44 protein-coding genes, 1 tRNA gene and 1 other RNA gene (1 of these 46 running past the window's edge) are annotated in these 57,671 nt (G+C 55.2%); 33 read left to right on the top strand and 13 right to left on the bottom strand.

Translation table 11 applies throughout. From position 1 onward, the window contains the following. Positions 1 to 82: 82 nt before the first annotated feature. From B3K78_RS00585 to B3K78_RS00595, 3 genes are all read right to left on the bottom strand, one after another. Positions 83 to 3,382, bottom strand: coding sequence for an InlB B-repeat-containing protein (locus B3K78_RS00585; RefSeq protein ID WP_286693912.1), 3,300 nt, complete (start codon positions 3,380 to 3,382; stop codon positions 83 to 85). 50 nt (positions 3,383 to 3,432) lie between these two features. Further along, positions 3,433 to 6,480, bottom strand: coding sequence for a hypothetical protein (locus B3K78_RS00590; RefSeq protein WP_286693913.1), 3,048 nt, complete (start codon positions 6,478 to 6,480; stop codon positions 3,433 to 3,435). 213 nt (positions 6,481 to 6,693) lie between these two features. Next, a complete protein-coding gene (locus B3K78_RS00595; protein WP_286693914.1) occupies positions 6,694 to 9,558 on the bottom strand; it encodes a response regulator in 2,865 nt (954 codons plus the stop codon). Positions 9,559 to 9,791: 233 nt separating this feature from the next. Here B3K78_RS00595 and B3K78_RS00600 point away from each other — a divergent pair, with 233 nt between their 5' ends. Both B3K78_RS00600 and B3K78_RS00605 read left to right on the top strand, forming a co-directional pair. After that, entirely contained in the window at positions 9,792 to 10,979 is a 1,188-nt protein-coding gene (locus B3K78_RS00600; protein ID WP_286693915.1) for an MFS transporter, read from the top strand. A gap of 59 nt (positions 10,980 to 11,038) precedes the next feature. Further along, complete coding sequence (locus tag B3K78_RS00605; RefSeq protein WP_286693916.1) at positions 11,039 to 12,097, top strand: permease; 1,059 nt, start codon at positions 11,039 to 11,041, stop codon at positions 12,095 to 12,097. Here B3K78_RS00605 and B3K78_RS00610 read toward each other — a convergent pair. Then, positions 12,094 to 14,358: a mechanosensitive ion channel domain-containing protein gene (locus B3K78_RS00610; RefSeq protein WP_286694012.1), complete on the bottom strand. Its 2,265-nt coding sequence runs from the start codon at positions 14,356 to 14,358 to the stop codon at positions 12,094 to 12,096. The two genes, B3K78_RS00605 and B3K78_RS00610, sit on opposite strands and share 4 nt — an antisense overlap. A 511-nt stretch (positions 14,359 to 14,869) precedes the next feature. Here B3K78_RS00610 and nhaD point away from each other — a divergent pair. Further along, complete coding sequence (gene nhaD, locus B3K78_RS00615) at positions 14,870 to 16,267, top strand: sodium:proton antiporter NhaD (RefSeq protein WP_027875095.1); 1,398 nt, start codon at positions 14,870 to 14,872, stop codon at positions 16,265 to 16,267. Positions 16,268 to 16,388: 121 nt separating this feature from the next. Here the strand turns inward: nhaD and B3K78_RS00620 are convergent, their stop codons facing one another. Continuing rightward, complete coding sequence (locus B3K78_RS00620; protein WP_286693917.1) at positions 16,389 to 17,831, bottom strand: P-loop NTPase fold protein; 1,443 nt, start codon at positions 17,829 to 17,831, stop codon at positions 16,389 to 16,391. 508 nt (positions 17,832 to 18,339) lie between these two features. Here B3K78_RS00620 and B3K78_RS00625 point away from each other — a divergent pair. Further along, a complete protein-coding gene (locus B3K78_RS00625; RefSeq protein WP_286693918.1) occupies positions 18,340 to 18,735 on the top strand; it encodes a DUF4124 domain-containing protein in 396 nt (131 codons plus the stop codon). 46 nt (positions 18,736 to 18,781) lie between these two features. On the opposite strand, the gene ssrA is transcribed toward B3K78_RS00625, so the two are convergent. Further along, positions 18,782 to 19,139, bottom strand: a transfer-messenger RNA (tmRNA) gene (gene ssrA, locus B3K78_RS00630). A gap of 53 nt (positions 19,140 to 19,192) precedes the next feature. Then, entirely contained in the window at positions 19,193 to 20,701 is a 1,509-nt protein-coding gene (gene ppx / locus B3K78_RS00635) for an exopolyphosphatase (protein WP_286693919.1), read from the bottom strand. A 141-nt stretch (positions 20,702 to 20,842) separates the two neighbouring features. On the opposite strand from ppx, the gene ppk1 reads away from it, so the two are divergent. Beyond that, positions 20,843 to 22,969: a polyphosphate kinase 1 gene (gene ppk1, locus B3K78_RS00640; RefSeq protein ID WP_286693920.1), complete on the top strand. Its 2,127-nt coding sequence runs from the start codon at positions 20,843 to 20,845 to the stop codon at positions 22,967 to 22,969. A 3-nt stretch (positions 22,970 to 22,972) separates the two neighbouring features. Here the strand turns inward: ppk1 and B3K78_RS00645 are convergent, their stop codons facing one another. The 3 genes from B3K78_RS00645 to smpB are packed head-to-tail and all read right to left on the bottom strand — an operon-like array spanning position 22,973 to position 24,620. Further along, positions 22,973 to 23,596 (bottom strand): class I SAM-dependent methyltransferase, encoded by a 624-nt coding sequence (locus B3K78_RS00645; RefSeq protein WP_286693921.1) that lies wholly within the window; start codon positions 23,594 to 23,596, stop codon positions 22,973 to 22,975. Between the two features lie 27 nt (positions 23,597 to 23,623). Further along, positions 23,624 to 24,121: a SixA phosphatase family protein gene (locus B3K78_RS00650; protein ID WP_286693922.1), complete on the bottom strand. Its 498-nt coding sequence runs from the start codon at positions 24,119 to 24,121 to the stop codon at positions 23,624 to 23,626. Between the two features lie 19 nt (positions 24,122 to 24,140). After that, positions 24,141 to 24,620 carry an SsrA-binding protein SmpB gene (gene smpB / locus B3K78_RS00655; protein WP_286693923.1) on the bottom strand — a complete coding sequence of 160 codons (480 nt, stop codon included), beginning with the start codon at positions 24,618 to 24,620 and terminating at the stop codon, positions 24,141 to 24,143. Between the two features lie 86 nt (positions 24,621 to 24,706). On the opposite strand from smpB, the gene B3K78_RS00660 reads away from it, so the two are divergent. Genes B3K78_RS00660 through B3K78_RS00670 form a run of 3 tightly spaced genes read left to right on the top strand, consistent with a single transcriptional unit; the run spans position 24,707 to position 26,835 of the window. Then, entirely contained in the window at positions 24,707 to 26,077 is a 1,371-nt protein-coding gene (locus tag B3K78_RS00660) for an SLC5/6 family protein (RefSeq protein ID WP_286693924.1), read from the top strand. Positions 26,078 to 26,099: 22 nt separating this feature from the next. Next, on the top strand, positions 26,100 to 26,531 hold the full coding sequence (locus B3K78_RS00665) for a type II toxin-antitoxin system RatA family toxin (protein ID WP_286693925.1): 432 nt from the start codon (positions 26,100 to 26,102) through the stop codon (positions 26,529 to 26,531). Further along, positions 26,524 to 26,835 (top strand): RnfH family protein, encoded by a 312-nt coding sequence (locus B3K78_RS00670; RefSeq protein WP_204996137.1) that lies wholly within the window; start codon positions 26,524 to 26,526, stop codon positions 26,833 to 26,835. The genes B3K78_RS00665 and B3K78_RS00670 overlap by 8 nt, the downstream gene beginning before the upstream one ends. A gap of 5 nt (positions 26,836 to 26,840) precedes the next feature. Here the strand turns inward: B3K78_RS00670 and B3K78_RS00675 are convergent, their stop codons facing one another. Further along, complete coding sequence (locus B3K78_RS00675) at positions 26,841 to 27,224, bottom strand: outer membrane protein assembly factor BamE (RefSeq protein WP_239547741.1); 384 nt, start codon at positions 27,222 to 27,224, stop codon at positions 26,841 to 26,843. Between the two features lie 74 nt (positions 27,225 to 27,298). On the opposite strand from B3K78_RS00675, the gene fur reads away from it, so the two are divergent. After that, complete coding sequence (gene fur / locus B3K78_RS00680; protein WP_027874169.1) at positions 27,299 to 27,712, top strand: ferric iron uptake transcriptional regulator; 414 nt, start codon at positions 27,299 to 27,301, stop codon at positions 27,710 to 27,712. A gap of 33 nt (positions 27,713 to 27,745) precedes the next feature. Here fur and recN read toward each other — a convergent pair whose 3' ends face one another. Then, entirely contained in the window at positions 27,746 to 29,413 is a 1,668-nt protein-coding gene (gene recN, locus B3K78_RS00685) for a DNA repair protein RecN (protein ID WP_204996138.1), read from the bottom strand. Between the two features lie 186 nt (positions 29,414 to 29,599). On the opposite strand from recN, the gene grpE reads away from it, so the two are divergent. From grpE to greA, 9 genes are all read left to right on the top strand, one after another. Then, positions 29,600 to 30,187: a nucleotide exchange factor GrpE gene (gene grpE / locus B3K78_RS00690; RefSeq protein ID WP_414711275.1), complete on the top strand. Its 588-nt coding sequence runs from the start codon at positions 29,600 to 29,602 to the stop codon at positions 30,185 to 30,187. Between the two features lie 134 nt (positions 30,188 to 30,321). Beyond that, entirely contained in the window at positions 30,322 to 32,247 is a 1,926-nt protein-coding gene (gene dnaK / locus B3K78_RS00695) for a molecular chaperone DnaK (protein WP_286693927.1), read from the top strand. Between the two features lie 173 nt (positions 32,248 to 32,420). After that, positions 32,421 to 33,551 (top strand): molecular chaperone DnaJ, encoded by a 1,131-nt coding sequence (gene dnaJ / locus B3K78_RS00700; RefSeq protein ID WP_027874165.1) that lies wholly within the window; start codon positions 32,421 to 32,423, stop codon positions 33,549 to 33,551. 87 nt (positions 33,552 to 33,638) lie between these two features. Beyond that, positions 33,639 to 35,018: a YihY/virulence factor BrkB family protein gene (locus tag B3K78_RS00705; protein ID WP_286693928.1), complete on the top strand. Its 1,380-nt coding sequence runs from the start codon at positions 33,639 to 33,641 to the stop codon at positions 35,016 to 35,018. Beyond that, positions 35,015 to 35,827, top strand: coding sequence for a 4-hydroxy-tetrahydrodipicolinate reductase (gene dapB / locus B3K78_RS00710; protein WP_286693929.1), 813 nt, complete (start codon positions 35,015 to 35,017; stop codon positions 35,825 to 35,827). The genes B3K78_RS00705 and dapB overlap by 4 nt, the downstream gene beginning before the upstream one ends. A gap of 4 nt (positions 35,828 to 35,831) precedes the next feature. Then, a complete protein-coding gene (locus B3K78_RS00715) occupies positions 35,832 to 36,260 on the top strand; it encodes an acyl-CoA thioesterase (RefSeq protein WP_286693930.1) in 429 nt (142 codons plus the stop codon). A 233-nt stretch (positions 36,261 to 36,493) separates the two neighbouring features. Further along, positions 36,494 to 37,642: a glutamine-hydrolyzing carbamoyl-phosphate synthase small subunit gene (gene carA / locus B3K78_RS00720; protein ID WP_204996145.1), complete on the top strand. Its 1,149-nt coding sequence runs from the start codon at positions 36,494 to 36,496 to the stop codon at positions 37,640 to 37,642. Between the two features lie 72 nt (positions 37,643 to 37,714). Beyond that, positions 37,715 to 40,936 carry a carbamoyl-phosphate synthase large subunit gene (gene carB / locus B3K78_RS00725; protein WP_204996146.1) on the top strand — a complete coding sequence of 1,074 codons (3,222 nt, stop codon included), beginning with the start codon at positions 37,715 to 37,717 and terminating at the stop codon, positions 40,934 to 40,936. Beyond that, entirely contained in the window at positions 40,933 to 41,418 is a 486-nt protein-coding gene (gene greA, locus B3K78_RS00730; protein ID WP_286693931.1) for a transcription elongation factor GreA, read from the top strand. The genes carB and greA overlap by 4 nt, the downstream gene beginning before the upstream one ends. Positions 41,419 to 41,437: 19 nt before the next feature. On the opposite strand, the gene yhbY is transcribed toward greA, so the two are convergent. Next, on the bottom strand, positions 41,438 to 41,746 hold the full coding sequence (yhbY, locus tag B3K78_RS00735; RefSeq protein ID WP_286693932.1) for a ribosome assembly RNA-binding protein YhbY: 309 nt from the start codon (positions 41,744 to 41,746) through the stop codon (positions 41,438 to 41,440). A 112-nt stretch (positions 41,747 to 41,858) separates the two neighbouring features. Here yhbY and rlmE point away from each other — a divergent pair, with 112 nt between their 5' ends. The 15 genes from rlmE to B3K78_RS00810 form a co-directional block, all read left to right on the top strand. Then, positions 41,859 to 42,482, top strand: coding sequence for a 23S rRNA (uridine(2552)-2'-O)-methyltransferase RlmE (rlmE, locus tag B3K78_RS00740; RefSeq protein WP_204996149.1), 624 nt, complete (start codon positions 41,859 to 41,861; stop codon positions 42,480 to 42,482). Between the two features lie 123 nt (positions 42,483 to 42,605). Then, entirely contained in the window at positions 42,606 to 44,558 is a 1,953-nt protein-coding gene (gene ftsH / locus B3K78_RS00745; protein WP_286693933.1) for an ATP-dependent zinc metalloprotease FtsH, read from the top strand. A gap of 5 nt (positions 44,559 to 44,563) precedes the next feature. Continuing rightward, on the top strand, positions 44,564 to 45,433 hold the full coding sequence (folP, locus tag B3K78_RS00750) for a dihydropteroate synthase (protein WP_286693934.1): 870 nt from the start codon (positions 44,564 to 44,566) through the stop codon (positions 45,431 to 45,433). Positions 45,434 to 45,435: 2 nt separating this feature from the next. Beyond that, positions 45,436 to 46,770 (top strand): phosphoglucosamine mutase, encoded by a 1,335-nt coding sequence (gene glmM, locus B3K78_RS00755; protein ID WP_286693935.1) that lies wholly within the window; start codon positions 45,436 to 45,438, stop codon positions 46,768 to 46,770. 61 nt (positions 46,771 to 46,831) lie between these two features. Beyond that, a complete protein-coding gene (gene tpiA / locus B3K78_RS00760; protein ID WP_286693936.1) occupies positions 46,832 to 47,587 on the top strand; it encodes a triose-phosphate isomerase in 756 nt (251 codons plus the stop codon). After that, on the top strand, positions 47,588 to 47,962 hold the full coding sequence (secG, locus tag B3K78_RS00765; RefSeq protein ID WP_204996153.1) for a preprotein translocase subunit SecG: 375 nt from the start codon (positions 47,588 to 47,590) through the stop codon (positions 47,960 to 47,962). A gap of 11 nt (positions 47,963 to 47,973) precedes the next feature. Further along, positions 47,974 to 48,059 (top strand) — tRNA-Leu (locus B3K78_RS00770). A gap of 329 nt (positions 48,060 to 48,388) precedes the next feature. Beyond that, positions 48,389 to 48,844 (top strand): ribosome maturation factor RimP, encoded by a 456-nt coding sequence (gene rimP / locus B3K78_RS00775; RefSeq protein ID WP_204996155.1) that lies wholly within the window; start codon positions 48,389 to 48,391, stop codon positions 48,842 to 48,844. Between the two features lie 44 nt (positions 48,845 to 48,888). Beyond that, on the top strand, positions 48,889 to 50,391 hold the full coding sequence (gene nusA, locus B3K78_RS00780) for a transcription termination factor NusA (RefSeq protein ID WP_204996156.1): 1,503 nt from the start codon (positions 48,889 to 48,891) through the stop codon (positions 50,389 to 50,391). A gap of 29 nt (positions 50,392 to 50,420) precedes the next feature. Then, entirely contained in the window at positions 50,421 to 53,204 is a 2,784-nt protein-coding gene (gene infB, locus B3K78_RS00785) for a translation initiation factor IF-2 (RefSeq protein ID WP_286693937.1), read from the top strand. Positions 53,205 to 53,231: 27 nt separating this feature from the next. Beyond that, entirely contained in the window at positions 53,232 to 53,621 is a 390-nt protein-coding gene (gene rbfA, locus B3K78_RS00790; protein ID WP_036256379.1) for a 30S ribosome-binding factor RbfA, read from the top strand. A gap of 2 nt (positions 53,622 to 53,623) precedes the next feature. Continuing rightward, positions 53,624 to 54,559: a tRNA pseudouridine(55) synthase TruB gene (gene truB / locus B3K78_RS00795; RefSeq protein ID WP_286693938.1), complete on the top strand. Its 936-nt coding sequence runs from the start codon at positions 53,624 to 53,626 to the stop codon at positions 54,557 to 54,559. Between the two features lie 139 nt (positions 54,560 to 54,698). After that, positions 54,699 to 54,968, top strand: coding sequence for a 30S ribosomal protein S15 (gene rpsO / locus B3K78_RS00800; RefSeq protein ID WP_027874146.1), 270 nt, complete (start codon positions 54,699 to 54,701; stop codon positions 54,966 to 54,968). Positions 54,969 to 55,040: 72 nt separating this feature from the next. Continuing rightward, positions 55,041 to 57,155 carry a polyribonucleotide nucleotidyltransferase gene (gene pnp, locus B3K78_RS00805; protein ID WP_286693939.1) on the top strand — a complete coding sequence of 705 codons (2,115 nt, stop codon included), beginning with the start codon at positions 55,041 to 55,043 and terminating at the stop codon, positions 57,153 to 57,155. A 170-nt stretch (positions 57,156 to 57,325) separates the two neighbouring features. Next, positions 57,326 to 57,671: the 5' portion of a DUF3015 domain-containing protein gene (locus B3K78_RS00810; protein ID WP_027874144.1), read on the top strand. Its footprint extends 137 nt past the window's final position; 346 of the gene's 483 nt are visible here — the first part of the coding sequence; the start codon lies at positions 57,326 to 57,328; its stop codon lies off the right edge, out of view.

Raw genomic sequence — 57,671 nt, forward strand, 5'->3', positions numbered from 1 at the left:
GTGCATCTCAATTAGTGTTAACAGACCCTAGTTAAACTTTACTGCGATGTCAGCCGCCAGTAGTTACTGGCGGCTGACATCGTTATAGCTTGTTAAATTCTGCTGTGGCATTTGTATCTTCATTGAGAGTGATGGTGCAATTACCTGTTGTTCCAGAGCAATGAGCGGGTGCTGTCCAGCCGCCGAACTCATCATCTGTTGTCATCGGTGTCGCTCTGAGTGTGACGGTGCTCCCAATTGGATAGCTGGCGCTACATGGCCCGGATGAGCAGTCCATCGAAAATTGGCCATCACTCACCATGCCCTCACCGCTTCCCGATAAGTTAACCGTAAGGGTTGCCATGTCAGAGCTATTTGTTTCGATGAAAGTCACTATAGCTTCATGATGCTGGTCAATGGTGAGGTGGCAGTCATCATTATCTGCGCTGCCATTGCAGGCACCGCTCCAACGAACGATATCACTGGATGTGTCAGGCACTGCAAACAGAGAAACCATACTTCCGCTGGTATAGGTTTGAGAGCACGGTGAACGGTCATTGTCGCAGATGAGTCGTTCCTCGTAGTCACCGGATGTGCCTGATCGCCCCTCAACTCTCAGTATCAACGTATAGGCTCTCGCGATTGGTTGGAAGCTGGCGGTGACTTGGCTATCGGCATTGATGGTGAAACGGCACTGGCTATTGCCAGCTGCAAATGAACAATCGCCACCCCACCGAACGAACTCAAAGCCTTCATGAGCCTCAGCGACTAGCGTTACTTCGCTCCCCCTGGAATAGGTATCTTGGCAAGCATTTGTCCCGCCTCCGTTTTGCTCGCAGCCGCTAATGCTACCAGTACCATTAACCTGGCCTCCGGGGTTCTCCACGCTGACTTCCAGTGTGTAAAGTGGGCTGAAGCGCGCCGTGATCTCCCTAGCTTGGTTATGGTTCAGGCTACAGCTGGTATCTGCTTCGGTACATGGTGCGCTCCAACTCGTAAACGCAAAGCCCGCAGTGGGAGTGGCGCTCAGTTTCAGAGACTGCCCTAATAGGAAGTCTTGGTGGCAGCTGCCACCCTTGTCGCTGCAGTCAATGCCCTCGGGCTGGCTGGTGACAGATCCTTCCCCGTCGATGTTTATTGTTAGTGGTGCGGAGGCACCAAAGTTCACGCCCACGTTCACATCCTCATCTATTGTTAGCGTGCATTCACCGTATTGTTGGTCGGCGCAAGGGCCTGTCCAACTGTGAAATGCCATGCCTTGCGAGGGTTGTGCTCGAAGTGTTACTGAACTACCTCTAGGGAAACGGCGCTGACACTGGTCATCGTTGTTGCCGCTGCCAAAACAAGCAATTCCAGAGGGCGCGCTCACAACTTCTCCGCCACCGCTATTAGAGACGCTGAGTGTTGGCGAAGGAGAAAAGTATGCCTGCTGGTAATAATGCGCATTGTCTATCACCTTGAATGAGCATTGCTTGCTGAGCTGATCGCCTTCCAGGCAATTAATGGGGTACCACGAAGAAAATTCCCAGCCGTCGGCAGCTTCCGCATGCAGTACTACCGTACTGCCGCCATTAAATTCACCCGAGCAGGCTTCCCTGTCTGGACGGTCTTCATGTGATCGCGCATCGCAGTCAATTTGAGTGCTGGAATCGCGTACTGCACCAAAGCCGCTTATGTAGGAGGCGACAACGTTTGCTGGATAGGGGAAGCTGGCTCTCAATTGTGATTTGTTCGTCAAAGAAATTGTGCCGTTGTCCTCCCGGCGCACGCTGCAGGTGGGGGTACTATTGCAAGGTTCTACGCTGACCAAATCCGAGGGTACAGACCAGTCTACGGCAATTGATTGGCCGTCTCGAAAAGCAGAAAAAGTCACTGTTTCGGCTGACCCAATGCGCAGGCTGCAATTCTCATCATCGCTGCTGCACTGAAGCGCTTTTGCGGTAACGCTGTCATCCGGCTGGCCTGAAACTTCAACACCTAAGATATAAGCGCAAGAATCCAGATAGTCTTCGACTTCACCACCCTCGTGTACCATGGCGACACCTACTTGTCCTGTGAGCAAGGGGCTGCCGGTAAGTTGCAGCCTTAGATAACCCTGGCCGTGCCCCGCGCCTAGGTAGTCCTCTAGCTTGAGGTAGGCATAACGAATCGGCCCGAAACTGGCGCTCCAGTTTTCGACGGGTATATTCTTGCCCACCCAGTCTCCGCTATCAAAGCGTACCGTGTAGTCAGTGCCAGGAGCCTCTCCGTCAATATCTTCAAGGGGCCCGGATTTCTGAAAAACTTGTAAATACACGGTTCGCGGATTCGTGCCTGGTACTACTTTGTAACTCACTTTTACCCAGCTTGATGTGCCGCAACTTCGTAACCCATCGTCACTGCTATCACCCTGGCGTGGCTGGCTTTCACCCGCAACCGAATCTCCTAGCCAAAAGTCGAAATAGTTATTCCCGGTGTTAAAAGCTACTTCAGGCCGTAGATGTTTTTGCTCAAGTCCAGCATTGGCGTCGTTAAAATCCGGTAAGCCAATACGGTAAAACAGTGCGGCAGAATAGGCGGAAAAGTGTGGAGCTGAGAATGCTAGTCTGACAACTTTGTCATAGCTACCTGACTGGATTGCAGATAGCGCTGATTCTGGAATTACTTCACCATTTTTATCGACCAGTATGCCACTGGCCTCATTCTGCCAGAGTCCGGTATCGGCATTAAAGGAGGTCATGGCTACGTCGATTTGGTCGTTTCCTGGGGTAGCATCGTAATACTGTCTAAGGTTATGCGGGTTTACGTCAACGGTAATTGAAAGAGGTGGATTAAACTGCGAAAGGCGTTGGCCGTTACTGTCAGTGGCGCCGAACCACCAGTACCCGCCCGACGTAAAGGGGTCGCTTGCAGTAGTGGCCACACCGGGAAAAGCTGAAAGATCATCGGCGCGAAAGCCAGCTGCCCAAAGTTGGCTTAATGAATCCGGGATTGATGCGACACTAATCCCTTCACCCTGGGCGCGACCATTGGTAACCACCAGTGCCGCCGAATTCAAGTCGGGAAAGATGATTGGTGGTAATGTGTCACTTTGGGGCGCAGCTAGATTGAACGTCATGCCTTGGCTCAGTGCTGCACCATTATCGAGTACTGCATCCGCGCGTAGCCGGTAGCTCATATCGCTAACCGGGAATTGATAGTGACCCTCGGCGTCACTGCGTGTCGTCGCTATCGCGTTATTGTCGCTGTCAAATAGCGTTATTGTTAAATCGCTGAGAGGCTCGCCAGAGTCTAAACGCACAACACCGGCTACTGAACTGGGTAGCTCCGTGCCGCTACTACCGCCCGAGGAGCCACCTTTGTCATTGCAGCCAAGCATCAAGCCACTTGCGATGAGTGCTACTGAAAGTGTTTTAAGGTTCATGGTCGTACCCCTGACGGTGATTGCTTCGGGGCATCACTGCCCCGTAGTACTTACTTAGTTTCCAATTGCAGTTCCAGCTCGATAATCCCACCGCCGGTGTAGCTGCCTTCTTTTGGAGGCTCTATTTGCGATATGTCCGGCATGCCGTAGCCTTCTTTATCGATGATGCCTGGCGTAATCAAAAAATTACCCAGCAAACTTATGACGACAAGGTCTGTGTGGCCTGCTTCGGCCCCTGCTAAAGTGAACGTCTCGTCAATAATTATCAGTTCGTTCGGGTCTTTACATACTGCGTTTACCAATTGTGGCGAGCGTGGGCTACCTTCCTCATCGAATACCCCGGTGGGGTTATCGTCGCTAGGCTCAACAGGTTGACCATTTCGAAAGCGCGAAACAGTGGCGGTAACGGGGGTTAAAATGATATAGCCATCTAGGTTGCTACACTGGAGTGAACCCGATAAACGCAGAGTCGTTTCCTCTTCAATATCTAGGTAGTAAAAACCACTGACGCCGGTATTCGCTGAGGCCTCAGCGCATTCCACGTAGTCACCGTTATCATCCTGAATGCTCTTGCAATCGGTTTGCAGGTTGGCATCTAGCTTGACTGACAGTCCGCCTTCCGCAGTACTGCCAAATATTGCCGAGCCCGTTGATGAAGCTGAAAAGCTATAGCTCGGGCAGCTTTCGTTTGGCGACTCGCCAATGGCGTTGTAACGGGTAGACTGGTGATACAGGCTGCTGTTCAGGGTTTCCTGTTTCGTTTGCCAGAGTTCTGACTGGTCGGGTATATCGGGCGGAGCGATAATGTCTGTCTCATCGACAATTAATGTTTCAGATTGGGTGCCGTCATGCTCACCCGTCGGGCAAACGGGATTCGGATCATCTGGGTCGCTGGTGCCATAGTATCCGTTGCCATCAGTGGTAAAAGCGGCAATAGGATAAAGAATCTTACGCAGACAATCCGGTTGCACGCTGACCTCTACCTCATCCTCAACATCGCTGTTTGCGGTTGCTACAGCGCTCACATTGAAGCTTCCGGGGTTGGCGGGTGCGCGAACAGTAATGCTGAGTTCATCGCTGTCTACTACGCTTGCGCCAAAGACATCCCATACGACAGACTGTTCATTGTCGGCAAAGCCATCGAGTGTTGCGGAAAAGACGATGCTGTCGCCAGGTTTCACACAGTCTTTTTCGTAGTTGATAGTCAGTGTTCCCTCGTTAAGTATTTTTACGATTTCATCCCTTGATGAGTCGAGGGGTTCGAGCATTTTCCCGGTGGGGAAAAGGCGCAGTTCAAAGGGATATTTTTTAGATTCGGTACTGGTTTTGAGGGTGAATACAACGCGGTCATTGTCGTAGTGGACCGTGTTCTGCAATACCGCAGCCGAAGCGGGAATAACCTCAATACCAATTTGGTCTCGAGAATAAGCGCCATCGGGCCGAGACGCTTCGACGGTGATTACCTCGCCGGGCTCTTTTACACTTATTGATGCCACGTTGCTAACGACATCGGCACGACCTGTGGTTACGTTTCGCGAAGCTTTTTTGCTGGAGCCAAATTCAGATTCGCGAATGACCAACTCGATCTCTGCATCGCCAAGACGCTTGCCAATGAATTCCCTGTCGCGTTGTGATGTCCATACGATGGCGCTACCGTTGATATTCGCCTGGCTCCAGCGGTCTTCTGAAACATCGATTAAACCGAAGCTTTGTTTTTCAACGCAGACTGTCAAAAAGTCTGAGGCTTCTTCAATCGCACTGTTCATGGTGTCCTGTATTGCGAGTGAGACACCACCCAGTAAGTCATCTGCCACGGACACTCCGTTGAGCTTTCCAGCGGGTACGCGTTTTCCAATTGCGGGCCCCCCTAGAATCGTTGCGGCAGCGAATGCATGGTTCACCACATCTTTGCTGAAATTGTGAGAGCGGCTAAAGGCCTCGGCTTTGGCATCTGTTACCTGGCCAAGCAAGGTTTCTGGGCGGTCCTCATGCCACAAAGTCGGGGTTACGGTAAACGTCAGTGTGCCCCAGTTGGAAGGCAGGAGGTCTGTCACTATTCCGTAGCTGGTTTGTAGCGCAAGGCCTGCAGCGCCCACAATCCCGGCAGCTGCTTTCACCGCGGGGTGAGGAATCAGGCCGATAGAGCCCGCAGCGGTGTTGATCGAACTGAAAACTTCATTGGCAACCGCCTGTGAGTTGGCTATGCGCATTACCGGGGCGATGTCGTCGGCTCCAGCAAAGTCATAGCTCAACGAAGGAAGGGTGATTTCACAGCTAGCGCTGCCATTGCGAAGCTGTCTTGTGCGCGTTTCGGCTTGTCCAGCCTGTTGTGTCAGAGTGAGCGGGGGAAGCATCGCGAACTGTGTGAGTTGTTCGGCATAAGCTCCTTCCAAGTCGATGGCTGTCAGAAGGCGTTCTGTCAGAAGGTCATCGTCGGCAGCGGCGTCCTGCAGAGTCGGAATAATCGCTTCTGGGCCGCCTTCAAACATAATTTGATAGAGCTTCAGCAGGTAGAGGGATTCATCCAGGTCGCGTAGCTGAGTATTTCGGATCGTTTGTGGGTCTTGTCCATATATTTCGATGACTGCTTCCAGCCAGTTCTCCAAGGTGTCCGCCAGGGCAGAGGCGGCGGCGGGGTTTGCCTCTGGCAGCGCTTGAATGACAAAGCTTTGTCGTTGGCAGTAGCGCACACCATCACCTAGCTCAAGTTCAACCGTGCCACCGTCGAGGTCGCCATTGGGGTTGATAGGAACCGAGAACTCAAGGCTTCCCTCCTCGCTAGGGATATTTCTAAGCAACGCCAAGCCGTAACTGGGTTCGCCATCTGAACTGTCAGAAATGACCCTTATCGTCGCGTGATCCATCATTTCTGGGGGAACATTGGCAATGCGGACGATATCTCCGACCGTGCCCTGGTTGTTTGATAGAGATACTGCGCAGTCGCGCTGGGTGCTACCGAAAGGCTTGCGGACCACCTCGGCAAAAAACGCCTCAGGTTCCAGCGGTGGTGAAGTGCTTTTGCCTCCGCCGCCGCCACCGCCGCCACAGGCACTGGTTATTGCGATGATGAGGATGGTCACCCATGTACGTGTCTGCATAGCGGAAATCCCTTTTTGCTAGAACGACGCTTCTAGCCTGCTGGACAGTGGTTAGGGAAGTTATTGTCGTTTAGCCGGTGCCACGAGCAAACACTAGGGCAGTCGGAGGAAGAGCCGAACTATTACAGAAAAGCCATATTTATCAGTTGGTTATACATGTTGCTAACAGTCATAACGTGGATGGTAAAAACTGGTAACAACCGAGAATGAGGCTTACTGGGAGATAAATACTCGGGGGTTGACCGAGCGCAGGGCCTCAATGCGGGCCAGCAGATTTTGCAGCTCGACCCCGGAGGCGGGTAAATGCTGCTCAACATGCCGAACGGTGCTGATAATACGATCAACGTTAGGTCGCTTTGGTAGAGAAGCGAGCGAAGTATAGCGGTCAAACGTTCTAGACCGAGCGGTACTGCCGTCAAGTTGCACACGCCACTGCCCTGATTGTTCGGCGAGCTGAATTCGACTGCGGCCATCTTCTTCCCAGCATCTAACGGCTTCTCGCATAGCGGCGACTAGCAAACTACGGGGGCTCTGTTGTGAGTGCTTGGTGGGCCAAAGCAGCAAGCGTCTTTGTCCCTGTAGAGGCAGATTCAGCTCGGCTTGCTCGCGCCCTGATGCAATGGCTTTCTTTCCTGATTCATTCCCCAGCAGCAGTTTACCCTGAGTATTAGTCACTACTACCGGGCGATCGCTCCGTAGCAGCTCGTTGATAATGTGGTCCTGCTCTTGCTCTTCCAGTCGTTGCAGCCAGCGATGACGATAGTTTTCGCGTAGCGCCAACTGAGCTTCGGCGCGGTTGCACAACTCCAAAGGCTCACACGGCTTGACCAGAAAGTCATTGGCGCCCAGCAATAAGGCCCGTTGTTGGTCGCTTTCCGCTTGGCGAGCTGAGAGAACCAGAATCGGTAAGCGACTCGGGCTGTAGTGCTGGCGCAACATTTCTACTATTTCAAAGCCGGAAACAGCGGGCATCATTAGGTCTAAGACTAGTAGTGCGGGTGGTCGGTCGTTGATCAGTGATAAGGCGTCATCTACCCGGCTTTTTGCAATAACGGGGTAGTCCAGCGAGCTTAGAACCTGTGTGAGTGTGTCGAGGATACAGCCATCATCGTCGACCAGTAATATGTAGTCAGACTCGGGCAGAGAGTCTGCTATTGGTGCACGCGTGCTTGGCGGACTGTCCTGACTCGGCGCTCTTACGGGTGCAGTTTGTTGTGTCAGTGAGGCCTGCGGGAGCAAAAAATGGCAGTCGGTGCCGATGCCTAGCGTCGAGTTAATTTCCAAGGCAGAACCATGTGCGTGCAGTATTCCATGGCTAATAGGTAGGCCGAGGCCTACGCCCTCGCTGGCGATTGAGCCTTGTTGGTAGCGCTGGCGCGCGAGCTGCAACTGCTTGCTGCCCATGCCTGGGCCAGTATCCCGCACTCCTATCCGAATTGCCCCCTCACAGGGGTATGCGTAGAGTGTTATGTCGCCCTCAGCGGTGAACTTAACGGCATTGCCGAGTAAGTTGTAGAGTACCTGGCGCAGCCGCTTGGGGTCGGCGCGAACGGCTAGCATATCGTCAGTTAGGTCGATGACGATGCGCAGATCGCGATGGCGTATCATTGGAGAGAATAATTGTTGAAGAGTTTCAAATTCGTCGCGCACTGCCAGCGGGGTGGCCTGGACATGAATACCCTGATGGCGCATACGCGTTAGGTCCATCAGGTCGTCTACTAGCAATGCTAATCTGCGTGCGGTATCGCCGATTAAAGCGGCGTTGTGCCCTCGTTGATCGTCTACTTGGCTGTCTATGCCCGCGAGCCCAATAATGGTTTGTAGGGGGGTGCGAAGCTCGTGGGATGTATTGGCTAAGAACTCATCCTTTACGGCCTCTGCCTGCTCTAGTTGCCGCACTAAATCCACCGATTTCTTATAATCCCTAGCACTTTGGCGGGCCAATAACAGGCCCTGCCAGACAAGACAGATAACCATGCCTGTAGGGCCGAGATTTCCTAAGTACTGACCCTGAAAATCCACCGCAATATCGCGCATCACGGTGATAAATAAAATGCCGTAAACCACGGTCAGTGAGAGAGCCCCTGGACGCTTGTGTTTTGCAGCTAGAAAGGTGGCGTATAGAACATACGCCGACATTAGTAGTGCTGCGCACTCCATTAACCAAAATAGTAGAGCTAACGGGCGCCCATCTACCACAATGCAGGCAATAAGAAAGAGGCCGGCAATCACTCGCCACCACTGACGGGGGCGACGGTGAAATTCATCGGGAAATAGCAGTGAGCTGAACTCGGTCAGGCCAAGAATCGCCAGAGGTATCATCGCCCATCGCAGCGCTAAGTCAGGGGCTAGTCCCCAATGTTTTAGCAATAAGCTGAGCCATTGTTCTCCACCTAAGCCAGAGAATATGGCAACAGACAGGCACGTTAGCCCGAAGAAAAGTTGCGCAGCATAAACCCGGCGTGCGGCGGCGAACTGAGCCAGTTGTATAAAAGCCATCAAGGCTAGTAACCCTGATTGAAAGCCTTCAATAGCGAGCGCGCGAGCGCGGGATTCATACATGCTGTCGGCGTTACCGATGCGAGGCGGGGAGCGCATGCCACCCGCCATAAATTGCTGATTGTAAACATCAACTTCGATAGTGCTTACACTGCCTTGAGGCTGAAACTGTATGTAGTGGGGATAGCGCTCGGCGGCCCCGTCTGCGCGGTAGTGACCTGTGGCCAGCAGCATTTGGCCGTTTACGTAAAGGCGGTAACTATCGTAGGGGCGGGGTAGACGCAGAACCAGAGGATGGGTGAGCTCAGGGTGATTCACATGCACGTAATAGCGAACAGACGCGCTGCCGGGGATGGGCTGGCCGGCTAGCTTCTTGTTGTACCAAGTGCCCGGTATCGACAGCACGCCATTGGCGTCATCATGTGTTGCGCACCACGGGCCCGCTAAGGCAACAAAGGGTTCAGCATGTCCATCCCAATCAAAATGGCACGCCGTTTCTGCATATGTCGCAGTAGAAAATAGCAGCAGTATACCGACGATACTCCCTGCTACGACGTTGGTAAGGCGGGTCGTGTTCACAGCCATCCATGGTGCCACATACGGTTTATATCACCGAAGGTTATTTATAGCAGCGATCATAGCTGAAGGAGAATTGCCTTGCTAGGTAGGTAAAACGCAGTAAAAAATATGATTCGCTGCTCAGTTTCCATAGCGCCTTGCTGGGTGGCCGCTGCCGAGATTGCACTGCTATAGAGAGTTGTTTATTGTCGCCCGGGTAGAAAACCTTCCCGACGCCCTAACAGGATCCCACTATGGCGAGTGCCTCACCTGAGTTGCCTTCACCGGCCTTCAGCCTTGCGCCGTTGATGTTTCAAAACTTTAGCTGCACCTTGGCGATCATGGCCTTTGTTGCCCTGGTGGGCCCAGTAGCGCGTATTTTGTCGCTTGAGCCCTGGCATATCGGTGCCGCCATGACGATGGGGGGATTCACCTGGATCCTGTGCGCACGTTGGTGGGGCGGCCTGAGTGACCGCCACGGCCGCAGGCCGATTATGTTGATCGGGCTAACAGGTTTTACGGTGAGTTATTTTGGCCTGTGCTTGTTTATCGACCTGTCACTGCGCCACCAATTACTGCCGATGCTAGCCTTTCTCGGTCTGGTTGTCGGGCGGGTGGTGGTGGGCCTGTTCTACGCCGCGGTGCCGGCCACGGCAGCCGCTACGGTTGCAGACAATGTCGAGCCGGATAAGCGCGCCGGAGCTATGGCACTACTCGGCGCAGCCAGTGGCGCGGGCATGGTGATCGGGCCGGGCTTCGTCGGCTTGTTGGCGCCCTACGGGCTGGGTTTTCCCATGTACGTGACCGCCGTTCTTCCCGTCTTGGCGCTGGTGCTGGTGTGGTGGCGTATTCCTCGGCAACCGCCTCAGGCGGCGCCGGTAACGCGCGCCCCCAAGCTGCAGGATAGTCGCCTGCGACGCCCCATTGTGGTGGCCTTCTCTGCGGCATTTTCGGTCTCTATTGCTCAGGTCACGGTGGGCTTTTTTGCCCTGGATCAGCTCGGGCTTCCCGCGCCCGAGGCCGCTCAGGTAGCTGGTATTGCGCTAACGGTGGTGGGCGTGGCGTTAATTACTTCGCAGAGTATTTTGCGCAAATTATCCCAGCCGCCGGCGCGGCTAATTCGCATCGGGGCACTGGTGTCGGCCTGTGGTTTTATGGTCAGCGTGTGGGTTGAATCAGTGTGGGGCTTGTGGGCGTGTTTTGGTTTGGCGGCCGCCGGGATGGGCTGGGTATATCCCTCGGTGTCGGCGCTGGCGGCAAACTCGGTTTCTTCAGAAGAGCAGGGCGCTGCTGCCGGTACGGTCACCGCGGCGCAGGGCGTCGGCGTGGTCGTCGGGCCTATGTTGGGCACGTTTATTTATGCTTTTCATGCCACCGCGCCGTATGTGATGGTCGCGGTATTACTGCTGGCGATCAGCCTCTGGGTTGAACAAAACGACTAGCATTGCAGAGCCTTCGGGGTTTTGATTCACTGTGAGCGAGCCGTGAATTGGAGCGCCGAATGTCTACTTGCGATACCTCCCACCACAATAATTCACCCTCTTGCCACAGCAAGCGGTCCTTTGATGTGTTGCTGTGGGGCTCTATGGCAATTGTCGCTGTACTGTACGCGCTGGCGCTGGTGGCCAGCGACGCCCTGCCCACTTGGCTGCACACCGCAGCGGAGGCCACCGAAAACCTGGTGAATACCATGTGGTGGGGCATGGCTCTGGGGGTAGTGATGCTCTCGCTGTTAACGCGCATACCGCGAGAGTTTGTAATAAGCGTATTGGGCGCCGGTGGCGGTTTCACCGGCATTGTTCGGGCCACCGCGGCAGGCGTGCTGCTCGACCTGTGTAATCACGGCATATTAATGGTGGGTGCCAAACTCTATGAGCGCGGCGCCAGCCTGGGGCAAGTGATGGCCTTTCTTATCGCCAGCCCCTGGAACTCCTTTTCCCTCACCTTGATATTGGTCGCCCTGATCGGGCTGAAGTGGACGGTCGTGTTCATTCTTGCATCGGTGCTAATTGCCGTGATTAGTGGCTGCTTGTTTGATGCATTGGTGCGGCGCGGGGTATTGCCCACTAACCCCAACACGCTTGCGCTGCCCGAAAATTTCGACTTTTGGTCGCAGGCAAGGGCAGGCCTGCGCGACACGCGTTTTGATAAGCGCTTTGTATTCACCATGTTTGTCGATGGCATAAAAGAGTCGCGTATGGTGATGCGCTGGGTGTTGTTTGGCATTGTGCTTGCCGTTGCCCTAAAGAGCTTTGTGCCGGCGGATATCTTTTCCAGTTATTTCGGGCCGAGCTTATTGGGCCTGGGGGCAACGATTGTGGCGGCCACGATTATCGAGGTGTGCTCCGAAGGCTCCACGCCGATTGCGGCAGACCTGTTAACCAGAGCGAACGCCCCCGGAAACAGTTTTGCGTTTTTAATGACGGGCGCAAGCACCGACTACACCGAAATTATGGTGATGAAGGAGCGCACCGCCAGCTGGAAGGCGGCGTTGTTTTTGCCGCTGCTGACGGTGCCACAAATTGTGCTGGTCGCCTTGGTGATGAATGCCGGTGGCTAGCGCGCCGAATCCTGACTGGCCACAACATCACCATCGCTGCTGGCCAAGCGCACATTGGCGGCTGGTGCGTCGCCGTTCTTGTCCTCGCCAAAATACAAGGTGGTATGCGGGAAGGGGATTTCAATGCCGGCGTCGTCAAAGTGCATTTTCACCAAGCGATTGTAGGCGCGGCCAACGGCCCACTGCATACCGGGCGCGGTTTTGATCAATACGCGAATGTTTACCGAGCTGTCGGCCAGTGCCGACACGCCCGCCACTTGCATTGGTTCGAGAATGTCTTGCTTGTGCTCACCGCTTGTCAACTCCTCAAAGGCCGCCTGTAAGTGCTCAATGGCTTTGTCGATATTCTCGCGATAGGCGATGCCGTATTCGCCAAGGTGGTAAGCAAAGTCGCGCGTATAGTTCGACACCGCATCCACCGACGAGAAGGGCACAATATGGTAGGTGCCGAACAGGTCACGCAAGGCAACCGAGCGAATGCCCACGCGTTCAACTGTGCCTTCATGGCCGCCAGCGTGCACGTAGTCGCCGGTGTTCATGGCATTTTCCAGTTGTATAAATATGCCGTTGATCACGTCCTGCACAAGTTTTTGCGCGCCAAAGCCGACCGCTAGGCCGAGCACCCCGGCACCCGCGATCAGTGGGCCGATGTCCACGCCAATTTCCGACAGCACGATCATGGTTGTCATCACAATAATGACCGCAGCAAGGGAGGTGTGGAACAGGCCAAGTAGCGTCTCTGCGCGGGCAGCGCGTGCGGCATTGGCCATGCCCGTGGGGGAAAGGCGGTGTTCGATAAAGCTGGCCAGTGCAATCCACAAGCCGGCGGCCAGGGCGAGGATGAGCAGAATATCAACCAGCGACGACACCGTGCTGCGGCCGACTTCAGTGGCATACCACTGGCCCAGGTCAAACACCGACCAGGCGTCGAGTGACCACACAACAATTGCGGCGGTCACCAGCCCTCGCAGTATCCGTAAACCGGTGGGGATGTAGGTATTCAGGCGTTTTTGAAGGTGGGGCAGTTGCTCATTGATCGACTCAGAAAGCCGCAGCTCCCTGCCGATCAACTGGCGAAGAACAACGAGCAGCAATGCACCCAGACCGGCATAGGTGGCGGTCTGCAAGGTAGCGAGTGCCACAAAGGGCAGGGCGCTTTCGGGCCGCAGCAAACTGGTAAAGACCACCACCAGTGCGTAGGCCAGCGCCAGTAAATGCCAGCTGCGCGCCAGCAGGCGCAGGGCGATGCGGCGGCTGCCCTGATAGTTGGCAGCCCTGCCGAATAGCTGGTCTCGCAAGCGTTTTCGGTTTAGTAAAACGGTGGCGGTGTAGTACAGCGCAGCGAGCAGCACAATGCTGGTGCTCAGCGCGCTGCCGAGCGCCTCCGAGGCATTGGCGTTCACAATCGGCACCAGCACCATAATGCCGTAGCCGGTAAAGCCTGTGATGTTGGCGAAAAACCGATTGCAGTACTTTGCTTGCCGTTGATTAAGCGGCAACAACCGCAGAGCCGGAAAGCGACTGGCAAACAGCGCCCGCAGCACCAGTTTTATTCCCTCAACGATCAAAAACGCATTGAGAAACAGCGCAAGGCGAGTGCTATCGGCGCCGGCCTCGGCAGACAGCTGCGAGGCAATAACGTGACCCGACGCATAGGCCAGCAACACCGTTGCTAAATCCACCAGCCCGGCGGCGCTTACCGCGGCCACGGTTCTCAGCATGGCGAATTTGCGGGACCCGCGCACCGCCCAATCATCAATACCAGCAAACAGCGACTTGGCGGCGCGATGCAGAATAAAAAACAGCGCGAATGTCGCGAATGCCAGCAGGGCCAGGTGGCTTGCGGCGCGAACAATAGCGGCCAAATCGACGCGGTGTTTGTCGTCGCTGTGAGTCAGCGCCTCGACGCTTGTTGCCAGCGTCGCCAGCTGCTGTTTGAAATTCTCGCCAGCGGCAGCGGTTAGTGTTGCAAGCTGGCGGGCAAGTGAGTCTTTACTACCGCTGGCATCGCTGTTCGAGGGCGATGTATCGTCCTCTGACGATGCTTGCTCTTTGTCGGGGGCGTCGCTGGTATTTACTGCCTTGGATGGGTTGCGCAACTGCTCAATCAACGCGTTGCGGGCGCCTTCGTTCTCAAGTAACTCTGCGAGGACCGACGAGCTATCACTGGTCGTCGGCGGTGCTGCGTGAAGGGTATGCCCGGAAAAGAGGAGTGGAATGAATAGAAGGGCGATCAAGCGCGTTGCTGGTCGCAGTGACATCACGATTATTCTCCTTATCGCTGGCGATTTTTTGTGGATACCTGCCTCCCAAGTAACGAACAATATGTTGGTGCTATTGGGGCTGTGTCAGCGGGGCGTTGAGAAAGTTCCATTGAGCAGAGCATAGGCATCTGCGCATTGTGGTTGCCGAATTGAGTCGGTTTTCACGCCGGATCTTGCGCTAGATCAATGCGCAGCCTGCTAAAGCTGCTACCTTCCGCGCCAAGTTTTTCAGCCGTAACAGTGCAGTTTGTCGCAGCAGTCCTTCGCCTTGTACAAAAGTCGAATAGTGCGTCCGCCACAGTAGGCGTATAGTCCCGGCGATTGTCGCCGGTTCAACCTGAGTTGTGTCCTTTCGTGCCCCTATTCGGCTCGCACACGCCGTGTCGCTGAGTCACGTCCACCTTGTTACCGGCGAGCGAACGCCCCGTCATCTCGACATACCCGATCGCGATTTTTCGGTCGACGGCCCGTTCCAAGCAGAATTTTTACACCATATGGGAGAACCTTAATGAAACGAGGAATAGTGTTTGCTATTGCCTGGCTAACGGCTATTGCGGCGCAGGCGTCAGAGGCGCATACCACCGCAATGGACCTTACCCAGCACTGGGTGGGCTTTGTTGCCATTGCAGTATTTGTCGCCGCGTATGTGCTGGTGATCTTGGAAGAGCAAATACACCTGCGCAAATCCAAACCCGTGCTGCTCGCCGCAGGTATTATTTGGATGCTCATTGCCGTGGTCTACAACGGCAACGGGCGACCCCACGAGGTGGAGGTGGCAATTCGCCACAACTTCCTGGAATACGCCGAGCTATTCTTCTTTCTGCTGGTAGCAATGACCTACATAAACGCCATGCTGGAACGCGGCGTATTTGAGGCGCTGCGTAACTGGCTGGTGGCGCGGGGCTTTAGTTACCGCGCGCTGTTTTGGCTAACGGGTATTCTGGCCTTCTTTATATCCCCCATTGCCGACAACCTCACCACGGCATTAATTATGTGTGCGGTGGTGTTGGCGGTAGGCGTCGGCCAGCCCAAGTTCGTGGCCATTGCCTGTATTAACATCGTGGTGGGCGCCAATGCGGGGGGCGCGTTCAGCCCCTTTGGCGACATCACCACGTTGATGGTGTGGCAAAAAGGCGTTATTGAATTTAAAGAATTCTTTGTGCTGTTTGTCCCCAGTGCGGTGAACTTCCTGTTGCCTGCCGTCATCATGCAATTTGCCCTGCCCAGCGGCACGCCGCCAGCATCGGGCGGCAGCCAGGTACAAATGAAATATGGCGGTTTGGTGATTGTTGGCCTGTTCCTGCTGACTATCGTTACTGCTATCAGCTTCCACAACTTCCTGCACATCCCGCCGGTGTTCGGCATGATGACCGGCCTGGCCTACCTCAAGTTCTACGGCTATTACCTTCGCCAAAAATCCAAAAACTGGAATCAGGGAACAGAGAACCCGCCGGGCTCGTCCGACGACCCCTACAACTTCGACGTGTTTGCCAAAATCGCTCACGCCGAATGGGACACCTTGTTCTTCTTCTACGGCGTTATTCTGGCCGTGGGCGGCTTGGGTTTTATCGGCTACCTCAGCGTCGCGTCCGACCTGGTATACGGCGGCTTGGGCAATACCGGCGCCAATATTATGGTGGGTATCATGTCGGCCATCGTCGACAACATCCCGGTTATGTTCGCCGTCCTCACCATGAGCCCCGATATGCCGCACTCACAATGGCTGTTGGTTACCCTGACTGCCGGGGTGGGTGGTAGCTTGCTTTCCATTGGTTCAGCCGCCGGCGTTGCGCTAATGGGCCAGGCAAGAGGCCAATACACCTTCTTCAGTCACCTGAAATGGACGCCAGTTATCGCGCTGGGCTACGGCGCCAGTATCTGGGTTCACTTGCTGATGAATGGTTAAGTTGAACGGGCGGTAAAAAAAAAGGCCAACCCAGATGGGTTGGCCTTTTTAGTTGTTGGAGCCGGGGGGAATTGAGCCCCAGGAAATACTCTTAAATTCGGCCATTTAATGTTCTGTGTGCCTAGCTTGTGGATTTAATGTGGCCAGCCCTGTCGACGGCGTCAAAGTAGTCGTCAAGGCTGGGTCCAGTTTTAATTCTCTTTTCAGAGTCACTTATAGCATCTTCTAAGACGTAGGTCTGCAATTGTATTTTGAAGCTATCTTTGAATTCCTCTTTATTTAGCTCAGTGAACTCTTTTTCTATAAACGAAAAACAATCGAATATCATGTCTGATAGCGTGTAATATTTAGTTATCTCGCGGTTTAGTGAGTTTCGGTCACGAGAAGTGACAAAGCAGTACCGTCTTGAGTCCTTCGTATGCCTATGCCCCATGATTTCTTTTATGTTGCTTAGGTCTTTTTTGTTTTTAAGTATTGTGTAGCTTTCGCTGTGGCGAAGGCTGAGTGCAACCAGGAAACCAAGGATAATCACATGAAACTCTTTTTTATTTTCGTTCCTAGAGAGTATGCAGGCTTCAATTTTGGAGTAGCACTGTTCGGTGTCGCGAAGAGTGAGGTCAAGCTGGTTGAATATTTCAGATAAAAAATGGATTGGGTTGTTGTCAGTTTTGGGGGTTCTGCTTTGTGTGGCCGTTACATAATGTGGAGTATGTAGTTTTTCTAGGATGTTGATTTCGCTGTCTAGATGGTCAAGGTAGAGGTCTAGGCTTGGTTTAGATAGCGTAAAGTACGAATCGAAGAAGCGATTAAGGTAAGTCTTGGCATCAAATCCTAGGCCATATATAGACTTTATGGTGTGAGCGAGTTCATTTGTATTGGTTGCAACCAAAAAATAATATCCGTCGATGTTGAATAAATGCTTCACGCATTCGAGAAGTTCTACAGCGAAGGTCGGTCTGCAACGATCCAGCTCGTCTATCATTACAAATATTGGCGGGTATTTTTTGTTTTCTTCTGGTCCGTCTACAATTGTGTAAAGTTTCTTTAGGGATTTTTTAAAATTTCCAATTACTTTTTTCTTTTCACGGTGCCTTTTTAGTAGGTCGTTATCTCTAGGGGTAATAACGCCTGCTACTGCATTGACAGTATCTTCAGAGAAATCCCTATTTCCAGTTGCGAGAGTTAACCCCATTTTTAAGGCAGACGTTCGATCAATTTTGGACGCTGCGTCAATGATTCTCCGTTTGATGCTGACAAACTCGTTGCTAGAGGGAAGCTGATCCACAAGTTCGCATATAAGGGATTCAAATGGGGTTTCAGAATAGTCATTCTCCCATGCGTTGAATTGAATGACGTAATGATTTTTAGACAGAGATTTTCCGAGCTCTTCTAAAAATACACTTTTTCCCAGTCCCCATTCGGCATCTATATTAATAACGTGGCTGGTTTTTCCGTTTGTATATAATCTTTCCAGAATCGTTTCTAGGTAGTCGCCTTCTTCCTTCCTGTTAAGTTTGTCTTTTTCCCAGGGGGCTAGCTCGTCATTCAGAGATCCATCTGCCATATACTTTCCTTATCATTCCCCAGTCGTTATGCCCCATGTAAGACGCTAGCCATATTGGGTTTTTTAGCATCTGTGAAGCAAAGATATGTCTTATCTGGTATCACTCCCTGTATTTTACGCCCGATTTATCGAGGGCAGGAAGCCATACTCGTTTTCGAAACGGTTGGTCTGAGGCCCAGCGTCTTCCGAATTGAGGGTCAGTAAATGCGAATTCATCATGTTGGTGCAAGCAGCTCTGAGCTGGAAGCGCCTCGATGGCTTTTTGAATGAAGATGGATTTTCCGCTTGCCTGATGAGGTCTTAGGCTCTTTGAGTCGCCCATGTACGAGTGCATCCTTGATTGCTGCGTAGCCTCCTTCAATGGAGACGTTTTTCATCTTAACTCAAGCCAACCCAAGGAGCGAAACCTCGCTCCAATGTCTAAAGCGCTTGTCGTTTCTGGGTGTATCGTTGGCGTTGAGTCGCTACTATGCCTGCAATAGTTGGTGACGGTTCGTAGGGAGGCGAAATGAAGTGGCTATGGATAGCGGTGGTGTTGATGGCGGGGGTTGCCCAAGCCGCTGTGTATGAATGGGTGGACGAGGCGGGGCAGAAGCAATTCTCAGATGAACCGCCGAATAATGGGTTGCCCTACAAGCGCCGCAACATTGATACCCCGCCTGTTCACGTGGTGCCGGCTACGCCTGTACCGAAGCCGAGGCAGAGCCCGGCCAACGCGCGAAGTACCGCCCACGTTATTAAGAAGACGCCTCGGTCGCAGGGTGGTGCAAGGTGTAAGCGCTATGAAGCTGAGATTGAGCGTATAGAGAAGAGAATGCGCAATGGCTATCGCGGCGATGAAGGGAATCGCCTGAAGCGTTCGCGTCGCTACTACTCGGATAAATACTACAAAGAGTGCCGTTGAGCAGGCATAAAAAAAGGCAACCTGAGATCAGGTCGCCTTTTTCAATTGGTGGAGCCGGGGGGAATTGAACCCCCGTCCGCCAGTCCGCCGCTCGGGGCTCTACATGCTTAGCTTCCGTTTATTGATTTAGCCGCTTACAGCCCAACGGTCAGGACGTAGTTGGCGATTCTGATTAAAGGTTTCGCTGATCGGTCTCAGACAAACGTCACAGCTAGCTTGTTCTATCTGACGGTTGCGTCCCGTTTACAAGCATCCGGTAGCAACCGCTAACGGGGTTTAGGCCGCTAGAGCGTAGTTGTCGTCGTTGGCAACTATAAGTTAACAGCTTTGGATTTACGTGATTCGCTGTCCTCACGGCATGCACCACAGAGTTTTGTAACCGGCGTCGAATCCAAATCGGCCCCGAAATCTGCAATAGCGTATCGTACCACTTCGACTACAGCGGCACTAGCAAAGTTCATTGCTTGGGGTCTTGGGGCTGAATTTTTAGCTGGATGTTCACGCTTTTAGCAAGCAGCTCGGCTTCGTCGCAGAGGTCGGCGGCGGTGAGTGGGTTGGCGTCCAGCCAGCTTTGGGGCACGTTTAGCTCGATAAGGTCGGGTTCGGGGCTCTGCAGGGTGATATCGTGGGTGAGTTCGAAGGCCTGGCGGCGTCGGTAAAACAGGCAGGCCAGGCGCAGTAGGCTGATCATTACCCAGTCGGGCGTGACGCCGTATTCGGCAATACCCAGACTTTTGGGTTTGCGGCGGTGGTTGAGTACCAGCATGCTGAGCCGCGCTTGTTCTTGTCTGGAAAAGCCCGACAAGTCGGCATTCTTCAGTATGTAAGCGCCGTGCTTGTGGTAGCCGCCGTGGGCAATGGCCAGCCCGAGTTCATGCAATTGCGCGGCCCAGACCAGCAGTTTTTCCGCCTCTTGGTAGTCGCTGTTCATGCGCGGCTCCAGCGCGGGCAGCCAGCGTTTGCACAGTTGGGCGACGCGGTCACCCTGGAGGGGGTCGATGTGGTACTGCTCGATGAGTTGGCGAATGGTTTCGTCGCGGCGGTCTTTGTGGTGCAGCCGGCCGGCCAGGTCGTAAATAATGCCTTCGCGCACGGCGTAGCTGGAGATATGCAGCTCGGGTATGTCCATTTCTTTGAACAGGGCATAGAGCACGGCAAAGCCGCCGGGGATAACGTCGCGGCGGTCGTCGCTGAGTCCGGGCAGTTGCAGTTCGCTGGTGTGGCTGGCTTTTAGCAGCTGTTGTTTGATGGCTTGCATGGCGTCGCGGGTAATTTGCCCGGTGTCGCACAGCGCCATTTCGGCGGCGATTTTGCTGATGGCGCGTATGGTGCCGGAGGAGCCGACCACTTCCTGCCATTGGTCTTTGTACTGTTCTACATAGGGGGAGATGAGCTGGCGGGCGGCGTTGACGGCGCGCTTAAAGGCCTTCTCGCTAATGTCGCCGTTGTTGAAAAAGCGCATGCTGTAGCTCACGCAGCCCATCGGCAGGCTTTCCAGCAGCTTGGGGTTTTGCTTGCCGGCAACAAGCTCGGTGGAGCCGCCGCCAATATCGATAACCAGGCGTTTTTGCTTTTCTACCGCGAGGTCATTGGCCACGCCAAGATAGACCAGCCGGGCTTCTTCTGTACCCGAGATAATGTTGATGGGCAGGCCGAGTATGGCTTCGGCGCGCTGCATAAAGTCGCTGGCGTTGCTGGCGGCGCGCAGGGTATTGGTGCCGACTATTCTCACCTGGCTGCGCGGCACGCCGCGAAGGCGGTTGGCGACTTTGGCCAGGCTGTCGAGGGCGCGCTGCTGGGCGTCTTCGCTCAGTACGCCGTCGTCGTTTAGGCCCGCGGCAAGGCGCACCATATCTTTGTGGCGGTCGATAATGCGAAGTTTGTCGTCTTGAAAACTGGCAATCAGAAGGTGAAAGCTGTTTGAGCCGAGGTCCAGCGCAGCGTAAGAATCGGTGTTTTGTGCCATGTATTAATTCCCAATGCGAAGGCTGAGTGTAAGGCCTGTGCAAGGTAATTGCGACCGTCGTACACTGTAATACTGCTGACATGTATAACAACTAAGCTCGCGCGCGACGTTGTGTTTTATTGAAGGGTAAGGGTTGCTGATATGGCGGAGTCGAACACCGATAAAGCGTGGATAGCCAAGGAGCTGAGCTGGCTGTCGTTTAATGATCGCGTGTTGCAGGAAGCGGCCGATCCGTCAGTGCCGATTATTCAGCGCATTCGTTACCTCGGTATTTTTTCCAACAACCTGGATGAGTTCTTTCGTGTTCGTGTTGCCGATGTGCGTCGTCTGGCCGCGTTCTCCACGCCCTCTAAGCAAGAAGAATACAAGCAGCTGTTGGAAGAGATTCGCCAGAAGGTGTTGAAGCTGCAACATCGCTTTGAGTCGACCTATAACGCCAACCTTAAAGAACTGCGCCGCCGCAAGATTTACGTTATCAACGAGAAGCAGCTCGACGATTCTCAGATTGAGTATGTGCGCAATTATTTCCATGCCCACATTCAGCAAGAGCTGGTGCCGATCGTTTTGGACGAAGCCAACCCAATGCCGGAGTTGAATGACGCGTCGATCTATTTGGCGATTAAGCTGAGCTATCAGGGGCAGACGCGCTTTGCCTTGCTTGAAGTGCCCACCACGCGGATCGAGCGCTTCGTGCGCATTCCCGGGCGCAACGGTAAAAAAGGCAAGGTGCTAATTGCCCTGGAGAATATGATTCGCGTGTGCCTGCCGCAGGTTTTTCGTGGCGTGTTCCCGCTGGACTCGGCAGAGGCCTATACCATTAAGCTAACGCGCGATGCAGAGCTGGAGCTTGGCGAGGAAGTGACGCAAACCTTTGTGGAGAAAATGACGCAAAGTTTGAAGCGTCGTCGCAAAGGCGATCCGGTGCGTTTTGTTTACGATGCGCAAATGCCTAATGACATGTTGGAGTACCTTGTGCGCCGCCTGGGGCTGGGCCGTTTGGACTCCATGATTCCCGGCGGGCGGTACCACAACTCCAAAGACTTTATGCGCTTTCCCAACCTGGGGCCGGCCTATCTCGATAGCAAGTCGCTGCCGAAAATCCGCGTGCCCGAGATTGATGCGGCGGACAATATTCTCAGCTGCATGCGCGAGCGCGACCTTCTGCTGTTTTATCCGTATCACAGCTTTGACTACCTGACCGATTTGCTGAAGACCGCCGCCATCGACCCGGCAGTTAAGTCTATTCGCATCAGTCTGTACCGGGTTGCCTCCAACTCACATGTTGTGGACGCGCTGCTCAATGCGGTGGCCAACCACAAGGAAGTTACGGTGGTGGTTGAATTGCAGGCGCGTTTTGATGAAGAGGCGAATATTGCCCTTTCGCAGCGCCTGACCGATGGTGGTGTTAACGTCATTTTGGGTGTGCCGGGCTTGAAGGTGCACAGCAAGTTGATCTCTATTAGCCGCCAGGAAGGCAGCGTTCAGAAATACTACAGCCACGTGGGAACCGGTAACTTCAACGAGAAGACCGCTGAGGTATATACCGACTTCAGCCTGCTTACCTACGACCAAGCCATTGGCGATGAGGTGGCGAAGGTCTTTGACTTTATTGCCTACACCTACAAGCGGCACAACTTCCAGCACCTTGCAGTTTCGCCGCTGAATAGCCGCGATAGAGTGATTGAAAATGTTCAGGCAGAGATCGATGCGGCCAAGCGCGGCGATGAGTGTGGCATAACGCTTAAGTGCAATAATCTGGTTGATCGCGAACTGGTCGACAAGCTGTATGAGGCGAGCCAGGCCGGTGTGCCGATACGCTTGATTGTGCGGGGCATGTGCTCCTTGGTGCCGGGCGTGAAGGGCTTGAGTGAAAATATAGAAGCCATCAGTATTGTCGACGGCTTTTTGGAGCACCCTCGGGTGTATATATTCCGCAATAGCGGCAAGCCTCGTTACTATATTTCATCGGCGGACTTAATGACGCGCAATATCGACTTCCGCGTTGAGGTCACTTGCCCGATATACAGCCCCGAGCTTCAGCAGCGCATTCAGAACATTATCGATATTCAGTGGGCCGACAATGTGAAGGCGCGGGTGATTGATCCCAGCCAAACTAACGCCTTTCGTCCGCGCAAGAAGAGTTCACCAAGAGTGCGCTCACAGTTGCAGATACATAGTTATCTGGAATCGGGCAAACTGCCGCGCTTAGCTAAGCTGGACTATAAAGCGCGCCCGCAAGGCAAAAAAGCTAAGAAGAAGCGCAGCTAACGTTTAGGCTTTAATAACCAGCAATTCGCCGCTCTGCTTTTTGGGGTGGCTCACTTCCCAGTCGATCAATTCGGCGCCAAACGCCTTTTCGCATTTGCGTGCGAGCTTGTGGAAAGGTGGCCTGCCGGGGTCGGCGATAATGATGGTTTTCACGCCGGCAGCGAGAGCCGTTTCAATGGCATTGAAAAGCGGCTGTACCAGCTTTGGCCAAAAGCAAATATCGCCGCCCAGCACCATTTTTTGGCCTTTCATATCGTTGGCGGTGAGTTCTTCATAGCGAGCTACGCGCTGAGTGATGCTGACATCATTGAGCAGGGCGTGGGCATCCAGGTAGGGGAAGACGTGCTCGTCGGCGTCGATGGCTGTCACCTTGGACTTGAACTGCTGCGCGCAGAAAATACCCAGTATTCCCCAGCCGCAGCCGATTTCCATCACTTTGCTGCCGCGGCGGGGAGGGTGTTGTAGCAGGTAGTCCATGATCAAAAATGACGAGCCCCACACCTGGTAGCCGTGAATCTCTGGCTGGGCCAGTGCGCGCTGCATACGGCGAATAAGCTTGTGGCTTTTCTTGAGGATGAGAACATCGTGAACGATGCGAATATTCTTGAGAACTTCTGGCTCGCTCATGCGGCAATGGCTTCCTGGTGCAGCGGCTTAGCGCAATTGTTTGGGGCGTATAAGGTCTTGCAGCTTGGCGCTGTCGGGGCGCAGTTGGTCCCAGTACTCAACGTTGATTTCCAGCTCGACAAAGGTGCAGGTGCCAAGCTGGTCCAGTTTGCCGTCATAGAGATAATTCACTAAGTCGAACAATGCAGGGTTGTGGCCGATAATCAGGGCGTTGTCGTACTGGTTGCCCAGCTCTTTGAGCCAGGTGAGCAGCTGCTGCATGTCGAAGGTGTAGAGGTCTTCGGTGATGTGTATCTCGGCGTGGTCGAAAACATCTGATTCGGTGCGGAAGCGCTGAAGGGTTTCCTGGCAGCGATTGGCGGAGCTGCAAAATACCTGCGGAAACTTTTTATGGTTGCGCTCTAATTGGTGAGCGACCAAGCCGCAGTCTCGTTTCCCGCGGCGGGTCAGCGGGCGCTCGGCATCGTTGAGCTGGTCGTCATCCCAGCTGGATTTGGCATGCCTTAACAAGTAGAGAGTTTTCATCGGCTCGGGCGTGTGTCACTCACGAATTGTGTTGGCGCAGTATGCGCTGTTTCTGGCGGTCCCAGTCGCGATTCTTTTCAGTTTCGCGCTTGTCGTGATCTTTCTTACCCTTGGCCAGGGCGATCTCCGCCTTTATCAAATGCTTTTTCCAGTACAGGGCGGTACACACGCAGGTGTAGCCCTTTTGCTGGGTCGCTTCCTCCAGTCTGCGCAGTTCTCTGCTGTGAAGCAATAGTTTGCGCGTGCGGCCGGGGTCAGTCACAAAATGGGTGGAGGCACTGAGTAGTGGGGTAATATTGCCGCCGAGCAGAAACGCTTCACCGTCTTTTAGCAGCACATAGGTGTCGGTGATCTGCACTTTGCCCTGGCGCAGACTCTTCACTTCCCAGCCTTGCAGCGCCAAGCCCGCCTCAAATTTTTCAGTGAGGTGGTAGTCGTGCTTCGCCTTCTTATTCAGGGCGATCGTGCTGCTAGTGTTCTTGGGTTTCTTTTTGCTCATGGCGGCGATTATAGAGTGACTCGCTGGCAAAACCTATGGCGCTAAGGTAAAAATAGCGCTGCTTTGATGACTTTCGCCGGCGGTATATGGCCCTCAAGAAGAATAAAGTTCAGGGTATCTGGTCAAGTCGCTGGACATTTCTAGCGGCCGCGACCGGCCTTGTTGTGAGTTTGGGTAACTTTTGGAAGGCTCCCCAACAGCTCGCCGCCAATGGTGGCGCGGTATACCTGGTGGCTTACCTCGTCTTCTTGTTGCTGGTGGTGTTGCCGGTGGCTATCGCCGAAGTGCGTATCGCCGTGCGCGCCCGCGCCAACCCCATTCACGCGGTGGATCAAATCGCCCATTTCTCTGGCGCGTTTCGCCACTGGTCCTTGGTCACCCAGCTGGCGGCGCTAACGGCGCTGTTGTTAGCGGCAAACCTGGGGGTTGTTGCCAGTTGGTTGCTGACCTACATAATGAAAATGTCGTCAGGGGTGATGGAGGCGGCGAGCCTCGATACCATCGCGGGCGAATTCCAGCGGCTGCTGACCAGTCCCGAGGAGGCGCGCGGCGCGCACGGTTTTTTTGTGGCGCTGGCGGTGTTGCTGTCGTCGATCAGTGTTAACCGTGGCATGGCCATGGTGCTGCGTATTCTGTTGCCGGTGTTGTTATTGGTCATGCTCAGCTTGCTGTATTTCAGTTATGAGCTGGGGGATTACGGCGCGGCGTGGCGTGCGTTGTTTGATTTCCGCCCGGGAGACTTTTCCTGGCAGGCGCTGCTGTCTGCCCTACAGCAGGCGTTTTATGCCCTCGGTTTAGGCACGGCGGCGCTGATGGCTTACGGGGCGTATTTCCCGTCCGGGCGCTCGATTACCCGCCAGTTGTTGGCCTTGGCTGTTATCGATACTTTGGCGATGCTGCTCGGCGGGCTGATCTTAATCGCCCTGGTCAGCGACCAGCATATTGTGGCAGGCCAGGGGCCAGCATTGCTGTTTATTAGCCTGCCTTACAGCTTTGGCAACTTGGCCTTTGGCGATATTGCCGGTACCGGCTTGTATGTGTTGTTGAGCATTTTGGTGCTGACGACGGTTGTCGCGCTATTTGAGCCCGTAGTGGCCTATTTGGTTGAGCGCTGGGCGTTGCCGCGCTGGGTGGCGGCGGTTGCGGTGGGTTTGTCGGTGTTTGCGGTGGGTGAGCTTTCCCTGGCATCGCTGCAGGTGGCGTCACCGCTGCAGTGGTTCTCGCGAACGGCGATGGAGTGGCTGGATATCGCGGTCGCGAATATTCTGTTGCCGATGTGCGCGCTGTGTTTTGTGTTATTTGCAGCGTGGCGGGTGCCCAAGAATGTCTACGGTGGCCGGGAACACTGGCTGGAGCAGGGCTTTTTTTGGCTTTGGTTGCGTATGTTGCGGTATATTGCGCCGCCAGCGCTGCTTTGCCTGCTATCACTAGGCTTGTATCAGCGCTTACAGCTATAACCCAGTACCGGAAGCCCTCCGCATGAACGATATTCGCCGCAGCGCGCTGCTGCCATACTCAGCAGAATTGATATATCAGCTTATTAACGATGTTGAAGCTTATCCGCAGTATATGGATGGCTGCGTTGGCGCTGAGGTACTGCTGGCGGATGGGTCGATGATGGAGGCGAGGCTGGATTTGTCGCGAGCGGGGATCAAAATGAGCTTTAGTACGCGAAATCAGCTTACGCCGCCGCGCCGCATTGTGCTGGAGCTGCTCGACGGCCCCTTCGAAAAGCTGCGCGGCGAATGGGAGTTACTGGCGCTGGGTGACAAAGCCTGCAAGGTGAGCCTGCATCTGCGATTTGCGTTGAGCAATGCGCTGGCGGGTGCGGCGACGCGTCAATTATTTAATTCTGTGGCCAATAATTTGGTCGATGCCCTGGTTAAACGTGCGAAAGAGCAATATGGATAACAATCAAACAGTACATGTTGAAGTCGCCTATGCACTCGCGGATAAGCAGCGCATTGTGGCGTTAGAGTTACCCGCTGGGTCGACAGTTCGCGATGCGGTAATGCAGTCGGGGCTGGACAGCCAGTTTCCCGAGCTGGATTTGTCCAGTGCGGATGTGGGGATTTTTGGCAAGGTGGTGAGCAAGCCTGATGCGCAGGCGCTCAACGATGGCGAGCGCGTGGAGATCTACCGGCCGCTGATCGCCGACCCGAAAGAGGTTCGCAAACAGCGGGCGGCTAAAGCCAAGGCTCGCAAGCAGGCTTGACCTGCTTATTCGCTAGCGGCTTGGGCGTCGGCCTCGGCGCTGCTGCTGCTAATTTTCCCCTCGGCTGAGGGTTTAACGTCGGTAACAATGCGCACCAGTTTGTCGCCCTGGAAGTACGCGCTGAGCTGATGGCGCTCGGCGGGCTTGCCTTCTTTATTCAGCGTGTACACATAATCCCAGCGGTCGGGGCTGAAGCTGTCGCGAATCAGCGGCGTGCCCATAACGTATTCAACCTGGCTGCGGCTCATACCGATTTCAAGCTGATCTACCATTTCCTGGGTGATGATGTTGCCCTGATCGATGGGCAGGCGGTAAACGCCGGGAAACTCCAGAGAGCTGCAGGCGCCAAGCAAAATTACCAGGCTGGCGGTAGCAATACGCAAAAACATAGTCAGGGTTCCAATCACTCGCAGAGGCAGGGATAATAGCGCAAACCTAAACACAACGCTAAGGTCAGTGGTTTATGTCAAGCGAAAATCAAGAGCTCCGCAAAGCTGGGCTTAAAGTCACCCTACCTCGGGTAAAAATTCTACAACTGCTTGAGCAGGCCGAAGCTGAAAATCAGCACTTCAGTGCGGAAGATGTCTACCGTTCGCTGATGGAGTCTGGTGAAGATGTGGGCCTGGCGACCGTTTACCGTGTTCTCACTCAGTTTGAGGCCGCCGGCTTGGTGGTGCGCCACAACTTTGAGGCCGGGCATTCCGTTTTTGAATTGGCCAAGGGCGAGCACCACGACCATATCGTATGTATGGAGAGTGGTGAGGTGATCGAGTTTTACGACGATGTCATTGAAGAGCGCCAACACAAACTGGTGGAAGAGCGCGGCTTTGAACTCGTCGATCACAGCTTGGTGTTGTACGTTCGTCCCAAGAAGTAACGCTTATCTTGCGGGCGGCGCTGCCGCCCGCGTTCAGTGGCGTATGCCGAGCATTTCTCTGGCGTGTGCCAAGGTGTTCTCGGTTATCGCTATCCCGCCCAGCATTCGGGCAATTTCCTCGATTTTTTGATCTTCTGCCAGCGGCTCCAGCTCGGTTCGCAAGGCCGTCTTGTTGCCGGTTTTCTTAACGCGAATATGGTGGTCGCCCTGGCTGGCCACCTGTGCCTGGTGGGTGACGCACAGCACTTGGCTGCGTTTGCCCAGGTCGTTGAGTAGCTGGCCGACAATTTCTGCGGTCGCCCCGCCAATGCCCACGTCCACCTCGTCGAAGACGATTGTCGGGACGGCGGCAACCTGGGCGGTGACGACTTGTATGGCCAGGCTGATACGCGACAATTCGCCGCCCGAGGCAATTTTATGCAGCGGGCCCATCGCGGCGTTGGGGTTGCTGCGAATGCGAATTTCGATGTCTTCGGCGCCGTGGCTGTGCGGCTCATCGTCAGCAAGAGGAATAATGGCAAACTCCACTTCGCAGTGTTTCATTGCCAGTTCGCCCAGTTTGCCCTCAATACGTTTTTTCATTTTTAACGCGGCGGCGCTGCGCAGCTTGCTCAGCTTCTTGGCTTTGCTCTGGTAGTTGCTGAGCGCCTGCTGTTGCTCCTGGCGCATGGCATCGAGCTTTTCATCGGTTGCGTCGAGCTGCTCGAGCTGGTGTTGCAGCGATTGTTGCAGCTCGGGAAGTTCTTCGGGTTGAATCTTGTGTTTGCGCGCGGTTTGGTAGATGGCGTCGAGCCGTTGTTCAACGTCTTGCAGGCGCTGGGGGTCCAGTTCCGTTTCGTCGGTGACGCGCTGCAGTTCGCTGGCGGCCTCTTCGATCTGAATGCGCGCGCTTTCAATCAGACTGATGGCGGCTTCTTGCGCTGGGTGGCCGTGCTGACAGCCGCTCAGTGACGAGAGCGCTTGATGCAAAATACCCATCGCGTTGACCTCGCCTTCGCGGCACAGCGCCAGGCTGTGGTGGTTAGCGGCCAGAATTTGCTCGGCATTGGCGAGCTGCTTTTGTTGGATCTCCAGTTCTTCAATTTCGCCGGGCTGAATATCGAGGCGCTCTAGTTCGTCGAGTTGGTAGCGCAGCAGTTGTTCCTGGGCGTTTTGCTCATCGAGGTGGCTTTCGAGTTCGTTGAGACGTTTGCTAATGCGCTGATAGCGCAGGCAGTCTTCCCCCAGTGAGCTGCACAGTTCGCTGGCGCCGGCAAAGGCGTCGAGCAGCTGGCGTTGATAGGGCTTTTTAAGCAGGGACTGATGGGCGTGCTGGCTGTGAATATCAATGAGCAGGCCGCCGAGCTCTTTGGTGTCGTTTACGGTGGCGGGCTGGCCGTTGATATAGGCGCGCGACCGCCCCTCTTTGGTGATTACTCGGCGCAGCCGGCATTCGTTGCCCGCTAGCAGCTCTCGCTCCTGCAGCCATTGGCGGGCCAGGGGAATATCGCTGATATCGAATTCGGCGTGGATATCGGCGCGTTCGGCGCCCGCCCGCACAACGCCGCTGTCTGCGCGGTCGCCCAGTGTCAGGCCGAGTGCGTCGAGCATGATCGATTTGCCGGCGCCGGTCTCGCCTGTTAATACCGTCATTCCCGGCTGTAGCTCGATTTCCAGGGCTTGGGTGATGGCGAAATTGCTGACGCTTAAATGAACCAGCATGGTGGCGGCTCCAAAATGAAGATGTATGGTTATTTATACAGTAGTTGGCTGTGCCCGCTCAAGCCCTGGTTGCGTTCCGGGAATTAAAAATACCGACGGCCTTGAAAAACCTGGCAGAGCCCCCATACACGGGGAAGCTCACCCTCGGGGTGCGGAAGTTATTGGGCGGCTGGGCCGTCCGGCGAAATGAAGGAGGCTGCTAAGGTGGCAGAGGAACAAGATAAAACAGCCGCGGCTGAAGAGCTGGCAGCGGAGCAGGCAGAATCGGTTGAGCAGGTTGCTGAAGAGCAGGGCGCCGATGCGGGAGATGATCTTCAGGCGCAGCTGGACGCCGCGCGTGAAGAGGCGGCCAATGCCAAAGAGCAGGCGTTGCGCGCTGTAGCAGAGGCGCAGAACGTACGTCGCCGCGCCGAGAAAGATGCCGAGAACGCGCGCAAGTTTGCGCTGGAGAAGTTCGCCGGGGATATGTTGAGCGTGGCGGACAACCTGGATCGCGCGCTTGCGGCTGCCGATACCGAAGACAAGGCGCTGAAGCCGATTCTTGAAGGTGTGGAGTTGACGCGCAAATCATTGCTGGATGCGCTGGCGCGCCACAATGTTGAACAGATCGATCCAACAGGTCAGCCATTTGACCCGGAATTCCACGAGGCGATGGCGATGGTGCCTAACCCGAGTGCGGAGCCGAACTCGGTGATTGATGTGATGCAAAAGGGCTACACCCTGAACGGGCGCCTGCTGCGCGCGGCTATGGTTGTGGTCGCGAAGGCGGAGTAACTGCCAAATATTCACACCTGAGATGTTGATGGCCGGCTTGAAATTGAGAAAAACGGACCAATATCTACAGCAAGAACAGAGTTTAACGGGGCCTGGGTGCCTCTCGCAGTAAACAGCGAATGCGGAGAAAAGTTATGGGTAAAATTATTGGTATCGACCTTGGCACCACCAACTCCTGTGTGGCGGTAATGGATGGCGACAAGGTAAAGGTTATTGAGAATGCCGAGGGTGGTCGCACCACGCCTTCTATTGTTGCTTACACTGACGACAATGAAATTCTGGTTGGTCAGAGCGCCAAGCGTCAGGCGGTGACGAACCCGAACAACACCCTGTATGCGGTTAAGCGCCTGATCGGTCGCCGCTTTGAGGACGATGTTGTTCAAAAAGACATCAAGATGGTGCCGTACACCATCAGCAAAGCCGACAACGGCGATGCCTGGGTTGAAGTAAAGGGTGAAAAGCTGGCACCCCCGCAGATCTCTGCGGAAGTACTGAAGAAAATGAAGAAAACCGCTGAAGACTACCTAGGTGAAAAAGTCACCGAGGCGGTTATCACGGTTCCTGCTTACTTCAACGATTCTCAGCGTCAGGCGACTAAAGACGCCGGCCGTATCGCTGGTCTGGAAGTGAAGCGGATTATCAACGAGCCGACGGCGGCTGCGCTGGCCTATGGTATGGACAAGGCCAAGGGCGATCGCACCGTAGCCGTGTACGACCTGGGTGGTGGTACCTTCGATATCTCGATCATCGAAATTGCCGAGGTGGATGGCGAGCACCAATTTGAAGTGCTGGCGACCAACGGTGACACCTTCCTGGGTGGTGAGGATTTTGACCTGCGCCTGATTGATTACCTGGCGGAAGAGTTCAAGAAAGAAAACGGTATTGACCTGAAAGGTGACTCGCTGGCAGTTCAGCGCCTGAAAGAAGCGGCTGAAAAAGCGAAGATTGAATTGTCTTCCAGTCAGCAAACCGAGGTTAACCTGCCTTACATCACGGCAGATGCCACCGGTCCTAAGCACTTGGTTGTTAAATTGAGCCGTGCCAAGTTGGAGTCGCTGGTTGAGGATTTGGTGAAGCGTTCGCTGGAGCCAATGAAAACGGCGCTGCAAGATGCCGGTTTGTCTGCCTCTGAAGTTGATGAGGTGATTCTGGTTGGTGGTCAGACGCGTATGCCGCTGGTGCAGTCTAAAGTGACTGAATTCTTCGGCAAAGAGCCGCGCCGTGACGTGAACCCGGATGAGGCCGTTGCGATGGGTGCTGCCCTGCAAGGTGCGGTACTGTCGGGTGATGTAAAAGACGTATTGCTGCTCGACGTCACCCCGCTGAGCCTGGGTATTGAAACCATGGGTGGTGTGGCAACACCGCTGATCGAGAAGAACACGACTATCCCAACGAAGAAGTCGCAGGTGTTCTCGACCGCGGAAGACAACCAGACTGCCGTAACCATTCACGTGGTTCAGGGTGAGCGTAAGCAGGCGTCGGCGAACAAGTCACTCGGCCGCTTCGACCTTGCAGACATTCCGCCGGCACCGCGCGGCCTGCCGCAGATCGAAGTGACCTTCGACATCGACGCCAACGGTATTTTGCATGTATCGGCCAAAGACAAGGCAACTGGCAAGGAGCAGTCTATTCGCATCACTGCTTCCAGCGGCTTGAACGAGGACGAGATCGAGCAAATGGTGCGCGATGCCGAGGCGAATGCCGAAGCTGATAAGAAGTTTGAGGCGCTGGTCACTGCGCGCAACAACGCCGAAGGTCTGGCTAACGCGACTCGCAAAACGCTGGAAGAAGCTGGCGATAAGGCGAGTGACGAAGAGAAGTCAGCCATCGAGGCAGCACTGGTGAAAGTTGACGAGGCCGTTAAAGGCGACGACGTCGAGGCTATCGAAGCGGCTGCCAAAGAGCTTAGCGAAGCCTCTGCTGGCCTGGCGCAAAAGATGTACGCCGAGCAAGCGGCAGAAGCGGAAGCGGCGGGCGGTGAGCAGCCTGAAGCCTCAGCGGCCGGCGACGACGTTGTCGATGCGGAGTTTGAAGAAGTCAAAGACGACGACAAGAAGTAAGCAGTGGGCGGGGCTCTGCCCCGCGTTGCTGGCGTGAACGGGAGAAGGGAGGCGCTAAAACCTTAGGGTTTTGCAGGGCGTTTGGCCCGCTCCCGTTTCGCGTGTGATGAGAGATTGAATTTTTACTGGGCTTGCGGGGTTTGTCTGCGCCCAACACAGCGTGAAGCGAGACGATGTCAAAACGCGATTACTACGAAATACTGGGCGTGTCCCGAGATTCGGACGAGAAGGAAATTAAAAAAGCCTATCGCCGTATCGCCATGAAGAATCACCCGGACCGCAACCCGGATGACCCCAAGGCGGAAGATATTTTCAAAGAGGCGACAGAGGCCTACGAGGTGCTGTCGGATTCTGAGAAACGCTCAGCGTATGACCGCTTTGGTCACGACGCGGTAGGTGGCGGTGCCGGAGGTTTCGGTGGCGGCGCAGGTGGCGCTGGCTTCAGCGACATCTTTGGCGATGTTTTTGGCGATATCTTTGGCGGCGGTGGCGGGGGACGTCAGCGTGGCCCGCAGCGCGGCGCGGATCTGCGCTACACGCTTGAGATCGATCTTGAGCAAGCGGTGCGCGGAACAACGGCGAAAATCCGTATTCCGACTCTGGTGTCGTGTAAAACCTGTGACGGCAGCGGTGCCAAGAAAGGCTCGACGCCGCTTACCTGCGGAACCTGTAATGGCGTGGGTCAGGTGCGCATGCAGCAGGGCTTCTTTGCTGTGCAGCAAACCTGCCCCAATTGCCGGGGTAGCGGGACGATTATTTCCGACCCGTGTAATGACTGTCATGGCCAGGGCCGGGTAGAGGAAACTAAGACGCTGTCGGTGAAAGTGCCGCCCGGCGTTGATACTGGCGACCGCATTCGCCTGAGCGGCGAGGGCGAGGCTAGCCCCGACGGCGGCCCCGCTGGCGATTTGTATGTGCAAATGTCAGTGCGTCCACACCCCATTTTCAAGCGCGATGGCAAGCACCTTCACTGCGAAGTGCCCATTGGTTTTGCCGACGCGGCGCTCGGTGGCGAGCTGGACGTGCCCACCCTTGATGGCCGCGTAAAACTGAAGATTCCCGCCGAGACGCAAACGGGTAAGTCTTTCCGCCTGCGCGGCAAGGGGATTACGCCGGTTCGTGGTGGCAGCACTGGTGACTTGATCTGTAAGGTGGTTGTTGAAACGCCGGTATCGCTGAGCAAGCGCCAAAAGGAGCTGCTGCAAGAGTTCCAGTCAACGCTGGATGGCGATGACAAGCAGTCACCGCGCAAGAAAAGCTGGTTTGACGGGGTTAAAGACTTCTTTGACGACATGAAGCTGTAAATAGTTGAGGGGAGGGCGGCCTCCCCTCGACTTGCCTCGCATTTTTCTCCATCCTGAGACCCTGGTATCCGGGTTGGACGACACACTATGGAAAAAACCCTCAATCGCTTTGTTGCTGAGTCGCTTTGGTCGCCGGAGGTTGCCAATTACAGCCCTTGGCGGCGCCGGTGCGTGCATATCTTGCGTTACGTGTATGTGGTGTTGGATGACCTGGCCAAAGGCGAGCTCACGCTGCGGGCGATGAGTTTGGTGTATACCACGCTGCTTTCTCTGGTGCCGATGCTGGCGGTGAGCTTTTCTGTGTTGAAGGCCTTTGGCATGCACAACAAGCAGCTGGAGCCTATCATGCTGCAGTTCCTGGCGCCGATGGGTGAGCAGGGTGTGGAGATCACTCAAAAGATCATTGGCTTTATCGACAATGTGAAGATCGGTGTGCTGGGAACCTTCGGTATTGCGCTGCTGTTTTACACCGCGATCTCGCTGATTCAAAAGATTGAGGGAACGTTTAACTATATCTGGCGCCTGGAGCAGCATCGCAGTATTGGTCGACGCTTTGCCGACTATGGCAGTGTCATGCTGATCGGCCCTTTGTTGGTGTTTTCGGCGATCGGTCTGTCTGCCAGCGTATTGAGTGGCCGCGCGGTGCAGGAGGCGAGTGAATACCTGCCCTTTGTGACCCACGTGGTATCACTACTCACCAAGGCGGCGCCGTACATCATGATTATCGCCGCGTTTACCTTCTTTTATATGTTTATTCCCAACACGCGAGTGACATTCCGCGCGGGCGCGATGGCGGGGTTGGTGTCGGGGGTGTTGTTCCAGAGTCTGGGGTGGGGCTTTGGTAGCGTGGTGGTGTCGGCGAGCGACAGCGGTACCTATGCGATCTACTCCGGCTTTGCGATATTGATCCTGTTTATGATGTGGATGTACATCAGTTGGCTGATCCTGCTGGTGGGCAGCAGTGTTGCTTTTTATGTGCAACATCCCGAATATGTCGTCCCTTCCAAGCGCAGCGGCGATATGAGTATTCGCCAGCAGGAAGATTTGGCGTTAAATATTATGGCGGTGCTGGCGCAGCGCTATTATGAAGGGCGTCGGCCGATGTCGGCCTCGGACTATGTGCTGCGGTTGCGGGTGCAGATTCAGGGCGTAACGCGGGTGCTTCGCGCATTGACCCGGGCTGGTCTTATCACTGAAAACAGCGATGATCCGCCGCGCTACCTGCCCAATGCGCCTCTGGAAAAAGTGCGCCTGCAAGAAGTGCTGGAGGCGGTGCGCAATGAAGGGGGCGAGGGTTTTGTCTCCGCGGCGCGACCGCGTAGGGCGGTTACCGGGGTAGAGGCAGTGCGCAAGAATATTGATGATGCGGTGTCGTCGGTACTGGCCGAGAAAAGTGTAAAAGATATGGCTTTGGCAGAGGCGTCGCCAGAGCTAGAAGAATTAGGTAATCAACTGGGTAAATCATGACTGTAAAAATTGCTGTGACGGGCGCTGCGGGGCGCATGGGTAAAACCTTGATAGAGGCGATAAGCGTGGCCGAGGGCTGCGAGCTTAGCGCCGCATTGGAGCGCCCGGAAAGCAGCTTGATTGGTGCCGACGCCGGTGAGCTGGCGGGCTTGGGTAAGTGCGGCGTGCTGGTGGGCGCCGATATTGCTGCAGTTGTTGATGATTTTGATGTGCTGATCGACTTCACCGCGCCACTGGCTACCCTGGCTAATGCCGAGGTGTGTGCAAAGGCAGGCAAGGGCATGGTCATTGGCACAACCGGCTTTGATGCTGGGCAAAAAGCCGAGTTAGAGCGCCTTATTGCGCCGATAGCGGTGTGCCAGGCTTCCAACTTCAGTACCGGGGTGAATCTCTGTTTCAAGCTGTTGGATATGGCGGCCCGCGTACTGGGTGACGATGTTGATATCGAGGTTTATGAGGCTCACCATCGCCACAAAGTTGATGCGCCCTCGGGTACTGCGCTGAGCATGGGGCAGGTTGTTGCCGATGCCCTGGGACGCGACCTTGATAAAGTCGCTGTGTATGGCCGGGAGGGACAAACCGGGGCTCGCGAGCGCGAAACCATTGGCTTTGCCACGGTGCGTGCCGGCGATATTGTTGGCGATCACACGGTGATGTTTTCCGCCGAGGGCGAGCGCGTTGAAATTACGCACAAGGCCAGCTCCAGAATGTCATTCGCGCGCGGTGCCGTGCGGGCGGCGGCGTGGCTGAAGTCGCAGGCCGCCGGCCGCTACGATATGCAGGATGTGCTCGGCCTGAAAGCGGATTAAGTCAATGGCAAAGCTAGAGTTTGCGGTGCCCGAGGTCTTCCCGTTCAGCACCGATATTGCGTTGTTGCGCAGCCATATTAACGCCGGCAATCACCTGGGTAACGATGCCTTGGTGAGTTTGCTCAACGAGGCGCGCGGGCGCTTCCTGGCAAGTCGCAGTGTTCGCGAGGGTGGTCGTGACGATGGCCTGGGTATGGTGAATGCAGATATGGCGGTGCGCTACTTAAGCGAAGCTCATTACGGTGAGGTATTGCGCTTTGACGTTGCCGCCAGCGACTTTCATCGCTGCGGTTTTGATATCGCCTACCGAGTCAGCGATGTGAGCTCCGGCCGCGCGGTGGCGGTGGCGAAAACGGCCCATCTGGTGGTTTCTCCCGAGCTGGGGCGTGCTGTCGATGCGCCCGCGGAGATGGTCGCGGCTCTCAAAGGGTAATAGTTACACCGTGAGCGTGTCGGTCGCGGTGGATTCTGCTGCCAACTTCGCGTAAAATTTCTTTTCAGATTTGGGCGCCGGGTTTAATCACCCGAGACCCCGTAAAAAAGCGAGATGGGGATTCACCGCATCTCGCTTTTTTGCACGCGTATTTTCCTCTGTGGTTCCCTGGTTATCGTTCCGACGGCTGTCGGCGGTGACTCTCGGCCGCAAGTCTGATCCAGGAGGTTATCTTGACGGTTACAGCCATACTCGCCCTAGAAGACGGCAGTATTTTTCGGGGTGTTGCAATCGGTGCGCACGGGCACTCGGTTGGGGAGGTGGTGTTCAATACCGCCATGACGGGTTATCAGGAGATTCTCACCGATCCCTCCTACGCGCGTCAGATCGTGACGCTGACCTATCCCCATATCGGCAATACCGGCGTTAACTCAGAAGACGAAGAAGCGGCAGAAATTTGGTCTGCGGGCTTGGTTATTCGCGATTTGCCCATGTTGGCGAGCAGTTTCCGCAGCGAGCAAAGCCTGTCTGACTATCTGCGCGCGCGCAATATAGTCGGCATCGCCGAGATAGATACCCGCCGCCTGACGCGTATTCTGCGCGACAAGGGTGCTCAGGGTGGCTGTCTGCTGGCCGGTGATGACCTCGGCGCGGAAGATGAAGCCAAAGCACTGGAATTGGCAAAGGGCTTTGCAGGCCTGAAAGGCATGGATCTGGCGAAAGAAGTGACCACTGCCGAGCGCTATGAGTGGCGCGAAAGCACATGGCAGCTGGGCGAGGGTCATAAAGTCCTGGGCGATGACGACTTGCCTCACCATGTTGTTGCCTATGACTTCGGCGTAAAGCGCAATATTTTGCGCATGTTGGCCGACCGCGGCTGTCGCCTCACCGTGGTGCCTGCAACCACGCCAGCAGCTGATGTACTGGCGATGAATCCCGATGGGGTCTTCCTGTCCAATGGCCCGGGCGATCCAGAGCCCTGTGACTACGCCATCGCTGCGATCAAAGACATTCTCGACGCCGACTTGCCGGTCTTCGGCATCTGCCTGGGGCACCAGCTGCTATCGTTGGCATCAGGTGCAAAGACCATGAAGATGAAGTTCGGCCACCACGGCGCCAACCATCCGGTTCAGGACTTAAAAACCAAGGTGGTACACATCACCAGTCAGAACCACGGCTTTGCCGTTGATGAAGACAGCTTGCCGGCGACCATGACGGTGACCCACAAGTCGCTGTTTGATGGCTCCTTGCAGGGGGTTGAGCGCAATGACAAACCTGCGTTTGGCTTCCAGGGACACCCAGAAGCTAGCCCGGGGCCGCATGATATTGCGCCCTTGTTTGACCACTTTATTGAGTTAATCCAGGCCAAGAAGGCCGGTTGAGACTATCGGATTGCGTCCTGCGCAACCGGGGGCGGCAGTAGCCGCTCTCGCTGAGCGTAAAGCGGAGACAACATGCCCAAAAGAACCGACATAGAATCCATTTTGATCCTGGGTGCCGGCCCGATTGTCATCGGCCAGGCCTGTGAGTTTGACTACTCCGGTGCGCAAGCCTGTAAGGCGCTGCGCGAAGAGGGTTATCGCGTTATTCTGGTGAACTCCAACCCGGCCACCATCATGACCGACCCGGCAATGGCTGATGCCACCTACATTGAGCCGATTGCCTGGCAGACTGTTGAAAAAATCATCGAGAAAGAGCGCCCCGATGTACTGCTGCCAACAATGGGTGGGCAGACAGCGTTGAACTGTGCGCTGGACCTGGATCGCGAAGGCGTACTGGAGAAGTACGGCGTAGAGATGATCGGCGCCAAGAAAGACGCCATCGACATGGCCGAAGATCGCCAGTTGTTCGATCAAGCGATGAAGCGTATCGGCCTGGAAACGCCGCGCTCTGCGATTGCACACAGCATGGAAGAGGCGCTGCAAGTTCTCGACTCCATCGGTTTTCCGGCGATTATTCGTCCGTCGTTCACAATGGGCGGCAGCGGCGGTGGTATTGCCTATAACAAAGAAGAGTACGTGGAGATTTGTACCCGCGGCTTGGATTTGTCGCCCACCAACGAGCTGTTGATCGATGAGAGCCTGATCGGCTGGAAAGAGTTTGAAATGGAGGTGGTGCGTGATCGCAATGACAACTGCATCATCATTTGTGCCATCGAAAACTTCGACCCGATGGGTGTGCACACCGGTGACTCGATTACCGTTGCCCCCGCGCAAACGCTGACGGATAAAGAATATCAAATCATGCGAAATGCCTCTTGCGCGGTGCTGCGTGAGATTGGTGTTGAAACGGGCGGTTCGAACGTCCAGTTTGGTATGAACCCGAAAGACGGCCGCCTGGTGGTGATTGAGATGAACCCGCGGGTGTCTCGTTCATCGGCATTGGCCTCGAAGGCCACCGGCTTCCCAATTGCTAAAGTCGCTGCCAAGTTGGCGGTGGGTTACACCCTCGATGAGCTGCAAAACGACATTACCGGCGGCGCAACGCCTGCGTCATTTGAGCCGAGCATCGACTATGTCGTGACCAAGATTCCGCGCTTTACCTTTGAAAAGTTCGGCGAAGCACAGACCAAGCTGCATACGCAGATGAAGTCGGTCGGAGAGGTGATGGCGATTGGCCGCACCTTCCAGGAGTCTGTGCAAAAGGCACTACGTGGTCTGGAAGTAGGCTCTGCCGGCTTCGAGCACAAGATTGATGTTGATCGCGACGATGCTCGCGATGTGTTGATTGCCGAGCTGACCAACCCCGGTCCCGAGCGCATTTGGTATGTGGCTGATGCTTTCCGTGCTGGCATGTCGGTGGAAGAGGTGTACGAGCACTCGTGGATCGACCCCTGGTTCCTGGTGCAGATTGAAGACATTGTTAAGTCTGAAAACGCCCTGAAGAAGGTGGCGCTGTCGGATATTGACGAAGCGCTTATGCGTCGCCTCAAGCGCAAAGGTTTCAGCGATCAGCGCTTGTCCGTGCTGCTGGCAGTGAGTGAGCGGCAATTGCGCGCCCGCCGTCACGCACTGGGCGTATTGCCGGTGTACAAGCGGGTGGATACCTGTGCGGCAGAGTTCGCTACATCTACGGCGTATATGTACTCAACCTACGAGGAAGAGTGCGAAGCCCAGCCAAGCGAGCGCGAAAAAATTCTGGTTATCGGTGGCGGTCCAAACCGCATCGGTCAGGGCATCGAGTTTGACTATTGCTGCGTGCACGCGGCATTGGCCATGCGCGAAGACGGTTACGAAACCATTATGGTGAACTGTAACCCCGAGACGGTTTCTACCGACTACGATATTTCCGACCGCCTGTATTTCGAGCCAGTAACGCTTGAAGATGTGCTGGAGATTGTGGCGAAAGAAAAGCCCAAGGGCGTGATCGTGCAGTTTGGTGGGCAGACGCCACTTAAGCTGGCCCGCGACCTCGAAGCTGCCGGCGTGCCGATTATTGGTACCAGCCCTGAGGCGATTGACCGTGCTGAAGACCGCGAGCGCTTCCAGCAAATGATTGAGCGCCTGAACCTCAAGCAGCCTCCCAACACTACGGTGCGTTCTGAAGAGGCGGCATTGGCCGCTGCGCAGAAAATTGGCTATCCATTGGTTGTTCGCCCATCGTATGTATTGGGTGGTCGCGCCATGGAGATTGTCTACAAAGAGGAAGAACTGGAGCGCTACATGCGCGAAGCAGTGAAGGTGTCCAACGAGTCGCCGGTACTGCTGGATCACTTCCTTAATGCGGCAGTAGAGGTCGACCTCGATGCCGTGTCAGACGGCAAGCAGGTGGTGATTGGCGCCATTATGCAGCACATCGAGCAGGCGGGTGTTCACTCGGGTGACTCGGCGTGTTCGCTGCCGCCATATTCGCTCGATGCCGAAACGCAGGACAAAATGCGCGAAATGGTCAAGCGCATGGCCTTGGAGCTTGGCGTTGTCGGCCTGATGAACGTGCAGCTGGCAGTGCAGGATGGCGAGATCTACGTGATCGAGGTCAACCCGCGCGCTTCGCGTACCGTGCCCTTCGTTTCCAAGTGTATTGGTCTGTCTTTGGCCAAGGTGGCCGCGCGCTGCATGGCGGGTACCAGCCTTGCTGAGCAAAACTTTACCGCCGAGCGCGTGCCCGATTACTACTCGGTGAAAGAGGCGGTTTTCCCCTTCAATAAATTCCCCGGTGTCGACCCGATTCTCGGGCCCGAAATGAAGTCGACGGGCGAGGTTATGGGCTTGGGCGAAAGCTTCGCAGAGGCCTTCTCTAAGGCGGCTCGCGGTGCTGGCGAAGTCTTCCCAACCGAAGGTCGTGCCTTTATCTCGGTGCGTGACCCAGATAAGGCGGGCGCTGTTGCGGTAGCGAAGCAGTTGCTGGAGTTGGGCTTTGAGCTGTGCGCGACTCGCGGAACGCACAAAGTCCTGGCCGATGCGGGCCTGGCTTGCCAACGCGTGAACAAGGTAATGGAAGGGCGTCCGCATATTGTCGATATGGTCAAAAATGGCGATATTGATCTGATTATCAATACCACTGAAGGTAAGCAGGCGATTGCCGATTCATCGCTGATTCGCCGCTCTGCTCTGCAGAATAAGGTGAGCTACACCACGACGCTGGCGGGGGCGGAAGCCATTTGCCAGGCGCTGGTATTCGGCGCTGAGCGTACGGTGCGTCGCCTGCAGGATGTGCATGAGGAGTTGGTAAAATGAGTCAGCAAACCCCGATGACGGTGGCCGGTGAGCAGGCGTTGCGCGATGAGCTCAAGCGCCTGAAAACGGTTGATCGCCCTCGCATTACTCAGGCGATTGCCGAGGCCCGTGAGCACGGCGACTTGAAAGAAAACGCCGAATACCATGCTGCGCGTGAGCAGCAGGGTTTCTGTGAAGGTCGTATTCAGGAAATTGAAAGCAAGCTATCCAATGTGCGGGTGATTGATATCACCACAATTCCCTGTACCGGCAAGGTGATTTTCGGCACCACTGTGTCGCTGATCAATTGCGACACTGACGAAGAAGTAACCTACCGCATTGTTGGTGAGGACGAGGCCGACGTGAAGGCGGGTAAGATCTCTGTTACGTCGCCGATTGCGCGCGCCTTGATCGGTAAGGAAGAGGGTGATGTGGCGGTAGTTGCTGCCCCCGGTGGCGACATCGAATACGAAATCGACCAGGTGCAACACCTCGCAGAGTAGCGCCGCACAGCGCGCCGATTTAGGCGCGCAGCAAGTTTGACAGGCGCGGGTTGGGCTTTTTCGCGGCGCGGTAGACCAGCGCTATTTTACCGATAGCCTGTACTAGCTGTGCGCGGCTTCCCTCGCACAGTTGATCGATCAATTCGCGCCGCTCGCCTGGATCGGCAACATTGACTTTGACCTTGATCAGTTCGTGGTCCTCCAGGGCCCGCTCCAGTTCCTGCTCCACACCTTCACTCAAGCCTCGGTCGCCAATCATCACAACAGGGTTGAGTTTGTGGCCAATGCTGCGCAGATGTTTTTTGTCGCTGGCGGTGAGTGCTTCCATAAGTATCTAGCCGTGTTGGTTTACGGGAGCGTTATTGTACGGGAAAGGTATACTGTTAGCGATACGCCCGTTTTGGGCCTTGGCCCGTTTACATACAAAAAAGGGAAATGCGGTGGCAAAACGATCTTCTTCTAGTGGTGCATGGCTGAAAGAGCACTTTGATGACCACTACGTGAAGCGCTCCCAAAAGGAGGGCTATCGCTCGCGCGCCTGTTATAAGTTACTGGAAATTCAAGAAAAAGACCGTCTGATAAAGCCTGGGATGTGTGTTGTTGATCTGGGCTGCGCGCCGGGTGGCTGGTCCCAGGTAGCGGCCGAACTGGTGGGTGACCGGGGGCGTGTATTGGCCTCAGATATTCTGCCGATGGATACACTGGCTGGCGTTGAGTTTATTCAGGGTGATTTTACCGAAGAGTCGGTATTCAACGAGCTGCTCGCCGCGCTGGGCGATCAGCGGGCCGACCTTGTAATTTCCGATATGGCCCCCAATATGAGTGGAGTGAAGGACGTGGATCAGCCCCGCTCTATGTATTTATGTGAGCTGGCCCTTGATATGGCGGCTCATGTGCTCCGCCCTGGTGGCGATTTCGTAACAAAGATATTCCAGGGCGAAGGCTTCGAGGCGTATTTTCGAGACATGCGCAGCCGCTTTGACAAGGTGATAACGCGCAAGCCCGCGGCATCGCGGCCGCGCTCGCGTGAAGTTTATTTGCTGGGGCGTGGCCTCAAGGCCTAATGGTGCTGCGGCCATTTGTTCGTAGAGAGCGTGGAATTTCTGTAGTAGAGTGGGGTCTAGGACTGTGCGCCTGGCCACCTGGCTTTGTGCAGCGTGCGATATGAGGATCGGTTTTTGAACGACATGGCTAAAAATTTATTATTGTGGCTGGTTATCGCCGCAGTGTTGCTGACAGTATTTAATAACTTCAGCGTGCAATCGCCTACTGAGCAGCTCAATTACTCCCAGTTTATTACTGAGGTGCAAAACGAGCGTGTGCAAAAGGTGGTGATCGATGGCTTAGTCATTAGCGGCCAGCGTAACGATAATAGCCGGTTCGAAACCGTTCGTCCCTTGCTCGATGATCCCAAGCTGATTGACGACCTGCTGGAACACAATGTTGTTGTAGAAGGGCGCAAGCCTGAGCAGCAAAGCCTGTGGACGCAATTGCTGGTCGCCAGCTTCCCGATTTTAATTATTCTCGCGATCTTTATGTTTTTCATGCGCCAGATGCAGGGTGGCGCGGGTGGCGGCAAAGGCGGCCCGATGGCGTTTGGCAAAAGTAAGGCCAGACTGCTGAGTGAAGACCAGATTAAAACCACCTTTGCTGACGTTGCTGGTGTCGATGAGGCCAAAGAAGACGTTCAGGAGTTGGTTGAGTTCCTGCGCGACCCCGGAAAATTCCAGCGTTTAGGCGGCCGTATCCCTCGCGGCGTATTGATGGTGGGCCCCCCGGGAACGGGTAAAACCCTGCTTGCCAAGGCGATTGCCGGTGAGGCAAAAGTCCCCTTCTTCTCGATTTCCGGTTCAGACTTTGTCGAGATGTTCGTCGGTGTGGGTGCTTCGCGTGTGCGGGACATGTTTGAGCAGGCCAAAAAACAAGCGCCCTGCATTATCTTTATCGATGAGATCGACGCCGTCGGCCGTCACCGTGGTGCCGGTATGGGCGGTGGTCACGATGAGCGTGAGCAAACCCTGAACCAGCTGCTGGTTGAGATGGACGGTTTTGAAGTTAATGACGGCGTTATCGTTATTGCCGCGACGAACCGCCCCGATGTGCTTGACCCGGCCTTGCTGCGCCCCGGGCGTTTTGACCGACAGGTCGTGGTTGGCCTGCCCGATATTCGCGGGCGTGAACAAATCCTGAAAGTACATATGCGCAAATTGCCGGTCGGTGACGATGTGGATGCCGCGGTTATTGCTCGCGGTACACCGGGTTTCTCGGGTGCTGATCTGGCGAACCTGGCAAACGAGGCGGCGCTGTTTGCCGCGCGGGCAAATTCGCGCCTGGTGACGATGGAGCAGTTTGACCTGGCCAAAGACAAGATCATGATGGGCGCCGAGCGCAAATCGATGGTGATGTCGGAGAAGGAAAAGCTCAATACCGCTTACCACGAGGCCGGGCATGCCATTGTTGGCCGCGTTGTGCCTGAGCACGATCCCGTTTACAAGGTGAGTATTATTCCGCGTGGGCGCGCCCTGGGTGTGACCATGTTCTTGCCAGAGGAAGATCGCTACAGCCTGAGCCGTCGCCACATTATCAGCCAGATATGCTCGCTGTTTGGCGGTCGTATCGCTGAGGAGATGACGCTGGGTGCCGACGGCGTCACTACCGGGGCGTCGAACGATATTCAGCGCGCCACCGACATCGCGCGCAAAATGGTAACGAAGTGGGGCCTGTCAGAAAAAATGGGCCCACTGATGTACGACGATGCTGACGAAGAAGTCTTTTTGGGTCGCTCTGCCGCTCAGCCTGGTAAGGGTGTCTCCGGCGAGACAGCCAGACAGATCGATGAGGAAGTACGACGCATCATCGATGAGTGCTATGCCAAGGCGCAGAGCATTTTGGAAGAAAATCGCAGCAAGCTGGATATGATGGCTGAAGCATTGATGATGTACGAAACCATCGATGCCAAGCAGATCGATGACATTATGGCGGGGCGCAAGCCGCGCAGCCCAGCGGGCTGGGACGACGACCAAAATCGTCGCGGCGGCCAACAGCGCCCGGTGGTGGATGACGAAGCGGAAGACGACGCCGAGCAGCCACGCAAGCGCGGCCCCGAAGACCCCTTTGTTGATTCGGTAAGCGATCACTGATCCCGATGGCTTTATTGAAGATTCCCGAATCGCCACAGCTGAGCTGTGGCGATCGCGTTTTAGACCTCTCGAAACCGCAGTTAATGGCGGTAATCAATGTCACTCCCGATTCGTTCTCCGATGGCGGGCGCTATTTCCGTGATGGCGGTTTGCACCTCGATACCTTGCTGAACCAGGTTGATGCGGCGCTGCGCGCCGGTGCCACTATGATTGATATTGGTGGTGAATCAACGCGCCCCGGCGCGGCGCCGATTTCCGAGGCGGAGGAGGTGGCGCGTGTGCTGCCCGCGGTAGAAGCGGTTGCGCGGCGATTTGATGTGGTGATTTCGGTGGATACCAGCACGGCTTCTGTGATCGCCGAATCGGCTTCGGCGGGGGCTGGGCTGATCAATGATGTGCGGGCTTTGCGTCGCGAGGGCGCGCTAGCGGCGGCTGCCGACTCAGGCCTGCCGGTTTGTTTGATGCATATGCGTGGCGAACCGGGTGATATGCAGCGTCAACCGCAGTACGAGGATGTCGTCACTGAGGTAGAGGCCTTCTTGCGTGAACGCATAGCCGCCTGCGCCGACGCGGGAATACCAGCGGAGCGCTTACTGCTGGACCCCGGTTTTGGCTTTGGTAAGACGCTAGCCCACAACCTGGCCTTGTTCCGCCGCCTGCCGGAATTGTGCGCCTGGGGTTATCCGGTGTTGGTGGGAGTGTCGCGCAAGTCTATGGTGGGCGATATTACCGGACGAGCAGTTGCTGATCGTATGCCCGGTAGTATCACCCTGGCTGCTCTCGCCGCCGAGCGCGGCGCGGCCATCATTCGTGCCCACGATATCGCTGAAACGGCCGATGCCTTAGCCGTCGCCGCAGCGCTAAAAGGATTCTGATAATGACAAGAAAGTATTTCGGCACTGATGGTGTGCGCGGTCGAGTGGGGGAGTTTCCCATCACTCCCGAGTTTGTTCTGAAACTGGGCTGGGCGGTTGGCCAGGTGTTCGCAAAAGAAGGTCGCAGCCGAGTGTTAATTGGTAAGGACACGCGGATTTCGGGGTATATGTTTGAGTCCGCGCTTGAAGCGGGCTTGGTGGCGGCTGGCGTAGATGTGCGTTTGCTGGGGCCAATGCCAACGCCGGCGATTGCCTATCTGACCCGTACTTTTAAGGGGCGCGCAGGAATTGTTATTAGTGCCAGCCACAATCCGTATTACGACAACGGTATCAAGTTCTTTTCGGCTGAAGGCAGTAAGTTGCCCGATGCGCTTGAAAGTGCAATCGAAGCGGCGATGGACCTGCCGATGACCACCGTCGACTCGTCGGCGCTGGGCAAGGTCAAGCGCATAGATGATGCAGCGGGTCGCTATATTGAATACTGCAAATCGACGGTCGGCTCCGACCTTTCCCTGAGCGGCCTTAAACTGGTTTTGGATTGCGCCCACGGCGCGACCTATCATGTGGCGCCAGCGGTGTTTGCCGAGCTGGGGGCCGAACTCGTAGTTATTGGTGCAGCGCCGGATGGCTTAAATATTAACGCCGGATATGGCTCGACCGACCCCAAGGCGCTGTGCGAGCGCGTGGTGGCAGAGAAGGCAGATTTGGGTATTGCCTTTGATGGCGATGGCGATCGCGTATTGTTTGTCGACAGCAATGGCGAACTGGTCGATGGCGATGAATTGCTGTACATCATTGCCGCTGATCAACACCGCCGCACGGGTCGCTGTGATGGTGTGGCGGGAACACTTATGTCCAACCTGGGCTTGGAGCTCGCGCTTGGCGAGCTTGGTATTCCCTTTGAGCGCGCCAACGTCGGCGATCGTTACGTGAAGGCATTAATGAATGAGCGAGGCTTCTCGCTGGGTGGTGAAAATTCGGGGCATATTATTTGCTCGGATGTGAGTACCACCGGCGACGGCGTAGTGGCTGCGCTGCAAGTACTGAAAGCCATGCAGACACAATCCGCTTCGCTCTCCATCTTGCGCGCGCCGCTGCAAATGTTGCCGCAAGTGATGATAAATGTTCGTACAGCGGGTGCCTTTGACCTGAGTGACGCCGCGTTGCAGGCGGCAGTTGCTGATGTGGAGGCAGAGCTGGGTGATCGAGGGCGGGTATTGCTGCGTGCCTCGGGCACCGAGCCGTTGATTCGCGTCATGGTTGAAGGACATGACGAGCAGCAGGTACAGAGGCTCTGCAAGCAGTTGGCGCAGCGCGTCGAAAGCTTGGCAAGCTGATGTTGTATGTGTGTATAAGTTTATGTAAGATTGGCGCCCATTTTGCGCTAAGGGAAGTGCTATGCGGAGCAAACTGGTAGCAGGTAATTGGAAAATGCACGGAGATCGTGCGGCTATCGGTGAGTTGCTGACTGCCCTAAAAGCTGAATTACCCTCTGAGCCAAGCGTTGATATCGCCGTTTTCCCCAGCGCGGTTTATATCAACGACGCGATTAAGGTGCTCAAGGGAAGTCCGGTTGCCGTTGGTGCCCAGAATGTCTGTGAATACGCCGGTGAAGGTGCATACACGGGTGAGGTGTCGGCAGCCATGTTGGCCGATGTCGGTTGTCGCTATGTGATTGCCGGGCACTCTGAGCGCAGGGCGCTTTATGGTGAAAGTGACGCGCTTGTCGTTACAAAGGTTAAGCGCGCTCTCGATGTAGGCTTAACGCCGGTGCTGTGTGTCGGGGAATCGGAGTCTGAGCGCGAAGCCGGGCAAACCCTAGAAGTGGTTGCGCGTCAGCTGAATGCGCTTTGGGATCAACTGTCAGTAGCAGACTTGGGTTCCTTGATAGTGGCTTACGAGCCGGTGTGGGCAATTGGTACAGGTAAGACCGCCACCCCGGAGCAGGCGCAACAAGTGCATGCGTTTATTCGCAGCGTGTTTGCCGAAAAAGATGCCAATCTCTCAAATGAGATGAGAATTCTTTATGGCGGCAGTGTAAAAGCGGCGAATGCTGCTGAGTTATTTAGCCAGGCTGATATCGATGGTGGCTTGGTCGGTGGCGCATCGTTGAATGCGCAGGAATTTTCCGCAATATGTCGGGCGGCGGAGTAAATGGAACAAATTATATTAGTTGTACATGTTTTGGCTGCGCTGGCCATTATCGGTTTGATCCTTGTTCAGCAGGGTAAAGGTGCCGATATGGGGGCGTCTTTTGGTGCAGGCGCATCGCAGACGTTGTTTGGCAGCGATGGTAGTGGTAATGTGCTGACCCGCGCGACCGCGATCCTGGCAACACTGTTCTTTGTAACCAGTTTGTCGTTGGCTTATGTGGCCAAGCAGCGCAGTGTCGTTGGTGAAGATATCATCGATGTACCTGTTCTGGAGGAGAGTCGCGAAGTGGCTCCAGTGCCTGAGGGTGACCTCCCTGAGGCGGCTGCGTCGGACATGCCGGCGATGAGCGACAGTGACATGCCCCAGGGGCAGTAAGTAGTAATAAAGCCGAAGTGGTGGAATTGGTAGACACGCTATCTTGAGGGGGTAGTGAGCATAGCTCGTGCGGGTTCAAGTCCCGCCTTCGGCACCAAATACCGAAAAGGGAGTTGCAAGGCAGCTCCCTTTTTTTATGCCCCGTTGTCGCCATGATCGTGCGCCTGTATGTGGGTATTTGCCTGTGTTTATCTTGACCTGGTTCGGGCGACTGTCTATAATTTCGCCTCCTTGGAGCAGGTCAGTTCTGGTGGCGGCGAGAGTTTCCGTCATCGGGTGCGTAGGGCGACTCATCTGCTTTTATAGAAGTTTTTAAAAGCCCCTTACGTAGGGGCTTTTTCGTATCGTCGCGGTGTAGTTTGCGATGGTCGACAGGAAATTTCGATGGTGGGCCTTGGGCCCATTTTTTATTGGTGGGTAATTAATTTGTCAGCACAGCGCGACAAGCTAGAAGAAATGCTAAGGCCGGGCATCGAAGCCCTGGGGTTTGATTTGTGGGGGATTGAATACCAGTCCCACGCAAAGCGCAGCATGCTTCGCATTTATATTGATGCAGAGGCCGGTATTTCTGTTGATGATTGCGCCAAGGTCAGTCATCAGGTGAGCGGTGTTTTGGATGTCGAGGATCCGATTACTGGTGAGTACACGCTTGAGGTGTCTTCGCCGGGTATGGACCGCCCCTTGTATCGCTTAGAACAGTACGCTGAGTATATTGGCAGCGATATTAATATTCGCTTGCGCATCGCCTTTGAAGGGCGGCGCAAATTCCAAGGTCGCTTGGTAGCGATTGAGGGTGATGAAGTTGTTATTCAGCTTGATGGTCACGAGTACTTGTTGCCATTCGAGCAAATTGACAGAGCACAGATTGTCCCGAGTTTCTGACGGGCAATTAACTATAACAGCCGGCTACGGAATAGAGGCGGACGATGAGTAAAGAAATATTGCTGGTAGTTGAAGCAGTATCCAACGAGAAGGGGGTGTCTAAGGACATCATCTTCGAGGCGATGGAACAGGCTTTGGCCACTGCGACGAAGAAGCGCTATGAAGAAGACTCGGATATCCGTGTTGTAATTGATCGGGTCACCGGTGATTACGAGACCTTCCGTCGCTGGGAAGTAATGCCTGATGATGAAATGGCATTGCTCGGCACGCAGTTTACGCTCGAAGAGGCTCACGAGTGTGACCCGAGCCTTAAGGCTGGCGATGTATATGAAGAGCAAATTGAAAACGTCGGCTTTGGCCGAATTGCTGCGCAGACAGCCAAGCAGGTTATCGTGCAAAAAGTGCGCGAGGCCGAACGAGCGCAGGTTGTTGAAGAATACGCCGGTCGCGTCGGTGAGCTGATTAATGGCACGGTGAAAAAAGTCACCCGTGACAGCATTATTGTTGACCTTGGTAACAACGCCGAGGCCCTTCTGCCACGAGAAGAATTGGTGGGGCGGGAAGTTTTTCGCATCAATGACCGTGTGCGCGCCATTCTGCAAGACGTACGCCCGGAAGCGCGAGGCCCGCAGCTGTTCCTCAGCCGTGCATGCCCGGAAATGCTGATCGAACTCTTCAAAATTGAAGTGCCAGAAGTTTCTGAAGATGTGATCGAAATCCGCTCTGCTGCTCGTGACCCCGGTTCTCGCGCGAAGATCGCCGTTAAGACTAACGACGGTCGCATCGACCCGGTTGGTGCATGTGTCGGTATGCGTGGTTCGCGTGTGCAAGCCGTATCGGGTGAGCTCGGCAATGAGCGTGTTGACATTATCCTGTGGGACGACAACCCAGCGCAGCTGGTAATCAACGCGATGGCACCGGCTGAAGTTGAGTCGATCGTCGTCGACGAAGATACCAATACCATGGATGTGGGTGTTGCCGAGGATAACCTGGCGCAGGCCATCGGTCGTGCCGGACAGAATGTTCGACTGGCTAGTGAGCTGACGGGTTGGACGATCAACGTAATGAGCGTTGATGAGATGGCTGAGAAGCACGAGCAGGAATCTGGTCAGATTATCGAATCTTTCATGGAGAGCCTGGACGTCGGCGAAGATGTTGCCGAAGTTCTTGTGGAAGAAGGCTTTACCACCCTTGAAGAGGTGGCCTACGTTCCGCTTGAAGAGATGATGGCGATCGAAGGTTTTGACGAAGAAATTGCTCAGGAATTGCGCGCACGAGCCAAAGATGCGCTGCTGACTCAGGCAATTGCAAGTGAAGAACAACTGGATGCTGCTGAGCCGGCTGAAGACCTGTTGACGATGGATGGCATGGAGAAACACCTGGCCTTCATCCTCGCCAGCCGTGGCATTGTGACGATGGAAGATCTGGCTGAACAAGCTGTTGAAGATCTTCTCGATATTGAAGATATGACTGAAGAGCGGGCTGCTGAGCTGATTATGACTGCCCGTGCCCCCTGGTTTGCCGACGAAGACGAATCAGCAAGCTAAGCGAGTCGTACAGTTTAGGGAGATAATGAATGGCTGAAGTTACCGTGAGCCAGCTTGCCGAAGTTGTTGGCGCACCAGTAGAGCGTCTACTTAGGCAGATGAAAGAGGCCGGTTTGTCGCACAGCTCGGCGGAACAAAAGGTGTCCGACGAAGACAAGCAAACTCTGCTGACCTTTCTAAAGCGCAGCCACGGTGAGTCCACCGAGGGGCCGCGTAAAATTACCTTGAAGCGTAAGACCATCAGTACGCTAAAAACAGGTTCAGGTGCGGGCAAGAAAACTGTCAACATCGAAGTGCGCAAGAAGCGGACGTATGTAAAACGCGACCCTGCTGAGCTGGCCGCAGAGGCCGAGGAAGCGGCGCGTCTGGCTGCTGAAGCTGAGCAAGCGGAAGCTGCAGCCACTGAAGCGCCTGTCGAGGTTGCTGCTGAGCCGGAAGTCAAAGAAGAAGCGCCTGCAGCTGAGGTGCCCGAAACCGCAGCACCTCAAGAAACTGAGGTTGTCGAGGCGGCAGAGCCTGCACCCGTGGCGGAACCCGAGCCTGAGCCCGAACCGGAAGCTGAGCCCGAGCCAGAGCCAGTGGTAGAAGAGCCCGCGGCGGAAGCGGAGCCCGAGCCGGAAGCGGAGCCTGAGGTGGCGGCCGCCCCTGTTCAGGACGAATACGTCGAAGAGGTTGTTGAAGAAGACCCTCGTGATATCGACCCGGAAATCCTGCGTCAGCGTGCAATCCTGCGCCGTAAAGAAGAGGAAGAGCGCGAGAAAGAGCGTCGTGCTGCTGTCTTAGCGGAGAAAAAGCGCGAAGAAGAAGAGCGTGAGCGCAAGCGCAAAGAACGCGTTGAAACTGAGCAGAAGAAATCAGCCGGTCCCCGTCATTTGCGGGCCGCGCCAAGCAGCGATAATGACGATCGCGGCAAGGGCAAAAAAGGCAAAAAAGGCAAAGGTCGTCGCGACGATTTTGATAATGATCGCGGAGCGGGTCGCCGCAAGAAGAAAACGCTCAAGCTGCCAGAAGATCAGCAGCGCCACGCCTTCCAGGCGCCCACTGAGAAGATCACCTACGAGGTGTCGATCGGTGAAACCAGCACCGCCAGTGAGCTGGCGGGGCAAATGAAGGTGAAAGCGGCTGAAGTAATTAAAGAGCTGATGAAAATGGGCATGATGGTGACCATTAATCAGCCTCTGGATCAGGAAACGGCGCAACTCGTTGTCGAAGAAATGGGCCATAAGGCCAAGATCGTTTCTGAAGATGCCGTGGAAGAGGCGTTGGAAGAAACGCTGGTTGCTCAGACGGGTGAGGGCACCCTGAAGACGCGTGCGCCGGTAGTGACCGTAATGGGTCACGTTGACCACGGTAAAACGTCTCTGCTGGACTATATTCGCAAGGCAAAAGTGGCTAGCGGCGAGGCGGGTGGCATTACCCAGCACATTGGTGCCTACCATGTGGAAACTGGTCACGGCATGATCACTTTCCTCGATACTCCTGGACACGCGGCCTTTACGGCAATGCGTGCCCGCGGTGCGAAAAGTACCGACATTGTTATCTTGGTAGTTGCGGCTGACGATGGTGTTATGCCGCAAACTGAAGAGGCAATTGCCCACGCTCGTGCAGCCGAAGTGCCGCTGGTAGTTGCGGTTAACAAAATGGACAAAGAGGGCGCCGATCCCGAGCGGGTGAAAACCGAACTCTCTCAGAAAGAGGTTATCTCTGAAGAGTGGGGCGGTGATACACAGTTCTGCTATGTGTCTGCACACAGCGGTGAGGGCATTGATGCCCTGCTGGACGCCGTGCTGCTGCAAGCTGAACTGCTAGAGCTTAAAGCCGCTGACGATATTCCTGCTCAGGGTATGGTGATTGAGTCACGCCTTGATAAAGGTCGCGGTGCCGTGGCCTCTGTGCTGGTGCAACAAGGCCAGCTCAAGCAAGGCGATATTGTTCTGGCCGGTCAGTGCTATGGCCGTGTTCGGGCGATGCTGGACGAGAACGGTAAGCCGGTTAAGCAAGCCGGGCCATCGATCCCCGTCGAGATTCTCGGCTTGGATGGTACGCCTGAAGCGGGTGACGGTTTTGTGGTGGTTGAAAATGATCGCCGGGCGCGTGAAGTGGCTGACTTCCGTCAGGTGCGCGAGCGCGAGCAGCGTATCAAGCGTCAACAAGCTGCCAAACTGGATCGCATGTTTGAAAGCATGGAAGCCGGTGATCGCAAGACTCTGAACGTCGTGCTAAAAGCCGATGTGCGCGGTTCGCTCGAGGCTATCCAGGCGTCATTGCTGGATCTTGGTAATGACGAAGTAAACGTCAATATTGTGACCGGCGGTGTAGGCGGTATCACTGAGTCTGACGTGAATCTGGCGATGACCTCCGAGTCGGTGATGTTTGGCTTTAACGTACGTGCTGACGGCAGTGCGCGGAAGTTGGCAGAAAGCGAAGGTATCGACCTGCGCTACTACAGCGTTATCTATGATTTGATCGACGATGTGAAGTCGGCATTGAGCGGTATGCTCAGCCCAGAAATGCGCGAAGAAATTGTGGGTATTGCCGAAGTGCGTGACGTATTCCGTTCGCCGAAGTTTGGTGACATCGCCGGCTGTATGGTCGTCGAGGGTACGGTTTATCGCAGCAAGCCGATCCGCGTTCTGCGCGACGATGTGGTGATATACGAGGGTGAGCTTGAGTCCCTGCGTCGCTTTAAAGACGATGCGAACGAAGTGAAGAACGGTCTTGAGTGCGGTATCGGCGTTAAGAACTACAAAGACGTTCGTCCCGGCGACAAGATCGAAGTGTTCGAGGTGAAAGAAATTGCCCGGTCACTGTAAGGCATTGCAAGAGCGGGAGGCACGCTAATGAAAGAATTTAGTCGTACCGCCCGCATCGCCGACTTTTTGAAGCGAGAGCTGGGCAGTTTGATCCAGCTTGAACTTCGCGACCCACGCATTGGTATGGTGAGTGTCACGGACGCTGAAGTGAGCCGTGATTTGAGTCATGCGAAAATTTTCGTGACGGTCATGGGTAAAGACAATGCCGAGGAAGCCGCTGAGTCATTAGCGGCGCTCAACAAGGCTGCAGGTTTTTTGCGCAGCCATGTTGCCAAGGTAAATAATGCTCGTACAACGCCGCAGTTGCGGTTCTTCTACGACTCTTCTATTGATCGAGGCCAGCGTCTGAGTTCGCTCATTCAGCAGGCCGTCGACTCCGATCGCAGCCGCCAGGCCGATAACGACGACGAGGCCTGAGCTTGGGGCGTCGTCGAAAAGGCCGCGCAGTTAGCGGCATCCTTGTGTTGGATAAGCCGCTGGAGCGCAGCTCTAACTCTGCCATGATTGTGGCTCGAGCGATCTACAAGGCAGCAAAAGCCGGCCATACCGGGGCACTCGACCCGCTAGCCAGCGGCGTTTTGCCGATTTGCTTTGGTGAGGCGACGAAGTTTTCCCAATACCTCCTCGATGCTGACAAGGTTTATCGCACTACGGTTGTGCTCGGCGAGCAGCGCAGCACTGGCGATGCCGAGGGTGAGGTCGTTGCCGTTACCGATGCCAGCTGTCTTTCTGAGGCCGACGTCGAGGCAGCGCTGCCGGAATTTCGTGGAGAGATTCTGCAGGTGCCGCCAATGCACTCCGCCCTCAAAAAAGACGGCAAACCGCTCTATGAGCTGGCGCGTAAAGGCGTTGAAGTTGAGCGTGAGGCGCGCCCTGTTACCATCAGCCGCCTCGAGCTTGAGGGATTTCGGCCCGGCACGCGTGCTGAGGTCGACCTGTTGGTTCACTGTAGCAAGGGCACCTATATTCGCTCACTCGCCGAAGACATTGGCGCGGCGCTGACGGTAGGCGGCTATGTTTCCGCCCTCCGGCGTGTGCAGGCAGGGCCCTTCGACGAGTCTCAGGCCTTGGATTTCGAAGCGCTGCAGCCACTGCGTGACCGGGAGGCATTTGACGAGCTTGACGCCTTGTTGCTGCCCTTGGACACCGCCTTGACCCATATCCCGGCGGCGCGGCTCGGTGAGGTCGCCGCTGGGTTTTTGCGCAACGGTCAGGCGGTATTTGTGCCGCAGTTGCCTGCCGGGGAGTTGTTTCGCTTATACGAAACCACGCCATCTGGCCCGGTTTTTATGGGCTTGGGTGAATTGTTGGCCGACGGGCGCATTACGCCTCGTCGTTTGCTGGCAAATATGTGATAATACGCCGCTGGTTTTCGCGATGTATTGCGTGAGGCCGGTTGTAAAGTTTGACGAGGCCCGAAGGGTTTCCAAACCTGTCTGTAGATATGCACGGTCAGGCTTGCTTATTCACGCATATCAGTAAGAGGAAATTATTATGGCACTATCTGCCGCAGAAAAAGCTGAAGTTGTAAAACAGTACCAAACTGCCGAAGGCGACACTGGTTCGCCAGAAGTGCAAGTTGCACTGTTGACGGTAAACATCAACAAGTTGCAGGGTCACTTTGAAGGCCACAAAAAGGATCACCACTCTCGCCGTGGTTTGATCCGCATGGTAAACCAGCGTCGTAAATTGCTGGACTACCTGAAACGCAAAGACCAAGAGCGTTACAGCAAACTGATTAAAAGTTTGGGTCTGCGTCGCTAAAAGAAGAATAAGTGAGGGGGCCGCAGGCCCCCTCATACTTTTTGTAACCCCTGTTTAGGGAGGAAATAATTCGTGAATCCCGTTTCTAAAACGTTCCAGTGGGGCGGTCAAACCGTTACATTGGAAACCGGCCGCGTTGCCCGTCAGGCAAGTGGCGCGGTGCTCGTCACCATCGAGCAAACTCAAGTTCTGTGTACCGTGGTTGCAGCAAAGACTGCCAAGCCCGGTCAGGACTTTTTCCCCTTGTCTGTGCATTACCAAGAGCGTGCTTACTCCGTCGGTAAAATCCCCGGTGGTTTCTTCAAGCGCGAAGGTCGTCCCTCTGAGAAAGAAACGCTGACGTCGCGTTTGATCGACCGTCCGATTCGTCCGTTATTCCCCAATGGGTTTAAAAATGAGGTGCAGGTTGTTTGTACCGTCATGTCGTCTGAGAAAGACGTTGACCCGGATATCGCGGCACTGATCGGTACGTCGGCCGCGCTGGCGGTATCGGGTGTTCCTTTTGCTGGCCCTATCGGTGCAGCTCGCGTGGGCTTCACCGCAGAAGATGGCTATATCCTCAACCCGAGCTACAGCCAGCTGAGCACAAGCCTGCTGGACATGGTTGTTGCGGGCACTGAAGACGCCGTTCTGATGGTTGAATCAGAAGCGCAAGAGCTGAGCGAAGATCAAATGCTGGGTGCGGTATTGTACGCCCACCAGGAAATGCAAGCCGCCGTTAAAGTGATTAAAGAGCTGGCCGCTGAAGCGGGCAAGCCCACTTGGGACTGGCAGCCTGAGCCCGAGAACACCGCGCTGATGGCCGCTGTTGCCGATGGCTTTAAAGGTGGTTTGGGTGAGGCCTACCGCATTACCGACAAAATGGAGCGCTACGCCAAAGTGGGCGAGCTGCGCGACCAAGCCGTTGAGCAGCTGGCTTCTGGTGATGACGCCGAGTTTGATGCTGAAGACGTGAAAGCAGTATTCGGTAAGCTGGAAAAGCAAATTGTTCGTCAGCGTATCCTCAATGGCGAGCCACGCATCGACGGTCGCGATGGCCGCACTGTGCGACCCATTAGCGTAGAAGTGGGCATGCTGAACAAGGCCCACGGTTCTGCCCTTTTCACTCGTGGTGAAACTCAGGCCATTGGTGTTGCGACGCTGGGTACCACTCGTGACGCACAGCTCATCGATGCCCTGGAAGGCGAGCGTAAAGACAACTTCATGCTGCACTACAACTTCCCTCCTTACTCGGTGGGCGAGTGTGGTCGCATGGGTGGCACAGGCCGCCGCGAAATCGGTCACGGCCGCTTGGCTCGTCGTGGTTTGGCTGCGGTATTGCCCACGGCTGAAGAATTCCCTTACACCATTCGCGTGGTGTCTGAAATTACTGAATCCAATGGTTCTAGCTCCATGGCCTCAGTGTGCGTTGGCAGCCTGTCTCTGATGGATGCCGGTGTGCCGCTGAAAGCGCCCGTTGCTGGTATTGCCATGGGTCTGGTTAAAGAAGGTGAGCGCTTCGCGGTACTGACCGATATCCTGGGTGATGAGGATCACCTCGGTGATATGGACTTTAAAGTTGCCGGTACAGCCGACGGTGTTACTGCATTGCAGATGGACATCAAGATCGAAGGCATCACGCAAAAGATCATGGAAGTCGCGCTGGAGCAAGCGCAACAAGCGCGCTTGCACATCTTGGGTCAGATGAATCAGGTGCTGTCGGTATCTCGCGACGGCGTGTCGGACAATGCCCCCAGCATGCACGTGATGAAGGTCGACTCTGACAAGATTCGCGACATTATCGGTAAAGGCGGCGCAACTATTCGCGGTATTTGCGAAGAGACTGAAGCGCAAATCGATATTGAAGATGATGGCACCGTGCGTGTTTACGGTTCTGACGCTGCATCTCGCGATGCTGCAGTGGAGCGCATTCTTGCTATTACTGCAGAGGCTGAAGTCGGTGAAACGTATGTTGGCACTGTCGCGCGTATCGTCGACTTCGGGGCCTTTGTTAATATCCTGCCCGGCAAGGATGGTCTGGTACATATCTCGCAAATCTCGGAAGAGCGTGTTGAGAATGTCAGCGACTACTTGAAAGAAGGTCAGGAAGTTAAAGTTAAAGTCCTGGATGTCGATCAGCGTGGTCGCATTAAACTTTCTATGAAAGAAGTTGAAGCAGAAGAGGCCGCCGCTCCCGAAGCGGAATAAGTGCTCTCGCTGTGAACGAAACCCCACCCCGGTGGGGTTTTTTTATGCGTGAGATAAAGTCATTTTTATATAGTGTGACATAGCAGAGATTGCCGCTAGACAAGCTTGAAAGCTGTGATAACCTCGACGTGCAGTTTGATGGAATGCAAACAACAACAAGAGGAAATCCTATGAAAAAAGTAATGATGGCAACGGCTTTTTTGGCGGCATCTAGTGCAAGTTTCGCTGTCGCGCCGGGTGGCCCAAATTGCGGTTGGGGGAATATGCTATTCTCAGGCCAGTCTGGACTGGCATCTCACTTCCTGGCTTCATGGACTAATGGTACCTCCGGTAATGCGACTTTCGGTATGACCTCTGGCACCAACGGTTGTTCAGCCGACGGCACGCTGACATATGGCGGTAAGTCGATGGTGAACGTCGGTCAGATCATGGACGAGTTTTCTGAAGACGTCGCTCGCGGCGAAGGTGAGGCCCTGACGGCTGTTGCTGTGTCTTTTGGCATTGCCGAGGAAGATC

This window comes from Spongiibacter sp. UBA1325, assembly GCF_002306875.1.
Taxonomy (GTDB): domain Bacteria; phylum Pseudomonadota; class Gammaproteobacteria; order Pseudomonadales; family Spongiibacteraceae; genus Spongiibacter; species Spongiibacter marinus.

Coding starts and splice junctions, on each gene's coding strand:
- tpiA (WP_286693936.1), top strand. CDS start 46,832: ATGCGGAGCAAACTGGTAGCAGGTAATTGGAAAATGCACGGAGATCGT.
- fur (WP_027874169.1), top strand. CDS start 27,299: ATGTCAAGCGAAAATCAAGAGCTCCGCAAAGCTGGGCTTAAAGTCACC.
- ftsH (WP_286693933.1), top strand. CDS start 42,606: ATGGCTAAAAATTTATTATTGTGGCTGGTTATCGCCGCAGTGTTGCTG.
- B3K78_RS00625 (WP_286693918.1), top strand. CDS start 18,340: ATGAAGTGGCTATGGATAGCGGTGGTGTTGATGGCGGGGGTTGCCCAA.
- folP (WP_286693934.1), top strand. CDS start 44,564: ATGGCTTTATTGAAGATTCCCGAATCGCCACAGCTGAGCTGTGGCGAT.
- smpB (WP_286693923.1), bottom strand. CDS start 24,620: ATGAGCAAAAAGAAACCCAAGAACACTAGCAGCACGATCGCCCTGAAT.
- B3K78_RS00650 (WP_286693922.1), bottom strand. CDS start 24,121: ATGAAAACTCTCTACTTGTTAAGGCATGCCAAATCCAGCTGGGATGAC.
- nusA (WP_204996156.1), top strand. CDS start 48,889: ATGAGTAAAGAAATATTGCTGGTAGTTGAAGCAGTATCCAACGAGAAG.
- dapB (WP_286693929.1), top strand. CDS start 35,015: ATGACTGTAAAAATTGCTGTGACGGGCGCTGCGGGGCGCATGGGTAAA.
- rbfA (WP_036256379.1), top strand. CDS start 53,232: ATGAAAGAATTTAGTCGTACCGCCCGCATCGCCGACTTTTTGAAGCGA.
- B3K78_RS00610 (WP_286694012.1), bottom strand. CDS start 14,358: ATGTCACTGCGACCAGCAACGCGCTTGATCGCCCTTCTATTCATTCCA.
- nhaD (WP_027875095.1), top strand. CDS start 14,870: ATGAAACGAGGAATAGTGTTTGCTATTGCCTGGCTAACGGCTATTGCG.
- recN (WP_204996138.1), bottom strand. CDS start 29,413: ATGCTGGTTCATTTAAGCGTCAGCAATTTCGCCATCACCCAAGCCCTG.
- secG (WP_204996153.1), top strand. CDS start 47,588: ATGGAACAAATTATATTAGTTGTACATGTTTTGGCTGCGCTGGCCATT.
- infB (WP_286693937.1), top strand. CDS start 50,421: ATGGCTGAAGTTACCGTGAGCCAGCTTGCCGAAGTTGTTGGCGCACCA.
- B3K78_RS00715 (WP_286693930.1), top strand. CDS start 35,832: ATGGCAAAGCTAGAGTTTGCGGTGCCCGAGGTCTTCCCGTTCAGCACC.
- B3K78_RS00675 (WP_239547741.1), bottom strand. CDS start 27,224: ATGTTTTTGCGTATTGCTACCGCCAGCCTGGTAATTTTGCTTGGCGCC.
- ppk1 (WP_286693920.1), top strand. CDS start 20,843: ATGGCGGAGTCGAACACCGATAAAGCGTGGATAGCCAAGGAGCTGAGC.
- B3K78_RS00590 (WP_286693913.1), bottom strand. CDS start 6,480: ATGCAGACACGTACATGGGTGACCATCCTCATCATCGCAATAACCAGT.
- yhbY (WP_286693932.1), bottom strand. CDS start 41,746: ATGGAAGCACTCACCGCCAGCGACAAAAAACATCTGCGCAGCATTGGC.
- carB (WP_204996146.1), top strand. CDS start 37,715: ATGCCCAAAAGAACCGACATAGAATCCATTTTGATCCTGGGTGCCGGC.
- B3K78_RS00660 (WP_286693924.1), top strand. CDS start 24,707: ATGGCCCTCAAGAAGAATAAAGTTCAGGGTATCTGGTCAAGTCGCTGG.
- ppx (WP_286693919.1), bottom strand. CDS start 20,701: ATGGCACAAAACACCGATTCTTACGCTGCGCTGGACCTCGGCTCAAAC.
- B3K78_RS00665 (WP_286693925.1), top strand. CDS start 26,100: ATGAACGATATTCGCCGCAGCGCGCTGCTGCCATACTCAGCAGAATTG.
- B3K78_RS00645 (WP_286693921.1), bottom strand. CDS start 23,596: ATGAGCGAGCCAGAAGTTCTCAAGAATATTCGCATCGTTCACGATGTT.
- B3K78_RS00705 (WP_286693928.1), top strand. CDS start 33,639: ATGGAAAAAACCCTCAATCGCTTTGTTGCTGAGTCGCTTTGGTCGCCG.
- B3K78_RS00600 (WP_286693915.1), top strand. CDS start 9,792: ATGGCGAGTGCCTCACCTGAGTTGCCTTCACCGGCCTTCAGCCTTGCG.
- dnaK (WP_286693927.1), top strand. CDS start 30,322: ATGGGTAAAATTATTGGTATCGACCTTGGCACCACCAACTCCTGTGTG.
- greA (WP_286693931.1), top strand. CDS start 40,933: ATGAGTCAGCAAACCCCGATGACGGTGGCCGGTGAGCAGGCGTTGCGC.
- grpE (WP_414711275.1), top strand. CDS start 29,600: ATGAAGGAGGCTGCTAAGGTGGCAGAGGAACAAGATAAAACAGCCGCG.
- B3K78_RS00670 (WP_204996137.1), top strand. CDS start 26,524: ATGGATAACAATCAAACAGTACATGTTGAAGTCGCCTATGCACTCGCG.
- glmM (WP_286693935.1), top strand. CDS start 45,436: ATGACAAGAAAGTATTTCGGCACTGATGGTGTGCGCGGTCGAGTGGGG.
- B3K78_RS00585 (WP_286693912.1), bottom strand. CDS start 3,382: ATGAACCTTAAAACACTTTCAGTAGCACTCATCGCAAGTGGCTTGATG.
- dnaJ (WP_027874165.1), top strand. CDS start 32,421: ATGTCAAAACGCGATTACTACGAAATACTGGGCGTGTCCCGAGATTCG.
- B3K78_RS00620 (WP_286693917.1), bottom strand. CDS start 17,831: ATGGCAGATGGATCTCTGAATGACGAGCTAGCCCCCTGGGAAAAAGAC.
- B3K78_RS00605 (WP_286693916.1), top strand. CDS start 11,039: ATGTCTACTTGCGATACCTCCCACCACAATAATTCACCCTCTTGCCAC.
- rpsO (WP_027874146.1), top strand. CDS start 54,699: ATGGCACTATCTGCCGCAGAAAAAGCTGAAGTTGTAAAACAGTACCAA.